This is a genomic window from Pandoraea terrae (genome assembly GCF_902459695.1).
Taxonomy (GTDB): domain Bacteria; phylum Pseudomonadota; class Gammaproteobacteria; order Burkholderiales; family Burkholderiaceae; genus Pandoraea; species Pandoraea terrae.
Genome location: NZ_CABPRZ010000003.1, coordinates 1 through 55668 on the forward strand (window position 1 = coordinate 1; position 55668 = coordinate 55668).

Annotated in this window: 59 protein-coding genes (1 of these 59 only partly in view); 26 read left to right on the forward strand and 33 right to left on the reverse strand. The window is 62.1% G+C overall.

Annotated features, from left to right (window positions below):
- The 5 genes from PTE30175_RS03880 to PTE30175_RS03900 form a co-directional block, all read left to right on the forward strand.
- Positions 1–444, forward strand: a 444-nt coding sequence (locus PTE30175_RS03880; RefSeq protein WP_150695754.1) for an NAD(P)(+) transhydrogenase (Re/Si-specific) subunit beta, incomplete at its 5' end; no start/stop codon positions are given.
- A gap of 112 nt (positions 445–556) precedes the next feature.
- The gene (locus PTE30175_RS03885; RefSeq protein WP_150695755.1) at positions 557–1450 is read left to right on the forward strand and encodes an NAD(P)-dependent oxidoreductase; all 894 of its coding nucleotides are present in this window, start codon (positions 557–559) and stop codon (positions 1448–1450) included.
- Between the two features lie 30 nt (positions 1451–1480).
- Entirely contained in the window at positions 1481–1747 is a 267-nt protein-coding gene (locus PTE30175_RS03890) for a hypothetical protein (protein ID WP_150695756.1), read from the forward strand.
- Between the two features lie 8 nt (positions 1748–1755).
- Entirely contained in the window at positions 1756–3222 is a 1467-nt protein-coding gene (locus PTE30175_RS03895; RefSeq protein ID WP_150695757.1) for a cytosine permease, read from the forward strand.
- A 68-nt stretch (positions 3223–3290) separates the two neighbouring features.
- Positions 3291–3587 (forward strand): EthD family reductase, encoded by a 297-nt coding sequence (locus PTE30175_RS03900; protein WP_150695758.1) that lies wholly within the window; start codon positions 3291–3293, stop codon positions 3585–3587.
- Positions 3588–4074: 487 nt separating this feature from the next.
- Here PTE30175_RS03900 and PTE30175_RS03905 read toward each other — a convergent pair whose 3' ends face one another.
- The 5 genes from PTE30175_RS03905 to PTE30175_RS03920 form a co-directional block, all read right to left on the reverse strand.
- On the reverse strand, positions 4075–4410 hold the full coding sequence (locus PTE30175_RS03905) for a type II toxin-antitoxin system HicB family antitoxin (protein WP_150695759.1): 336 nt from the start codon (positions 4408–4410) through the stop codon (positions 4075–4077).
- Positions 4407–4661, reverse strand: a complete 255-nt coding sequence (locus PTE30175_RS03910) for a type II toxin-antitoxin system HicA family toxin (RefSeq protein ID WP_150695760.1) — start codon at positions 4659–4661, stop codon at positions 4407–4409. The genes PTE30175_RS03905 and PTE30175_RS03910 overlap by 4 nt, the downstream gene beginning before the upstream one ends.
- 354 nt (positions 4662–5015) lie before the next feature.
- Positions 5016–5198, reverse strand: a complete 183-nt coding sequence (locus PTE30175_RS03915; protein ID WP_150695761.1) for a site-specific integrase — start codon at positions 5196–5198, stop codon at positions 5016–5018.
- A gap of 36 nt (positions 5199–5234) precedes the next feature.
- Entirely contained in the window at positions 5235–5357 is a 123-nt protein-coding gene (locus PTE30175_RS28960) for a hypothetical protein (RefSeq protein WP_263596274.1), read from the reverse strand.
- A gap of 116 nt (positions 5358–5473) precedes the next feature.
- Entirely contained in the window at positions 5474–5902 is a 429-nt protein-coding gene (locus PTE30175_RS03920; protein ID WP_150696051.1) for a MarR family transcriptional regulator, read from the reverse strand.
- A gap of 219 nt (positions 5903–6121) precedes the next feature.
- Between PTE30175_RS03920 and badH the strand changes: the two genes are divergently transcribed.
- The 6 genes from badH to PTE30175_RS03950 all read left to right on the forward strand — a co-directional run bounded on the left by badH (position 6122) and on the right by PTE30175_RS03950 (position 12104).
- A complete protein-coding gene (gene badH / locus PTE30175_RS03925) occupies positions 6122–6889 on the forward strand; it encodes a 2-hydroxycyclohexanecarboxyl-CoA dehydrogenase (RefSeq protein ID WP_150695762.1) in 768 nt (255 codons plus the stop codon).
- Positions 6890–6917: 28 nt separating this feature from the next.
- Positions 6918–7700 carry a 2-ketocyclohexanecarboxyl-CoA hydrolase gene (gene badI, locus PTE30175_RS03930; protein ID WP_150695763.1) on the forward strand — a complete coding sequence of 261 codons (783 nt, stop codon included), beginning with the start codon at positions 6918–6920 and terminating at the stop codon, positions 7698–7700.
- A 77-nt stretch (positions 7701–7777) separates the two neighbouring features.
- Positions 7778–8929 (forward strand): cyclohexanecarboxyl-CoA dehydrogenase, encoded by a 1152-nt coding sequence (gene aliB / locus PTE30175_RS03935; RefSeq protein WP_150695764.1) that lies wholly within the window; start codon positions 7778–7780, stop codon positions 8927–8929.
- A 44-nt stretch (positions 8930–8973) separates the two neighbouring features.
- The gene (gene aliA / locus PTE30175_RS03940) at positions 8974–10632 is read left to right on the forward strand and encodes a cyclohexanecarboxylate-CoA ligase (protein WP_150695765.1); all 1659 of its coding nucleotides are present in this window, start codon (positions 8974–8976) and stop codon (positions 10630–10632) included.
- A 103-nt stretch (positions 10633–10735) separates the two neighbouring features.
- On the forward strand, positions 10736–10885 hold the full coding sequence (locus PTE30175_RS28500; RefSeq protein WP_224788592.1) for a hypothetical protein: 150 nt from the start codon (positions 10736–10738) through the stop codon (positions 10883–10885).
- A gap of 46 nt (positions 10886–10931) precedes the next feature.
- Positions 10932–12104, forward strand: a complete 1173-nt coding sequence (locus PTE30175_RS03950) for an acyl-CoA dehydrogenase family protein (protein WP_150695766.1) — start codon at positions 10932–10934, stop codon at positions 12102–12104.
- An 18-nt stretch (positions 12105–12122) separates the two neighbouring features.
- Here PTE30175_RS03950 and PTE30175_RS03955 read toward each other — a convergent pair whose 3' ends face one another.
- The 3 genes from PTE30175_RS03955 to PTE30175_RS03965 all read right to left on the reverse strand — a co-directional run bounded on the left by PTE30175_RS03955 (position 12123) and on the right by PTE30175_RS03965 (position 15675).
- The gene (locus PTE30175_RS03955) at positions 12123–13298 is read right to left on the reverse strand and encodes a Gfo/Idh/MocA family protein (protein ID WP_150695767.1); all 1176 of its coding nucleotides are present in this window, start codon (positions 13296–13298) and stop codon (positions 12123–12125) included.
- Between the two features lie 15 nt (positions 13299–13313).
- A complete protein-coding gene (locus PTE30175_RS03960) occupies positions 13314–14645 on the reverse strand; it encodes a Rieske 2Fe-2S domain-containing protein (RefSeq protein ID WP_150695768.1) in 1332 nt (443 codons plus the stop codon).
- Between the two features lie 67 nt (positions 14646–14712).
- Complete coding sequence (locus tag PTE30175_RS03965; RefSeq protein WP_150695769.1) at positions 14713–15675, reverse strand: PDR/VanB family oxidoreductase; 963 nt, start codon at positions 15673–15675, stop codon at positions 14713–14715.
- A 264-nt stretch (positions 15676–15939) separates the two neighbouring features.
- On the opposite strand from PTE30175_RS03965, the gene PTE30175_RS03970 reads away from it, so the two are divergent.
- The 4 genes from PTE30175_RS03970 to nadC all read left to right on the forward strand — a co-directional run bounded on the left by PTE30175_RS03970 (position 15940) and on the right by nadC (position 20060).
- Entirely contained in the window at positions 15940–17286 is a 1347-nt protein-coding gene (locus PTE30175_RS03970; RefSeq protein ID WP_150695770.1) for an MFS transporter, read from the forward strand.
- A 46-nt stretch (positions 17287–17332) separates the two neighbouring features.
- The gene (locus tag PTE30175_RS03975) at positions 17333–18325 is read left to right on the forward strand and encodes a PhnD/SsuA/transferrin family substrate-binding protein (RefSeq protein WP_150695771.1); all 993 of its coding nucleotides are present in this window, start codon (positions 17333–17335) and stop codon (positions 18323–18325) included.
- Between the two features lie 144 nt (positions 18326–18469).
- The gene (locus tag PTE30175_RS03980) at positions 18470–19048 is read left to right on the forward strand and encodes a MarR family winged helix-turn-helix transcriptional regulator (protein ID WP_150695772.1); all 579 of its coding nucleotides are present in this window, start codon (positions 18470–18472) and stop codon (positions 19046–19048) included.
- Between the two features lie 154 nt (positions 19049–19202).
- Positions 19203–20060, forward strand: a complete 858-nt coding sequence (nadC, locus tag PTE30175_RS03985; RefSeq protein WP_150695773.1) for a carboxylating nicotinate-nucleotide diphosphorylase — start codon at positions 19203–19205, stop codon at positions 20058–20060.
- 21 nt (positions 20061–20081) lie between these two features.
- On the opposite strand, the gene PTE30175_RS03990 is transcribed toward nadC, so the two are convergent.
- Complete coding sequence (locus tag PTE30175_RS03990) at positions 20082–20840, reverse strand: IclR family transcriptional regulator (protein ID WP_150695774.1); 759 nt, start codon at positions 20838–20840, stop codon at positions 20082–20084.
- A gap of 151 nt (positions 20841–20991) precedes the next feature.
- On the opposite strand from PTE30175_RS03990, the gene PTE30175_RS03995 reads away from it, so the two are divergent.
- From PTE30175_RS03995 to PTE30175_RS04015, 5 genes are all read left to right on the forward strand, one after another.
- A complete protein-coding gene (locus PTE30175_RS03995) occupies positions 20992–22263 on the forward strand; it encodes an aromatic ring-hydroxylating dioxygenase subunit alpha (RefSeq protein WP_150695775.1) in 1272 nt (423 codons plus the stop codon).
- 89 nt (positions 22264–22352) lie between these two features.
- Positions 22353–23135 (forward strand): SDR family NAD(P)-dependent oxidoreductase, encoded by a 783-nt coding sequence (locus PTE30175_RS04000; protein WP_150695776.1) that lies wholly within the window; start codon positions 22353–22355, stop codon positions 23133–23135.
- Positions 23136–23146: 11 nt separating this feature from the next.
- Positions 23147–24112, forward strand: a complete 966-nt coding sequence (locus PTE30175_RS04005; protein ID WP_150695777.1) for a PDR/VanB family oxidoreductase — start codon at positions 23147–23149, stop codon at positions 24110–24112.
- 103 nt (positions 24113–24215) lie between these two features.
- Entirely contained in the window at positions 24216–25466 is a 1251-nt protein-coding gene (locus PTE30175_RS04010; RefSeq protein WP_150695778.1) for an MFS transporter, read from the forward strand.
- A 92-nt stretch (positions 25467–25558) separates the two neighbouring features.
- Entirely contained in the window at positions 25559–26644 is a 1086-nt protein-coding gene (locus PTE30175_RS04015) for a porin (protein ID WP_150695779.1), read from the forward strand.
- Between the two features lie 3 nt (positions 26645–26647).
- Here the strand turns inward: PTE30175_RS04015 and pcaQ are convergent, their stop codons facing one another.
- Positions 26648–27589 (reverse strand): pca operon transcription factor PcaQ, encoded by a 942-nt coding sequence (pcaQ, locus tag PTE30175_RS04020; RefSeq protein WP_150695780.1) that lies wholly within the window; start codon positions 27587–27589, stop codon positions 26648–26650.
- 106 nt (positions 27590–27695) lie between these two features.
- Between pcaQ and pcaH the strand changes: the two genes are divergently transcribed.
- Genes pcaH through pcaD form a run of 5 tightly spaced genes read left to right on the forward strand, consistent with a single transcriptional unit; the run spans position 27696 to position 31699 of the window.
- Positions 27696–28406: a protocatechuate 3,4-dioxygenase subunit beta gene (gene pcaH / locus PTE30175_RS04025; RefSeq protein ID WP_150695781.1), complete on the forward strand. Its 711-nt coding sequence runs from the start codon at positions 27696–27698 to the stop codon at positions 28404–28406.
- A 3-nt stretch (positions 28407–28409) separates the two neighbouring features.
- Positions 28410–28997: a protocatechuate 3,4-dioxygenase subunit alpha gene (gene pcaG, locus PTE30175_RS04030; RefSeq protein WP_150695782.1), complete on the forward strand. Its 588-nt coding sequence runs from the start codon at positions 28410–28412 to the stop codon at positions 28995–28997.
- Positions 28998–29051: 54 nt separating this feature from the next.
- The gene (locus PTE30175_RS04035; protein ID WP_150695783.1) at positions 29052–30416 is read left to right on the forward strand and encodes a 3-carboxy-cis,cis-muconate cycloisomerase; all 1365 of its coding nucleotides are present in this window, start codon (positions 29052–29054) and stop codon (positions 30414–30416) included.
- Positions 30413–30817: a 4-carboxymuconolactone decarboxylase gene (gene pcaC / locus PTE30175_RS04040; RefSeq protein ID WP_150695784.1), complete on the forward strand. Its 405-nt coding sequence runs from the start codon at positions 30413–30415 to the stop codon at positions 30815–30817. The genes PTE30175_RS04035 and pcaC overlap by 4 nt, the downstream gene beginning before the upstream one ends.
- A 3-nt stretch (positions 30818–30820) precedes the next feature.
- On the forward strand, positions 30821–31699 hold the full coding sequence (gene pcaD, locus PTE30175_RS04045) for a 3-oxoadipate enol-lactonase (protein ID WP_150695785.1): 879 nt from the start codon (positions 30821–30823) through the stop codon (positions 31697–31699).
- 47 nt (positions 31700–31746) lie between these two features.
- Here pcaD and PTE30175_RS04050 read toward each other — a convergent pair whose 3' ends face one another.
- The 14 genes from PTE30175_RS04050 to PTE30175_RS04110 form a co-directional block, all read right to left on the reverse strand.
- Positions 31747–32799 (reverse strand): AraC-like ligand-binding domain-containing protein, encoded by a 1053-nt coding sequence (locus tag PTE30175_RS04050; RefSeq protein ID WP_150695786.1) that lies wholly within the window; start codon positions 32797–32799, stop codon positions 31747–31749.
- Positions 32800–32993: 194 nt separating this feature from the next.
- Positions 32994–34238 carry a GTP-binding protein gene (locus tag PTE30175_RS04055; protein WP_150695787.1) on the reverse strand — a complete coding sequence of 415 codons (1245 nt, stop codon included), beginning with the start codon at positions 34236–34238 and terminating at the stop codon, positions 32994–32996.
- Positions 34235–34945, reverse strand: coding sequence for a nitrile hydratase subunit beta (gene nthB / locus PTE30175_RS04060; RefSeq protein WP_150695788.1), 711 nt, complete (start codon positions 34943–34945; stop codon positions 34235–34237). Before nthB ends, PTE30175_RS04055 begins: the two co-directional genes overlap by 4 nt.
- Before the next feature lie 49 nt (positions 34946–34994).
- Positions 34995–35594 carry a nitrile hydratase subunit alpha gene (gene nthA, locus PTE30175_RS04065; RefSeq protein ID WP_150695789.1) on the reverse strand — a complete coding sequence of 200 codons (600 nt, stop codon included), beginning with the start codon at positions 35592–35594 and terminating at the stop codon, positions 34995–34997.
- 77 nt (positions 35595–35671) lie between these two features.
- Positions 35672–37174, reverse strand: coding sequence for an amidase (locus tag PTE30175_RS04070; protein ID WP_150695790.1), 1503 nt, complete (start codon positions 37172–37174; stop codon positions 35672–35674).
- A 60-nt stretch (positions 37175–37234) separates the two neighbouring features.
- Positions 37235–38293, reverse strand: coding sequence for an aliphatic aldoxime dehydratase (gene oxdA, locus PTE30175_RS04075; protein ID WP_150695791.1), 1059 nt, complete (start codon positions 38291–38293; stop codon positions 37235–37237).
- 45 nt (positions 38294–38338) lie between these two features.
- Complete coding sequence (locus tag PTE30175_RS04080) at positions 38339–39232, reverse strand: transporter (RefSeq protein ID WP_150695792.1); 894 nt, start codon at positions 39230–39232, stop codon at positions 38339–38341.
- Between the two features lie 497 nt (positions 39233–39729).
- Positions 39730–40959 (reverse strand): cystathionine beta-lyase, encoded by a 1230-nt coding sequence (gene metC, locus PTE30175_RS04085; protein WP_150695793.1) that lies wholly within the window; start codon positions 40957–40959, stop codon positions 39730–39732.
- Positions 40956–42539, reverse strand: a complete 1584-nt coding sequence (locus tag PTE30175_RS04090; RefSeq protein WP_150695794.1) for a rhodanese-like domain-containing protein — start codon at positions 42537–42539, stop codon at positions 40956–40958. The genes metC and PTE30175_RS04090 overlap by 4 nt, the downstream gene beginning before the upstream one ends.
- A gap of 123 nt (positions 42540–42662) precedes the next feature.
- Positions 42663–43250: a cysteine dioxygenase family protein gene (locus PTE30175_RS04095; RefSeq protein WP_150695795.1), complete on the reverse strand. Its 588-nt coding sequence runs from the start codon at positions 43248–43250 to the stop codon at positions 42663–42665.
- 57 nt (positions 43251–43307) lie between these two features.
- Positions 43308–44063: an amino acid ABC transporter ATP-binding protein gene (locus PTE30175_RS04100; RefSeq protein WP_150695796.1), complete on the reverse strand. Its 756-nt coding sequence runs from the start codon at positions 44061–44063 to the stop codon at positions 43308–43310.
- 20 nt (positions 44064–44083) lie between these two features.
- Positions 44084–44776, reverse strand: coding sequence for an amino acid ABC transporter permease (locus tag PTE30175_RS28150; RefSeq protein ID WP_191628821.1), 693 nt, complete (start codon positions 44774–44776; stop codon positions 44084–44086).
- Between the two features lie 3 nt (positions 44777–44779).
- Positions 44780–45472, reverse strand: coding sequence for an amino acid ABC transporter permease (locus PTE30175_RS28155; protein ID WP_191628823.1), 693 nt, complete (start codon positions 45470–45472; stop codon positions 44780–44782).
- A gap of 79 nt (positions 45473–45551) precedes the next feature.
- The gene (locus tag PTE30175_RS04110) at positions 45552–46376 is read right to left on the reverse strand and encodes a transporter substrate-binding domain-containing protein (RefSeq protein WP_150695797.1); all 825 of its coding nucleotides are present in this window, start codon (positions 46374–46376) and stop codon (positions 45552–45554) included.
- A 191-nt stretch (positions 46377–46567) separates the two neighbouring features.
- On the opposite strand from PTE30175_RS04110, the gene PTE30175_RS04115 reads away from it, so the two are divergent.
- Positions 46568–47437 carry a LysR substrate-binding domain-containing protein gene (locus tag PTE30175_RS04115; protein WP_150695798.1) on the forward strand — a complete coding sequence of 290 codons (870 nt, stop codon included), beginning with the start codon at positions 46568–46570 and terminating at the stop codon, positions 47435–47437.
- 52 nt (positions 47438–47489) lie between these two features.
- Here the strand turns inward: PTE30175_RS04115 and PTE30175_RS04120 are convergent, their stop codons facing one another.
- The 9 genes from PTE30175_RS04120 to PTE30175_RS04155 form a co-directional block, all read right to left on the reverse strand.
- Complete coding sequence (locus PTE30175_RS04120) at positions 47490–48755, reverse strand: ATP-grasp domain-containing protein (RefSeq protein ID WP_150695799.1); 1266 nt, start codon at positions 48753–48755, stop codon at positions 47490–47492.
- Positions 48756–48774: 19 nt separating this feature from the next.
- Positions 48775–50115, reverse strand: coding sequence for a P-loop NTPase family protein (locus PTE30175_RS04125; protein WP_150695800.1), 1341 nt, complete (start codon positions 50113–50115; stop codon positions 48775–48777).
- 66 nt (positions 50116–50181) lie between these two features.
- Entirely contained in the window at positions 50182–50673 is a 492-nt protein-coding gene (locus PTE30175_RS28505; protein WP_263596275.1) for a thiamine pyrophosphate-dependent enzyme, read from the reverse strand.
- The gene (locus PTE30175_RS28510; RefSeq protein WP_224788594.1) at positions 50657–51328 is read right to left on the reverse strand and encodes a thiamine pyrophosphate-binding protein; all 672 of its coding nucleotides are present in this window, start codon (positions 51326–51328) and stop codon (positions 50657–50659) included. Before PTE30175_RS28510 ends, PTE30175_RS28505 begins: the two co-directional genes overlap by 17 nt.
- A complete protein-coding gene (gene aepX, locus PTE30175_RS04135; RefSeq protein WP_150695801.1) occupies positions 51328–52239 on the reverse strand; it encodes a phosphoenolpyruvate mutase in 912 nt (303 codons plus the stop codon). The genes PTE30175_RS28510 and aepX overlap by 1 nt, the downstream gene beginning before the upstream one ends.
- A 210-nt stretch (positions 52240–52449) precedes the next feature.
- On the reverse strand, positions 52450–53658 hold the full coding sequence (locus tag PTE30175_RS04140; protein ID WP_191628825.1) for an MFS transporter: 1209 nt from the start codon (positions 53656–53658) through the stop codon (positions 52450–52452).
- A 5-nt stretch (positions 53659–53663) separates the two neighbouring features.
- The gene (locus PTE30175_RS28515; protein WP_338044405.1) at positions 53664–54098 is read right to left on the reverse strand and encodes a 4a-hydroxytetrahydrobiopterin dehydratase; all 435 of its coding nucleotides are present in this window, start codon (positions 54096–54098) and stop codon (positions 53664–53666) included.
- A 166-nt stretch (positions 54099–54264) separates the two neighbouring features.
- On the reverse strand, positions 54265–55320 hold the full coding sequence (locus tag PTE30175_RS04150) for a pilus assembly protein TadG-related protein (protein ID WP_150695803.1): 1056 nt from the start codon (positions 55318–55320) through the stop codon (positions 54265–54267).
- A gap of 10 nt (positions 55321–55330) precedes the next feature.
- Positions 55331–55668: the 3' portion of a TadE/TadG family type IV pilus assembly protein gene (locus PTE30175_RS04155; RefSeq protein WP_150695804.1), read on the reverse strand. It continues 88 nt past the right edge of the window; only the last 338 of its 426 coding nucleotides appear in the window; the start codon falls outside the window, past its right edge; its stop codon occupies positions 55331–55333.

Genomic DNA, 55668 nt, shown 5'->3' on the forward strand with positions numbered 1-55668 from the left:
CTGGCGGTGGCGCGCGCGCAGCATGCCCTCAAGGAGCTGACCGACAAGCTCACGGAAAAGGGTGTGCAGGTGCGCTACGCGATCCACCCGGTCGCGGGGCGCATGCCGGGTCACATGAACGTGCTGCTGGCCGAGGCCGAAGTGCCGTACGAACAGGTGTACGAGATGGAAGACATCAACAGCGAGTTCGGTCAGGTGGATGTGGTGCTGGTGCTGGGCGCGAACGACGTGGTGAATCCGGCAGCGAAGAACGATCCGCAATCGCCGATCGCCGGCATGCCGATTCTCGAAGCCTACAAGGCCAAGACGATCATCGTGAACAAGCGCTCGATGGCCGCCGGCTACGCCGGTCTCGACAACGAACTGTTCTATCTCGACAAGACGATGATGGTGTTCGGCGACGCGAAGAAGGTCGTCGAGGATATGGTCAAGGCCGCGGCTTGATGTCGGGGCGACGATATGGGTGAACGGTACACCGCGTATTCGGTGGGCATTGCCTGAATGGCAACGCACCCCATCGCTATTTTTTGCGAGCGTAGAGAGTGGAGGAGCACAGATGACCGATACTGAAAAGCACAGCGACGTTACCATTTTGGGACTGGGTGCGATGGGGAGCGCGTATACGCGCGAATTCCTTAAGGCGGGGAAGCGGGTAACCGTTTGGAATCGCACGTCAAGCAAAGCTGATAGCCTGGTACGCGAAGGTGCACTTTGGGCTCCGAATGTGAAATCGGCAATGGCTGCAAGCCCGCTCACCATCCTTGCCGTCGTCGATCATGATTCGATCCGCGAAATGTTGTCCGATGATGTTTTGGCAGCTTCCACCAACCGTACTCTCATTGACCTGACGACGGGGACGGAAGCCGAGTTCAAGGAGCTTGTCGCCCGCACCAGAGATGCCGGAATGCCGTTTCTTGCAGGTGGTGTGTTGGCCTATCCGAGGTCGGTCGGCAGTGCCGATACGGCAGTTTTTTACTCAGGAGATGCCAACGTATTTGAAGAAAATAAGCATCTTTTGCGACATATCGGCGGCGCGCAGCACTATGTCAGCTCGGATCCGGCATTGGGTGTAAAGGTTGTGTTGGCGCTCGCTCTCATGGGTTTTGTGGCAGTAGGTGGATTTTTCGAGGCGGTCGGTTGGGCGGAAACGTGCGGCGTATCCGTGGCGACAATGTCCGAATATGTCCGTACCTCCGGTCTGCCTTGGATGAATGAATGCATTGCTTACCTGGGCGAACGTATCTCCTCCGGTTCCGATGATGGAGATCAGGCGACGGTCGATGTGTATGTCGACGGCTTCAAGGCGGCGCTGTCTGATCTGCAAGGGGCGGGCGTCGGCTCACGATCCGTTGGAGCTATCGTTGATTACGTGAAAACAGCCCAGAAGATGGGCCTCGGCTCAAAAGGCCTCTCTGCGGTGTATGAGGTAGTTCGCAATAATCAGTTATAAGACCGACTTTCATCATGGGTGTTTGAGTTCATGACACTGGGTCTTGGGGAGATGATGGCGTATGTCAACGGACATTGTTATGGCAGGTGGATTGTGAACGGTACGCGGCGCTGCGAAGCGCGGCCGGGGGGCGGCGCGCTTGATCAGGAGTTGGCAGCGCGCCTGAACGAACTGATCAATCAAAGTGGTTCGGAACCGATGCTGTCGCTGTGGCCTGCGGTCCGGGAGATCGCCAGTTGGGTTGTGGGTGCCACAATAATTGCGATAGTGTCGCTGAATTGGTTTTGTAAAAGCTAGGCCAGCAAATGCCCAGTTCAAACAAAGAGCATGCCGCTTCTGTAACGGGCCGGTTGCCATCGCTCGAACGCGAAAGAAGTTTTTCTACTTATGCCAGTCTGAGCTTTACGCAGATTTCGCTAGCCGCTGCGATCTGGACTGTTCTGGTTGGCGGCATGGTGCCAAGCGCCGGAAATACGTTCGTCGCCATCATCGGCTACACCTGTGGAGCAGTTCTCGGCATGGCGCCGGTTTTGCTCGGTTCGGCATTACCGTCATTCCGTTACGGTGTCGACGTTATCGAAATCAGCAAAGCGGTTCTTGGGGTGCGTGGGTCGGTGCTGACCCTGGCGGGATTTTTGGTGATGTCTCTGGGGTGGGCCTCAGTGGCATTCGCGATGATGTGCCGGGGAATCGGCCTGATGCCGGTTCATGCGGGGCAAATTGAGGTCGGCGTGGGCGAGCGAAGCGTCGTCCTCGTTGGCTGCGTCATCCTCCTGCTAATGTTTTTCCTGCTGCGCCGCGGATTCGACACGGTTCAGCGGGTCAATAATATCGTGGGGCCGATCTTCGTGGTGTTCATCTCAGCCAGCCTGCTGTTGTTGCTGTGGAAATTCGGCTTGCGAAAGCTGTTGCTGACCAACGTCCCGGCCGAGCAGGCTCTGACGCGCGACCCCCGCCGTTCATTTATCTATGCGCTCGAGTTTGGCGCGACTTTATCGTTGGCCTGGTATCCGTATTTGGGGGGACTTTATCGGTTGGTGAAGTATCGGCGGCATACGGTGGGACCGAGCATGATTGGTGGGGTGCTAATAGGAGGGGGATTTGCTGTGATCGTGCCGGCTTTGGCTGCGGTGCAGTTCGGCTCTGCCGATCCCACTCTCTGGTTCATCCAACTTGCGGGGCCCGTTGCCGGAAGCGTCGTAGTTTGTATTATCTTGCTACTGAGCATCACTGCCATCAGCATGACGGTCTATCTTGCAGCCAATGCGGTTCAGCAAATTCACATGCTGGCACGGATACCCTGGACCTGGCTACTATTGTTGATGCTCGTGCCTTTGTCTCTAGCTGTCATGAACACCTCGTGGGTCCTTGCTCACGTCATGACCTTTGCAACATTTGGTAGTCTGATATTCATTGGCCTGAGCGGTGTCATGCTGACCGATTTCTGGATTCTGCGCCGTCAGTTCATCGCGCCAGAGCATCTATTCGTGGCAGACAGTTCGGGATGCTACTGGTTTTGGGGCGGGGTAAACTGGGTGGCAATTGCTGTCATCGCTGTCAGTGCTGCATTTTATCTCTATATATACGATCCCATCACACTGCGAGCAGGAGACGCATTCCAGTTCTTCGGGGCCGCACTTCCTGTCGTGGCTGCAAGCGGCGCGCTCTACTACGTGTTGGCAAAGTTCATCGTGATCCCATCAGGGCGAGGCGGCTACCGTGCATGTTGGAATAGTTCCGCAGTTGACGGGGTCGCACAGGTGGGTCTCTGATCGGTGAATGATGAAAGACATTCATTCTCGCCACAGTATCTCTAGCACATCACTACAAAGGACTAAATATGGCTACCCTGATCGTGAGCTACCCGGCAACAGAAGCTGCGACGTTTGATCGGGATTATTACCTTTCGACGCATGTCCCGCTTGTCCGCTCCGCATGGAGTGAGTTTGGGCTGCAATCGGCCGAGATCCTTTTTCCAGCACCAGGGCCGCAGCCCTTCGCGTGCATGGCGATACTGCGTTTCAGCGATCAGCTCGGGGTCAATGCGGCTCTCTCCTCTGCCAAAACAGCGGAGGTGATAGGTGACATGTCGAACTTCTCCAATGTTGCGCCGACGATCTTCCGCGCGGATAACTGACAACTCGCGCCGCGAGCCGACGATCGTTGGTGCGGCACGACCACCTTCTGCATGCGGCATGGTGCAGGCAGCGGCTTGGGCACGCCTGCCTGCAAAGGTGTCCTATTGCTGCAATCCGCCTCCAATAAAATCAGGTGTTTACGTGCGCACGTTGCGGTACGTTATAGGACACGTTCCGCACCTGAATTCCTTTAGAATCAGACGCATGCATAGATTGGCGGACTAGGTTAATAGCCTATCGGGGGTTCGAATCCCCCCTCTCTCCGCCAGAATTTCACGAAAGCCCTTGAATTGAAATAGATTCAAGGGCTTTTTCGTTTGAGGGCCTGACCTGACCTGCCCCCTTCGATAGGGCCGAGGGGCTTCTAGCAAATCTATGATCATGAGGCTAACCCGGGATCAGGGCACGGCGCCGCATAATTCAGTGAAGGCCAAAGTAGGCAGGGAACAAGTCGCTGGCAGTAGCGTGGGCGAGCAGCCAGGGTAATCAAGCGCAGGCCGCTTGTTCCAGGGTCTCCGCTGCCCATTGATTCAAACTTTGTCCGTGTGCTGCTGCGGCGAGTGCTGCAGCGGCGTGCGTTTTCGGGGCAAGCCTGATGACAAATTTTCCCGAGAAATTCTTGAGAGGTTCGACCCCTCGCCGCGCGCATTCCTCAAGGAAGACCTTCAATGAAAGCTCGCCTTCGCGATGCAAACCCGCAACGTCGGACGCATAAAAGTCCGCCCCTCCGTTCAGGCCGATAAACTCACCGCGAAACATCTCAATTTCAGGGTCATACATGATGACAGCTTTGTGGCCGCCGACGACCATCACATTGTTCATCGCCTTACTCCATTCTCCTCAAGCCATCCCCGAATCGACGCGACGGCCCCTTTGTCCATGTCAGGTGACGGATGCGGTCGATGCAATACCTTCACCTGACCAAACAAAAATACAGCGACGCGCGATCCTTCGCGCTCTTCCAGTTCCGCCCCTAGTTCAAGAAATAACGCCCTGGCGTCCGGCCATTTCACCCCCGCAGGTGTCGGGCGCGAGAAAATCAATTCCAGCGTCTTCCTGTGTTTGGCTTTCATAGGCGGATGATACTATTTTTCAGTATCAAAATCAATCGTTCAAAGGAGGCGGGAAGTGTAAGCAGGTTTGGTGTCTAAGCGTGAGCGTGGCGTACAGACGAGATCCAGAACTAAGCTGTCCGCACCAGGGCGATACCCTTGCCGCAGGGCTTCATAAATCAATGACTTAGCCTGTCTCGCCATTCATATCAATCGCCCGCCGAGGAGCCCGTAAGGTGCTGATTTTTCAGATAATGCTCTGGCTGCACACGGCTGGTTAATAGCCTATCGGGAGTTCGAATCCCCCTCTCTGCGTCACGTTATTTTGCAAGGCTTTGCGGGTAATTGGGGCGGTAGCACTGTCCTATTGGGCGCCTACCGCAGAGGCTGCACCACCTCACATTTCCGGCGGTAGACCCGCTTCGTCATCTTCGCATCAGCGTGGGTCATCAGCGCCTGTGCATGCTCCGGCGTCTCGGCGTCGCCTGCGCATTTCGCGCGCAGGTCGTGCTTGTTGAAGTGCTCCTCGACCTCGGTTTCATTGATCACGCGATTCATGAACCCCTGCCACATTGAATCCCAGCCGCCGGCCCGTCACGTTTCCTCGTTGAGGTAGCGCTTCCCGTCCCGGTTGCAGAACAACCAGGATTGGTAGTCGTTCAACGGCGTCATCTCAGGCACCAAGCGGCCGCTCGCGATCGGCAGCAGTCCATCCACCTTAACCGGGTGTCCATGAAACCGGCAGCAGCCCAAGCCTTCAGCGCCTTGTGCACGTTCTGGTGTAACACCACTGGGCTCCGATGCCGTCTCGATCGAAGTACGTATGCGCAGCCTCACTCTTCGTCGTCCCGGGTCGTCGCCTGGGTTGCGTCGTCGAGGCGCTTCATATTGTCAAGAAGCTTGAGCAGGTAGTGCAGCGTGTGCGTGACGTCGTCGATGGAGAAGTCTCCCAGCACCTCTTCGTAGTATCCATGGATCTTCGGCGTGGCTTGGTGAATCCACAGCTTGCGACCCGACCCGGTCATTGTGACCCGTCGTGAACGGCGATCTCGGCCATCGGCAGCCGTGGACAGATGTCCGTCGCGCTCCATTCGGCTAACGAGCCCGGACAGGTTTTGTCGGCTCACCATCAGATAACGGGCCAAGTCTCCCACACTCATGCCGTGCTCCGCTTCCGGGCGCGAGAGCGCGCCCAGAACCGCCCACTGCTGCGTCGTCAGTCCTTCCGCCTCCACTGCCCGAGTTCCCGTTTTATGCAACATGTTTGCGCATTGATACAGGCGAAAGAACAGTCGATTGGCCAGTTCAAGCTTGACTTCTGTGCCTAATTTCGACGTTGCCAAGGGATTCTCCTAATAAATTTGTTCTTGTCTTTGACAAATTGCCCTCCTAGTATACGTCAATATATTTACGTATATTGAATTGCGCGGGCAGCACGTCCGAAAAGCGCAATGGTACCCCCACAACTGACGGAGAAGACTGTGCAAAGACTCGAAGGCAAGACGGTAGTCGTGACTGGTGGCGGCGGTGGCATCGGCGGGGCGACCTGTCGGCGGTTTGCGGCGGAAGGCGCGCGTGTCGCCGTGCTGGATCTCTCGCTGGAAGCCGCCGAAAAAGTGCGCGACGAGATTCGCGCCTCGGGCGGGGTGGCCGAGGCGATCCGCTGCGATATCACAAGCCGCGCCGAGGTGGACGCGGCGGTGGCGAAGACCGAGGGAACACTGGGCCCCGTCGATGTACTGGTGAATAACGCGGGCTGGGACGTGTTCAAGCCCTTTACCAAGACCGAACCCGCTCAGTGGGACCGGCTGATTGCGATCAACCTGACCGGTGCGCTGCACATGCATCACGCGGTATTGCCTGGCATGGTGCAGCGCAAGGCCGGCCGGATCATTAACATCGCGTCCGACGCGGCGCGTGTCGGCTCGTCCGGAGAGGCTGTGTACGCAGCGTGCAAGGGGGGATTGGTATCGTTTTCCAAGACCATTGCCCGCGAGCATGCACGTCACGGCATCACGGTAAATGTCGTTTGCCCCGGCCCGACCGATACGGCGCTCTTCGCCGAATACAAGGAAGGCGCGGGCAATCCCGAGAAACTGATGGAAGCGTTCCAGCGCTCGATCCCGCTTGGCCGCATCGGCCAGCCCGACGATCTGCCGGGTGCGATCGTGTTCTTCGCCGGCGGCGACGCCGGCTTCATTACCGGTCAGGTGCTCAGCGTGTCCGGCGGCCTGACCATGGCCGGTTGAACCTACTCACACTCGCAAGGAGTACACCATGAACTATGAAGACATTCTTTACGAAGTGCGCAACGGCGCGGCCTGGATCACGATCAACCGCGCGGACAAGATGAACGCCTTTCGCGGACGGACGTGCGACGAACTGATTCATGCGATCAATCGCGCGGGCTACTCCCGGGAAGTCGGCGTGATCGTGCTGGCGGGTGCCGGAGAGCGGGCCTTCTGTACCGGGGGCGACCAATCGGCCCACGAAGGCCAGTACGACGGGCGCGGCACCATCGGATTGCCGATGGAAGAACTGCACAACGCGATTCGCGACGTACCGAAGCCCGTGATCGCGCGAGTGCAGGGTTTCGCGGTGGGTGGCGGCAACGTGCTGTGCACGATCTGCGACTTCACGATTGCATCGGAGAAGGCCGTTTTTGCACAGGCGGGCCCGAAGGTGGGATCGGTCGATCCGGGCTACGGCACGGCCTTCCTGGCACGCGTGGTCGGCGAGAAGAAGGCGCGCGAGATCTGGTATCTGTGCCGTCGCTATCCAGCGTCCGAGGCGCTGGCAATGGGGCTCGTCAACGCGGTCGTGCCGCACGACCAGCTCGACGCGGAGGTACAGAAGTGGTGTGACGAGATCATGGAGAAGAGCCCGACCGCGATCGCGATCGCCAAGCGCTCGTTCAACATGGACACCGCACACCAGGCCGGCATCGCGGGCATGGGCATGTACGCACTGAAGCTCTACTACGACACGGAAGAATCGCGTGAAGGGGTCAAAGCCTTCCAGGAGAAGCGCAAGCCTGAGTTCCGTAAGTACGCGAAGTAACTCTCCATCGCCCGTAAGAGAGTTCCCGTGGCTCGCGATTGCAGCGCGCCCGGGAACCACCATCCTCAGGAAACACCATGAACCCCTACCTTGATGAAGACCTCGTCGCGCTCGGTGAACACGCCAGGCGCTTTGCGCAGGGGCGTGTCGCGCCCGGCTTCGAGGCGCGCGACTCGACGCGCACGCTCGACCGCGATCTCATGCTCGAGATGGGGCAGATGGGATTTATCGCGCCAGAGCTCCCCGAAGCGTATGGAGGTCAGGGACTGGGTTGCCTTGCTGCGGGCGTCATCCATGAGGAGATCGCACGCGCGGACCTGAGCCTGTCCTATATCAATCTGCTGGCGTCGCTGAACGGCCAGATTCTTGCGCATCATGCCGCGCCCGACATTGCCAGACCATGGCTCGAGCGCCTGACACAGGGCCGTGCGCTGCTTGCGATCGCGCTGACCGAGCCACGCGGCGGCTCGGACGCCGCGAATCTGCGTCTGCGCATGGAGCGCGTGGGCGATCACTACGTTCTCAATGGAGAGAAGACATCGATCTCTGCGGCCGACCAGGCCGATGCGGCGGTGGTGTTCGCCCGTACGGGCACCGTGGAGTCAGGCGCGCGTGGCGTTTCGGCTGTCCTGGTGCCGATGGATGTGCCGGGCATTACGCGCAACCGCTTCGACTGCCACGGCCAGCGTGCCATCGGCCGCGGGTCGATCTTCTTTGAGAACGTGCGCGTGCCGGTCGACCATCTGCTCGGCGAAGAAGGACAAGGTTTTGTGCAGGTGATGCAGGGCTTCGACTTCTCTCGCGCGCTGATCGGCCTGCAGGTGCTGGCAGTGGCCAAGGTCAGCCTCGAGGAAACGTGGGAATACGTGGCCCAGCGCGAAGCGTTCGGCAAGCCACTGTCGGCCTTTCAGGGCGTATCGCATCCGTTGGCCGATTACGAGACTCAGGTCGAAGCCGCGCGCCTGTTGTGTCTGCAGACGCTGTGGCTCAAGGATCGTGGCCTGCCGCATACGGCAGAGGCCGCGATGTGCAAGTGGTGGGGCCCCAAACTGGCCTACGACGTGGTGCATCAATGCCTGTTGTCGTTCGGCCATGGCGGCTACGATCGCGGGCCGATGGAGCAGCGCTTGCGTGACGTGCTGGGTTTCCAGATCGGCGACGGCACGGCCCAGATCATGAAGACGATCATCGCCCGCACTCGGGCGGGACGCGGCGCCGTTCCGGCATAAAGCGGAACCCATACAAAGGCACAAAATGGAGACGGAGACATGATATGGAGTTCGACGCCGTTCTGATTCCGCCGCGGCGGGCGGCGAGTATCGCGCAAGGGCTGTGGCACGACCGCACGATCAACGATGAACTCGACGCGTGTGTGGCTGAGTGCCCTGACAAGATCGCGCTCGTCGCGCGGCAGGTCGAAGACGGGGCGACCACACGTTTCACCTATCGCGAGATGGCGACGATGACCGACCGCATCGCGGTGGGGCTCACGCGTCTGGGTGTCGGACGCAACGATGTGGTGTCCTTGCAATTGCCAAATTGGTGGCAGTTCACACTGACATATCTCGCTTGCTCGCGCATCGGTGCGGTGCTGAACCCCTTGATGCATATTTTTCGCGAGCGGGAGCTATCGTTCATGCTCAAGCATGGCGGTAGCAAGGTGCTGGTCGTGCCCGGGCGATTTCGGGGATTCGACTTCGAGCAAATGGCGGACGGTCTGAAGGCGAGCCTTCCTGAGTTGCAGCATGTCGTGGTGGTCGGCGGAGAAACCAATGGCCAGCCGAATGCCAACAGCTTCGAGGCGCTGCTGAGCGGCCCGCACTGGGAACTGGAGTCTGATGCGCAAGCCATCCTGATGGGCAATCGCCCCGGCCCGGACGACGTCACCCAACTCCTCTATACGTCGGGCACGACCGGTGAGCCCAAGGGCGTGATGCATTCGGCCAACACGTTGATGTCGAACATTCTTCCCTATGCCTCAGCCATGCGCCTCGGCCGGGACGACGTGGTGCTGATGGCCTCGCCGATGGCGCATCAGACCGGTTTCATGTATGGCTTGATGATGCCGATCGTGCTGCGCGCGAGTGCTGTGCTGCAGGATATATGGCAGCCCAATGCGGCGATCGAGCTGATACACAGCGAGCGGGTGAGTTTCACCATGGCGTCGACCGTATTCCTGACCGATCTCGCCAACGCGGTGACGGAGGCCGGGCACGCCGTGCCCACGCTGCGCACCTTCCTATGTGCCGGTGCGCCGATTCCCGGGCCACTGGTCGAACATGCGCGCAAGGCGATTGGCGCCAAGATCGTTTCGGCCTGGGGCATGACCGAGCTTGGCGCGGTCACCCTGACCCAACTCGACGACGACGACGATCGTGCGTTCACGACGGATGGCTGTCCATTGCCGGGAGTCGAGGTGCGGGTGGTCGGCGACAACGATGCGCCGTTGCCCGCGGGTTCGATCGGGCGCCTGGTGGTGCGCTCCTGCTCGAACTTCGGCGGCTATCTGAACCGCGCCCATTTGAACGCGACCGATGCCGAAGGTTGGCTCGACACCGGCGACCTCGCGCACATCGACGAGCGCGGTTACATCCGGATCGATGGCCGCAGCAAGGACGTGATCATCCGTGGGGGCGAGAACATCCCGGTGGTCGAGATCGAAGCCTTGCTCTACCGGCACCCGGCCATCGCAGCGGCGGCGATCGTCGCCTATCCGGACGAGCGCCTCGGCGAGCGCGCCTGCGCGGTCATCGTCACCAAGCCAGGCGAAGCCATTGATTTACCCGCCATCGTCGACTTCCTGAAGTCGCACAAGGTCGCCGTGCAATACATCCCGGAACGGGTGATTGTGCGCGACAGTTTGCCCACCACGCCGTCTGGCAAGGTTCAGAAGTTCAAGTTGCGCGAAAATTTGCGCGACGTGGACGACTGAAGCCGGGGCGCAGCCTGAAAGTCGCTGACGCGAGACGTGCCCATCCGCGCGGAACGAGCCTATCAAGATCGTTGTTGACGGAATCAAACAGGGAGCAGGAATCATGCAGGAGCAACCAGTCATCGTTGAAACAGTAGGTCGGGTCGGCGTCATCACGCTGAACCGACCAGCACAGATGAACGCCCTTAACGACGCGCGAGAAGGCATGACCGCATTTCTTGACAAACGCAAGCCCGTGTTCAGTCACCGCTGACCGCGGTCAAACGCCATCTGGAACAGCGATACATTGGAGTACAAATATGGCCATCGATAGCGAATCATTCGACATCCTGCTGGCTTCCGTCCAGCGCTTCATTCGTGAGCGGCTGGTCCCCGCCGAGGACATGGTCGAAGAACTGGACGACGTTCCTGCCGATATCGTCGACGACATGAAGGCGATGGGGCTATTCGGCCTGTCGATTCCCGAAGAATACGGCGGCATCGGCCTGTCGATGGCGCAGGAATGCGCGGTGGCCTACGAATTGGGGCAGACCGCACTGGCGTTCCGTTCGGTGTTTGGCACCAATGTGGGCATCGGCTCGCAGGGCATCCTGATGGACGGCACCGAAGCGCAGAAGCGCGAGGTTTTGCCACGCGTGGCGAGCGGCGATCTGATCATGTCGTTTGCCCTGACTGAGCCCGACGCGGGATCGGACGCAGCAGCGATCAGGATGCGCGGCGAACGGGTCAAGGACGCCGGCGGTGACTATTACGTCCTCAACGGTACAAAGCGCTTCATCACCAACGCGCCGCGCGCCGGCGCTTTCACGCTGATGGCGCGCACGGACGGCGAGGGGGCCAACGGCATCTCGGCGTTCATCGTGCCGTCCGATCTGCCAGGTCTGAGCCTCGGCAAGCCCGATAAGAAGATGGGGCAGCGTGGCACCAAGACCTGCGACGTCGTTCTGGATAACGTACGAGTGCCGGCAGCGAACATCATCGGCGGCCAACCCGGCAAGGGTTTCAAGACCGCGATGAAAGTGCTCGACCGAGGGCGCCTGCATGTGTCGGCGCTGGCTTGTGGCGTCGCGCAGCGCGTGCTTCAGGAATCGGTCGCGTATGCAAAGGAACGCAGGCAGTTCGGTCAACGTATTGGCGACTTCCAGCTCGTACAGGCAATGCTGGCGGATAGCCAGGCGGAGTTGTATGCAGGGTGGTCAATGGTGCAGGACTGTGCGCTGCGGTACGACGCCAAGCCCGCCGGACAGAGCGATCCGGATGTCAGCATGCGTGCGTCGTGCGCCAAGATGTTCTGCACCGAGATGGTCGGGCGCGTGGCCGATCGCGGTGTGCAGGTGCATGGTGGCGCGGGCTATATCAACGAATACAAGGTCGAACGTTTTTACCGCGACGTGCGGCTGTTGCGCCTGTATGAAGGCACTACGCAGATCCAGCAGATCATCATCGGCCGTGAGCTGATGCGACGCGACTGAGCGGGTGCCGAGCGTGGGTCACAGCATCACGTCCGCCCCAGCCTCGTTTGACTTCAGGATGGCGAGGCAGATTTCCAGCGTGCCCTTGGCCCATTCGCCGTCGTGAAGCGGCACCTGCCCGTCGACGACGGCGCCGTACAGTTCGTCGATGACTTCGGCGCGCGGCACGGCGGGGGAGGGAAGTGGCAGCGTCTCGCGTTGCTGGTCGCCGTACACGACGATCGAGTCCGGCAGCGGGCGCAGGTCCGCACGTTCACACGACACGATCACCGGCCCGAAATGCTGATGCAGACGCGGCGGTTCGTCTTCGGCGGCCGATGGCGGCTTGTATGCCGATCCGCCGTACGTGCCGGCGGACTTCAGCTTCGCCTCGCCATCCATTGATGCCAGCGTCGCCAGACGGCGGCGGGCGGCGCCATACCCATCGGGGCTCGTGCGCTCCCCCATCTCGCCGATCCAGCCGGTCCATTCGTCGCTGTTGAAGTGACCGTAGCCGTTGTACGAGAGCGAGGCATATGCCCCGCTTTCGAACCAGATCAGCGCGGAATAGGCGCCTTCGGTCGGCCGCGACGGGTCCCACCCTCCGACGCTCGCACGCAGCCGAACCGCGCGCGAACCGGCGAGCAAGCGCACGATGTCGACCTGGTGTGCCGCCTGGCTGAAAACTGCGCCGCCGCCTTCTGCCGTCATCAGCTCTTCGGGGCGGCGCGGCCGGTACAGGTAGTCGGTGTAGTTGACCGCCTGGATCATCTTCACCGCACCGAAATTGCCGCGACCGATCAGTTCGCGGGTGCGCAGGTACGGCGTATCGAAGCTGTGGCAATGGCCGACGATCAGGTGCACCTTCGCCGCGCGGCATGCGGCGATCATGCGGTCGCAGTCGGCCGCGCCGAGTGCCATCGGCTTTTCGACCAGCACGTGTTTGCCTTTCGTCGCGGCAAGCTCCGTGTGCCGCGCGTGGAACTGATGCGGACTCGCTACGTAGATGACCTCCACGTCGGGGTCGTCGGCCAGTGCCGCCACATCCGCATAGGTTCGCGCGCCGAAGTCGGCGGCGAACTGCTTGCGCGCTTCGTCGCGCGGATCGCACGCGGCGACGAGCTGAACCCTGGGGTCGCGCAGGAAAGTCGGCAGCATCAGCGAGAACGCCCGCCCCAATCCCGCGACGCCAATGCGCAAGCGGCGCTGTACCATGGCTGTGCCCCCCTGTTATTGCGATACCTGATAGTCGGTCGCGACCACGGGCGGCTGGTCGGCCGGCTGCGGATGTTTCGTGCTGACATAGCGGACCGCGTACGAGCGCCAGTCGATTTCCTTCGGCACGACCGCCTGATACGAGCAGACTTCCTGCCCAATCGCCTGCGCACCGGTGCCGATCGCATCGACGCCCTGCTGGAAGTCGGCGACCGCATCGAGCATGCGCCGGCGGAATTCGACGATCGCGAGATCGCTCGCGCCGAGACGCTCGTCCGAGCGGTTGGCGATCGGCCCCATCGTGACCCACATCGCGATGTCCTGGTTCGGGAACCCCGAGATGCCCGTGAAATTGCCCGCCGTCATCGCTGCCCGGTCCTGCCAGAAGCGGTTCTCGTGATTGCGCAGCGGACGGTAGCGTTCGTCCAGATCGACGCCGACCTGCTGACGCAGGAACTTGCGCCAGGTTTCGGTTTCCGGCGTGGTTTCGGCGTCGCCCCATGCGATGAAGTAGAACGCCGTGTTCGTGTCGTCCATCGGTACATTGATGTTCGCGACGTTGTAGAGATTGTTCGGCGGGATCAGCACGGTGGCAGGCGCGACGAACACGGTCGAGCGCACGTAGTCGTGCGTGTTGGCGTTGAGGATCGGGCGGCGCAGCGCGGCGTAGCGGAAGCCGTAGTCGGTGCGCTCGACCTGCAGGCGCGGCGCCTTGTCGGTGGAAGGGCGCAGCCAGTTTTTCGAGGTGGCTTCGGCGCCGCCCACGCGCGCCGGCACGAAGTCGGACGAATGCAGGCTCGAGCTGTGCGCGGAATCGATCGCGCCTTCGAGGATCTGCGCCCAGTTGCACGGCAGCAGTGCCTTCGCGATGCTCACGCGCGTGTCGGCCGTCGGTGCCCACGCGGGCGGAACGAATTCCGGCACGGCGTGTTGCGGACCCATGAACGCCCAAATCATGCCGCCCCATTCGTGCGTCGGGTAGGCCTTGTGCTTGACCTTGTCGGTCATGCAGCTTGAGGCGGGCTCGGACACCATCTCGATCACGTTGCCCTTCACGTCGAACTTCCAGCCGTGGTACAGGCAGCGCAGGCCGCAGTCCTCGTTGCGCCCGTACACCAACGACGCGCGGCGGTGCGGGCAGTACTCGTCCATGACGCCGACACTGCCTTCGGTGTCGCGGAACACGACCAGATCTTCGCCGAAGACGCGCGCTTTCACAGGCGCGCCATCCGGCTCGCTCACTTCCTCGATCAGGCAAACCGGCGTCCAGTGCCGGCGCATCAGCTGTCCCATCGGGGCATCGCCTTCAACGCGGCACAGCAATTCATTTTCTTCATGGGTCAACATGTCTCGTCTCCCGGCGATACATCGCCTTTACCAACAGGTTTGGAATAAACAGGGGGCGTCGAGGCGCTTAGAGATCCAGCACCAGCGCCTCTGATTTCGCGCGCGAAACGCAAAGCATGATCTGTGTTTCCTTCTCGTCATCACGCAATACAAGGTCCCGGTGATCGGCCTCGCCCGAGCACAGCCCGGTCCGGCATGATCCGCAGGTGCCGCTTTCGCACGAGCTTGGGACGCGCACATCAGCGGCGCGCAGTACGTCGAGGATCGAGCGGTCGGTCGGAATTTCGAAGGACGTGCCGCTGCGCTGCAAGCGAACCGTGAACGGCGTGTTCTCCCGAGCGTTCGCATTGTTCGCGCCGAAGCTTTCGAAGTGAACCGTGCCCGACGGCCAGTGGCCCGTCATGTCCCGCACGGTATCCATCAGCGCCTGCGGTCCGCAGCAATAGACGTGCGCCGCTTTCGGCCGCTCGAACAGGGGCCAGAAGTCGAATGATTTCGACGGGTCGCCGAAGTCGTGGTGAATCGTCACCCGCGAGCGCCATTCGTCGCTGCTGAGTTCATCGAAAAACGCGGTGCCCGCCGGATCGCGGGCCAGGTAGTACAGCTTGAACTGTCTCAGGCCTTCCGATATCAACTGCCGCGCCATCGACAGCATCGGCGTAATGCCGATGCCGCCTGCGACAAGAATGAACGCCTTGGCCCGTTCATCGAGCGGGAATTCGTTGCGCGGCAGCGACACGGCGATCGCATCTCCCTCGGACGTTTCGTCGACGAGACTCCTCGAGCCGCCGCGTCCGTTGGCGTCACGCTTGACTGCGATGACATAGCGCCCGCGCTCCTGAGAGTCGTTGCAAAGCGAATAGCTGCGCCGCGCACCGTTGGGCACCAAGACGGTCAGATTCGAGCCCGCCTCGAACGGCGGCAACGGCGCACCCAGCGGGTCCACCAGCTCGAAGCGCCAGATGTCGCGCGCAATCCTTTCCTTTTCCGCGATCTTCAGACCCAGAAAACCGTCTTCGTCGATAGCCATGCCTGTCTCCTTCTGCTCGATTCGGATTGTTGCGGTCCAATGAAGCGGAGTATATTGCTAGATATCTAGTAATACAAGGTGCGAGAACGGTGCAGGAGGCGTTTGGGCCGTCGGTATAAACCCGCACTTGCCAGCGGCATCAATGCGCCCTAATCTTATTATTAGATGTCTAATTAAAGAGGCGCAGACGAGGCGACCGTCATTCGGCGAGCAAGCTTGTCTGTGCGCGCTGACACCGTGAGAGAAACCTGGAGAGACGCAGAAATGGCAGATTCAACGTTGAGCTACGAGGAAGTATCCCGACCTCCGGTAGCGGATTCCGCGGTCGTGGAGGCGACGTATCGCAAGGTTACGCTCAGGTTGATGACCTTCCTTTTCTTTTGCTGGGTCCTGAACTATCTCGATCGCGTCAACGTCAGCTTCGCGCAGCTTCAGTTGAAGCACGATCTTGGCTTGAGCGACGCCGCGTATGGGCTCGGGGTCAGTCTGTTTTTCGTCGGCTACATCCTGCTGGAAGTGCCGAGCACGCTGATGCTCCGGCGCATCGGCGCTCGCAAGACCGTCACCCGGATCATGCTGCTGTGGGGCATCATTTCCACTGCCATGGCGTTCATGACCGCGCCGTGGCAGTTTTACCTCGCCCGTACGCTGCTCGGTGCGGCGGAGGCAGGCTTCTGGCCAGGGATCATCCTCTATCTTTCGTACTGGTATCCCGGGCAGCGCCGTGCCCGCATCACGTCGCGCTTCCTGCTGGCGATCGCCGCCGCGGGCATCATCGGCGGACCGCTCTCAGGCTTCATCCTGCAGAACTTCATGGACGTCTGGGGCTTTCGCAATTGGCAGTGGCTGTTCTTTCTCGAAGGTCTGCCCGCCGTGATTACCGGCGTCGCCGCATGGTTCTATCTGACCGACAAGCCGCAGGACGCGGCGTGGCTGAGCGATGAGCAAAGGCGTATCGTCATCGGTGCGCTGGAGGAAGAAAATCGGCAGAAGCCGCACGACGCGCCGAGCCGCCTGCTCGTTGCACTGCGCGACCCGCGTGTGTATGTGATTGCTGCCGGCTGGGCCACGGTGCCCATTTGCGGGACCATCCTCAACTACTGGACGCCCACCATCATCAAACAGGCGGGCGTGTCCAATCTATTGCATATCGGCGTGCTGTCGGCGTTGCCTTACATCGTCGGCGCCATCGCCATGCTGTTGATCGCACGCAGCTCCGACTTGCGACTCGAGCGGCGCTGGCACTTCGCCCTGTCGACGACGGCAGGCGCCGTGGGTGCCGTGGCGCTGACAATTCTCGCGCATCACTGGACGGTAGCGATCGCGTGCCTGAGTCTCGTGTCGGTGAGCTACTTCGCGGCGGCGGCCATCATCTGGACCATTCCGCCGGCATACCTGAAAGGCGAGGCGGCCGCAGGGGGCATCGGCGTGATCAGCAGTCTCGGGCAGGTGGGCGCCTTCTTTGCGCCGAACGTCCTCGGCTGGGTAAAGACCGTAACCGGCAGCTTCTCGGCGGGCATCCTGCTGGTGGCGGCGCTCGTTTTCATCGGCGGCATCGTTGTGTTCTTTGGGGTTCCGCGCGAGCGGCAAGCCCCTCAAACCGGCGCGTGATCGTGCACGCGACGGACAGGATTTTGACAGTGAGACAGGAGCAGGAATGAGCAAGCTTCAACTTTCCATTGCCGTGGGCAACTATGACCGGATGCGTCCGCTGATCGACGGCGATGTCCAGATCGACGGCGTGGATCCGGTGTTCATGTTGCAGGACCCGGAGGAGATTTTCTTCCGTGCGTTCCGGCACGCGGACTACGACATTTGCGAGCTTTCGCTCAGCAGCTATTCGGTGAAGACGGCGGCGGGCACGTCGCCGTACATCGCGGTGCCGGTTTTCCCGTCGCGCGCGTTCCGGCACAGCTCGATCTACGTGCGTGCCGATCGCGGCATCGACCGGCCCGAGGACCTGAAGGGCAAGCGCATCGGCGTGCCGGAATACCAGCTCACGGCCAACGTGTGGGCGCGGCTGTTGCTCGAGGAAGAATATGGCGTGATGGCGTCGGATATCCGCTGGGTGCGGGGCGGTTACGAAGATCCGACGCGGGTGGAGAAGATCGCGCTGAAGTTGCCCGAAGGCGTCGTGCTGGCAAATGCGCCCGAAGGCCAGACGATCTCGAATCTTCTGGCCGACGGCGAGATCGATGGCGTGATCGGACCGCGCGCGCCTTCGTGCTTCGAGCGCGGACATCCGTTGGTCAAGTATCTGTTCGAAGATCCGCAGAAGAGTGCGGCCGACTGGTACGAGCGCCGGAAGCTCTTCCCGATCATGCACACGCTCGGTATCCGTAGGACGCTGGCGGACCAGCACCCGTGGCTGCCGGGGGCGATCGTGAAGGCGTTTGAGCGCTCGAAGGAGGTGGCACTCGCCCGGTTGAGCGATACCTCGGCGACCAAGGTCACGCTGCCGTTCATCGAGGACCAGTTGCGCAACGCGCGACGACTGATGGGCCATGATTTCTGGTCATACGGCTTCGCGCAGAATGAGCACGTGATCGATCGGTTCCTGGCGCAGCACCATGCCGAAGGCTTGTCGAGCCGGCGGCTGGCGCCGGCCGAGCTGTTCCATCCGGCCAGCCTGGAAAGCTTCAAGATCTGATCACAGGGGCGGTGCGTTGCGGCCGTAGCGCATGCATGTGAATGACGCTGTGCCGCAGGCCGCTGGACCGTGGGCCAGTGGCTTGCGCACGGGTGAAAGCGATATGATGGTTACCATTTTGGTCACAACGACGGCGAGGATGGTATGGCAGCAGCACGTTCTTCGGGCAAGGCTGGGGAATCCAGCGCGAACCCGATCCTGAGGCATTGGCGTGAAGCGGTGCCGGACGATCGTCTTGCTCACCTGGTGAAGGATGCGGCCCGTGCGATGATTCGCGGGCTGCAAATGCGCCTGGCGCAGCATGAGGTCTCGTTCGGCCATTGGGCGTATCTGCGGGTGCTGTGGGAGACCGACGGGCTGACGCAGAAGGAACTCAGCGACGAGACCGGCACCACCACGCCCACCACCTTCAGCGCGGTGTCGGCGATGGAAAAGCTCGGTTACGTCGAGCGCCGTTACGCGCCCGACAACCGCAAGAACACGCATGTGTTCCTCACGCCGCGCGGCCGGGCCCTGAAAGGCAAGCTCGTTCCGCTGGCAGAAGAGGTCAACGAGATCAGTGTCCAGGGGCTGAAAGTCACCGAGATCAACGTCGCGCGCAAGGTCCTGCTGATGATCATCGAGAACATGGCGCGCGATGAAGCCGAGTCGGATGATCCGGCGCGCCGGATTCCGTCGACGCGGGAAGTGGGCAACCTGATTGCAGCGCGCGGCGAGGAATGACGGTTCGGATTTGCCCAGGTGAAGCGCCGGCACACCGTTTCAGCGCATTCTTCGGGTGGCTATTTAATTAAATATCTAATAATATTAGGGCCGTGCAAATGCGCGGAAGCGGACGACCGCATGCCGCTTTCCCGCTCAACATACGGACCCTCAAATGGATGCAACGACCCGCACGGCACTGGTGCGCAACGTCCGCGACGCGCTCGCGGAAGACGTCGGCGACGTCGACTGGACTTCGCAATTGATCGATCCCCGCGCGCCGGCCGAGGCTATCCTCACCGTGCGCGAGCCCGCAGTACTGTGCGGCAGGCCATGGTTCGACGAAACGCTCCTGCAGGTGGACCCGCACATCACGATCGCATGGTTCGTCGAGGAAGGCGCATCGATGCGCGAAGGGCAAGCGGTCTGCAGGATCGCCGGCCCCGCGCGCAGCATGCTCACTGCCGAGCGGACGGCGCTCAACTTCCTTCAGCTCCTTTCCGGGGCGGCCACCTCGACGCACGCGATGACCCGCATCGTCGCAGGCACGAAAGCGCAAATTCTCGACACGAGAAAGACGCTGCCCGGATTGCGCCTTGCCCAGAAGTACGCGGTACGGGTCGGCGGCGGCAGGAACCATCGCCGGGGGCTCTACGACGGCATCCTGATCAAGGAAAACCACATCGCGGCGGGTGGCGGCATTAGGCCAACGATCCGGGCCGCACACGCGCTCGATGCCGGAGTGCCGCTGCAGGTCGAGGTGGAGACCCTGGACGAACTGGCCGAAGCATTGGCCGCCGGTGCCAGGTCGCTGTTGCTCGACAATTTCTCGCTGGAGCAGATGCGCGAGGCGGTGCGCGTCAACAACGGGCGGGCCGAGCTGGAAGTGTCCGGCGGCGTCACGCCGGAAACGCTGCGCGCGATTGCCGAGACCGGCGTGGACCGCATTTCCGTGGGCGGGCTCACGAAGCACGTCAGGGCTGTCGATTTTTCGCTGCGATTTTCACCGCAGCTCGCCGCGCTCCCCGCATAGCGCCGCGTCGAGCTTCAAAACTCAAGCAACCTGTTGTCCCAGTGTGCGTGACAGATTGACGGCCTCGCGTTTGAGCAATTCCGCGAACTGCTCGACCCGTTCGTCGGTCACGCGCACGCTCGGGCCGAAGATGCAAAGCGAACCCGCGATCTGATTGGCCCCGTTGAAGAACGGCGCAGCCACCGCAACGGCACCTTCGATCAGCTCGTGGCGGCTCGTTCCGTAGCCTTGCGCGCGAATCGTTTCCATGTCGGCGAGTAGCGGCGAAAGATCCTGGTTTGGCTCGGCGACATACCGGCGCAGTTCGACAGGGGAAAGCTGCATTTGGGAAAGAATGGTGCGCCCGCTCGCACCGAGAACGAGTTTTTCCCGGTAGCCGACACCCCGTCGGAAACTGAGCGGCTGCGGACTTTCCATCTCGGCCACGCACACGCGATAAATCCCATCGGGCACGAACAGCGCCACCGTTTCGGACGTTGCCTCCCAAAGGCTTCGCAGCACGGGTTGCGCGAGGTCCGCAAGGCTGTGATCGGTCATCCAGACGTGCGCCAGATGCGCGACAGAACTCCCCAGCCGGAACCGCTGCGGTTCCCCCGCCGAGGCGAGAAAGCCATTTTGCTCCAGTGTGTTGAGCAGCCGATACAACGTTGGGCGGCTGAGGTCCACGCGCGTGAGCAATTCCGCGACGGTCAGTTCCTTGTCTCCCGGCCTGAAAGCAAGAAGGATTTCGAGCGCTCTTTCCACCGCACGCACATTTTCATGCGCTTTTTTTTCCTGCATTTGAAATTTCCTTTCAATGTCCGGCCGTCCCGTTTTGCACATTCTAGAGAAACTACCTAGCGCCGACTACTTGACTTCGTGTTTTATGTCCGTAGAATGAAACTGAAGTCTCACGTAGCGGACAACATCGAATTTGATCTGGAGGATGAGCATGGACAGGAACATGTCGGAAACACTGGTGCGCACGGGCCCGGGAACAGCAATGGGCAACCTGATGCGCCGCTACTGGGTGCCGATACTTTTGGCGAGCGAGGTTGCCGAACCCGACTGCCCGCCCGTGCGCGTGCAGATCCTCGGCGAAAAGCTGCTCGCGTTTCGCGATTCCGACGGCCATCCGGCGCTGATCGACGAGTTCTGCTCGCATCGCGGCGTGTCGCTCTATTTCGGGCGCAACGAGGAAAACGGCATCCGCTGCTCGTACCACGGCCTCAAGTTCGACCGCAACGGCAACTGCGTCGAAGTGCCGTCCGCGCCGCAAGCCTGCAAGCACATGAGCATCACCGCGTATCCGTGCATCGAGCGCGCCGGCATCGTCTGGGCATATCTGGGACCGAAGGACCGCCAGCCGGCGCCGCCGGACCTCGAGTGGGTCAACCTGCCGGAAAGCCACGTGTTCGTGTCGAAGCGTCTGCAGGAGTCGAACTACCTGCAGGCGATGGAAGGCGGCATCGACACGAGCCACGTGTCATACGTGCACCGCTACGAAGTCGACGACGACCCCATGCACCAGGGCACCAAGGCGCTCGACTACATCAAGGCCGACGGCAACGTGATCTTCGAGATCGAGAAGCAGAACTTCGGCCTGACGCTGTTCGGCCGCCGCAACGGCGAACCGGATTCGTATTACTGGCGCGTCACGCAGTGGCTGTTCCCTTGGTACACGCTGATTCCGCCGTTCGGCGATCACTCGCTCGCGGGTCACGTGTGGGTGCCGATCGACGATCACAATTGCTGGGCATGGAGCATCAACTTCCGCCCGGACCGCCCGCTCTCCGAGGAAGAGCTGAGCGATCTGAACGCCGGCAAGGGCATCCACTGCGAATACGAGCCTGGCACGTTCCGGCCCAGGGCGAACAAGGACAATGACTACCTGATCGACCGCCAGGCGCAGAAAGAAAAGCGCGCGTATTCGGGCGTGTTCGGCTTTGCGATGCAGGATGCGTCGCTGCAGGAAAGCATGGGGACGATCCAGGACCACAGCAAGGAAAAGCTGCTGCCGACCGACCGCGCGATCGTGATGGCCCGCCGCATGCTGTACGAAGCGGCCACCGCGCTCGTGCCGGACACTGATCCGCCCGCGATCGATGCGGACCAACAGCGCGTGCGTGCTGCCGGCGTGCTGCTGCCGCGCGACCAGAAGCCGCAGGAATGGGCTGTCGTGCACCTGAAGGACGGCAAGGGCCAGAAGATCTACTCGATCTGACGCCCGCAGCGGCCGGGCGCTTGCCCGGCATCTCCCATCGTTCGATGGGTATTTCCACGGCAAGGAGGCCGGCGTCGCGCCGGCAGCAAATGCAGCAAAGTTCCAGACTTCAAGGCAAGGTCGCGCTCATCACGGGCGGCGGCGGCGGCATCGGCGCCGCAACGGCCAGGGTGTTCTGCGGCGAAGGCGCCGCCCTGGTGCTCGTCGACGCCAATGCCGACGCGCTCGCGAGCGCGGCCGCCTATCTGAAAGAAATCCATCCGGCGGCGCGGGTCGAGACGTGCGTGGCCGATGTGTCCAGCGAAGGGGACGCGCGCCGCGCGGTCAAGCTTGCCGCCGACGCCTTTGACCGGCTCGACGTGCTCGTCAACAATGCGGCGATGCGCAACTACACCGCGCTCGCCGACGTCACCCCGGCAGAGTGGCAGTCGATGGTGGCGGTCAACCTGATCGGCACGTCGAACTATTGCAAGGCTGCGCTGCCGCTGCTGCGCGCCGCGGGCGCCTCGAGCATCGTCAACGTATCGTCATGTTATGCGGTCACCGGCCGCAAGGGCATGGGGCTTTACGACGCAACCAAGGCCGGCATGCTCGCGATGACCCGCACGCTGGCATTCGAGGAAGCGGCGCACGGCGTGCGTGCGAACGCGGTGTGTCCCGGCTCCACGCTGACCGACTTTCATGTCAACCGCGCACAGGCGGCCGGCAAGAGCATCGAGGTGCTCAAGACCCAGCGGCAGGACACATCGCTGATAGGGCGCTGGGCGTCCCCCGAGGAAATCGCCTGGCCGATTCTCTGGCTTGCGAGCGACGAGGCATCGTTCATCACCGGCACCACGCTGATGGTCGACGGCGGCCTGTCCATCATGTGACGGTGGCTGACATGAACGATTCGACGCTTACCGTGCAGGTCGCGCGCCGGTGCATCGAGGCCGAGGGCATCGTCAGCTTCGAACTGGCGAGCCCCGACGGGCGCGAGCTGCCTGCGTTCGACGCGGGCGCGCATATCGACGTACACGTTCCCGGCGGGCTCGTGCGTCAGTACTCACTGTGCAACGCGCCACACGAGCGCTCGCGCTATCGGATCGCGGTGCTGCGCGAAGCGCAGTCGCGAGGTGGCTCGGCAGGCATGCACGACGCCGTGCGCGAAGGCGACGAGATCCGCATCGGCGTGCCGCGCAATCATTTCGCACTCGCGTCCGGCGCGGGCAGGCACCTGCTGCTCGCGGGCGGTATCGGACTCACGCCGCTGCTGTGCATGGCCGAGCATCTAGCCCGCACGGGCGGAGCCTTCGAGATGCACTACTGCACGCGCTCGCGTTCGCGCGCGGCGTTCCTCGAGCGGATCGCAAACTCGGCATGGGCGGAGCACGTGCAGTATCACTTCGACGATGAAGACGATGCGCAACGCCTTCGCGCGGACGCACTGCTCGCGCAAGCGCGTCGTGACACGCATCTCTATGTGTGCGGACCGCAGGGCTTCATGAACGCCATGCTCGACACGGCCCGCGCACACGGCTGGCCCGAGGACCGGTTGCATTACGAGTTCTTCGCGGCGCCCGCTGCCGGCGCGTCGCACGATGCGGCATTCGAGGTGCGGCTCGCCCGTTCAGGCAGAACCGTGCTGATTCCCGCCGATTGCACCGTGACAAAAGCACTGGCGGATGCCGGCGTGGATGTCCCCGTGTCGTGCGAGCAAGGCATCTGCGGAACCTGCATCACGCGCGTGCTCGAGGGCGAGCCGGATCATCGTGATCTGTACCTGGCGCCGGAAGAACAGGCGCGCAACGATCAATTCCTGCCGTGCTGCTCGCGCGCGAAATCGCGGCAGCTCGTGCTGGATCTGTAATACCGCGGTACCGCAGTACACACCCGGCGCGCCTGGCGCTGCCGGATGATCGAAACGGAAGAATATAAAGGGCGGCGCAATGCCTGCCTGACATGGAGGAGTCGTGGAAAAGGATCTGACATCTTCGGGCGAAGTATCGGGTGCGAACTGGACCGCATCGGCTGCGGTGGAAACCGAAGCGAGCCCGTTCCGCTGGGTCGCGTTGTTCATCGTGTGGGCGGCATTCCTGCTGAGTTATGTGGACCGCGTGGCGTGGAGCACGGTCGCGGCGCCCGTCGGCGCGTCGCTCGGCATCAAGGTCTCGCTACTCGGCGCGTTCGTGACCGCGTTTTATGCAGGCTACGTGATAGCGAACATCATCGGGGGCATGCTGACCGACTACTTGGGCGGTCGCGCGACGATGACGCTCGCTTTGCTTCCGCTTGGCGTCTTCACATTCGGTTTCGGCCAGACGACGTCGCTGACCATGGGCATCGTGATCCAACTGGCGATGGGCTTCGCCGCCGGCGCGGATTATTCGGCGGGCATGAAGGTGATCCCGGCATGGTTCACGCGCGACCGGGGCCGCGCGATGGGTATCTACACCACCGCGACATCGCTGGCCGTAGTCCTGGCGAATGCCATCGTGCCGTCGCTCTCGGCCAAATACGGATGGTCCAGCGCATTTCACATGCTGGGCGCTGTCACGTTCGCATGGGGCATCGTCTCGCTGCTGTTCCTGAAGAACCGGCCGGGCGGCGAGCGTGCGCCGGCCAAAAACAGCGCGAAAGAGATGCTCGGCCTGCTGCGCAACCGCAATCTGATTTTCCTTTCCCTTGCGGGCTGCGGCGGGCTCTGGGCGACGGTGGGTTTCGGCGCCTGGGGCAACGCGCTGATGACGCGGCAATACGGCATCTCTCCCGTCGTCGCCGGTTCGATCATCGCGTCCTTCGGCATCGGTGCGGTCATCGCGAAGCCGACGCTCGGCTGGATATCGGACCTGCCGGGCATGTCCCGCCGGCTCATGTCCATCCTTTGCCTCCTTGCGTTCGCCGTCATGCTGGTGATCTTCGGCATGTGTTCGACGACCACGCAGTTTTATATCGTCGCACCGGTGCTGGGTGCGTTCTCTTACGGCTACCTGCCGGTGCTGATGGCGCAGATCAGCGATGCATCCGGCAAGCGTCTCGCAGGCGCGAGCGCCGGCTGGACTAACGCGATATGGCAGATGGGCAGCGCCGTTTCGCCGCTCGCCGTCGGGAATGTATACGGCGGAACGCATTCCGTCGTGCTCGCGTTGCTGACGCTCGCCGTCGGACCGGTTATCGCCGTGGTAGCGATGCTGTTCGTCAGCAAGAACATTTCCCGGGTTTAACGCGACACGTGAAGGGCGCGTTTCATGCGCCTTTCGCTTCCAAATTTTTAAAAATTAGTAGTGCTACCAATATACACGGTCAGGAGACGGGATTGAAAACGAGCCACGCTTTTCCAGCAATCAGCAAACTTCTCACCGTCGTTCTCGGTGCGGGCGCGAGCCTCGCGGCCCACGCGCAATCCTCGGTGACGTTATACGGTATTCTCGATTCCGGCATCGAATACGTCACGCATGCGGCCAAGCAGGGCTCCGGCAACGTGCTTCGTGTCAACACCGGCAACCGCATCAATTCGCGCTGGGGGTTGACGGGTAAGGAAGACCTCGGCGGCGGGCTGCACTCGATTTTCACGCTCGAGTCGGGCATCGCGATGAACAACGGCACATTGCAGCAGGGCGGACGGGAATTTGGCCGTCAGGCGTTCGTGGGCCTGGAGAGCGACAAATTCGGCACCGTGATGGCCGGCCGGCAAATGACGCCGATGTATCGCTACTTTCTCGCACTCGACCCGCTCAACTATTCCAGCTACGGCCTGTCGGCGCAGGATGCGCAATTCGTCGGCCGCGCCGACAACGCACTCGAATATCTCGGGCACGCGGGACCGTTCGAATTCAACGCGCTTTACAGCTTCGGCTACGACTCGACCATCGCAAACGGTGCGCAGGTGCCGGGGCAATTCCGCGTCGGCAAGCAGGTCGATCTCGGCGGGCGCTATCGTCAGGGGCCGGTCAACCTGACTTTGGCCTATGAGCAGCGGCAGGGAACGAGCATCGCATCATCGGGCAACAGCGAACGCCGCTTTGTCGCGGGCGGCTCCTGGGAAATCGGCAGGACGACCCTCTACGGCGGTTACGAGCTGCTGCTCAACGACGTCGCCGCCACGCTCGCAGACGCTGCGCCGCAAACCATGGTGTTCGGTGGCGTTCGCTACCAGGTGACGCCACAGCTCCAGCTTTCGGCCGGTTCGTATTATCACGCGTATCGCATGGTTTCGGCACATGCGCTGAGTTCGGGCGTCAATGCGGACTACTGGCTGTCCAAGCGCACCGCGCTCTACACGGACCTGACCTACGTGATCAACAGCGCGAAGTCCACGTTAAGCGCGACGGGATCGACCACGCCCGTTGCGACCGGTGCCAATCAGCTGGCCGTGGTGGCCGGGATCGTGCAAAAGTTCTGAAATTCAGGACTCGTCGTTCCGGCGCGTGCGTGTGACTTCCCGAAAGGCGTTGATGAGGGTCAGTTCCGGCGGCGTCGGCACGGCGTCGTTGCGCAACATCAGGCCGACGGACTCCTCCGTGCCGCGCATTACGAAAGGCAGGGCCACCAGCGCGCCGCTCGCCACATCGTGCTGCACGGCGATCTCCGGGACGATCCAGACCAGGTCGTCGCGCAGGGTCATCGTGCGCGCCAGCGACATCGACAGCATCTCGGAATAATCGGGCAGGGCACCGACGCTGTGGCTGAGCAGGAAGCCGTCGGCGGCATGACGGATGATGGTGCCGCGCGGCGGCACGATCACGTGGCACGCGATGACGTCGGCAATCGAAACGGACGCCCGCCTGGCCAGCGGATGCGCAGGACGCACCACGATCGCCAGCGGCGTTGTGCACAGATGCTCGAACGTCAGGCCGGTCATGGCCTCGGGGTCCGACAGGCGACCGACCGCCAGCGCGACTTGCGATGACTTCAGTTGCGCCACGAGGACCGGATTCGGCCCCGTATGCACCTGCACGACCACGCCCGGCCACGTCTCGCGGAACGCCGTCAGCACCGGCGGCACGAGGGCAGCCGCGAGCGTCGGCAGGACGGCGATTTCGATGACACCCCCTGCGGCGCCCGTGGTGCGCGCCAGCAGGTCGATGCCCTGGCGCAGTGCGCTCACGCTGGCGCCGGCGTGCCGCAGGAACAGATCGGCCTGCGCCGTCGGTCGCGCGCCGTTGCGCCCGCGCTCGAACAGGCGCACGCCCAGCAGCTCCTCCAGTTCCGCGATGGTCTTCGATACCGCCGGCTGCGTAATCGACAACGCCTCGGCCGCGCGCTGCAGGCTGCCGTGCTGGGCGACAGCCAGCAGGCACTGCAAGTGCCGCAATTTGATTCGTCCGTCGAGTTTGCCTCTTTCCATTCCGTAAAGTTATGAAACGTCTAAGAAAATGTCAATAAATATATCCATTGATTATGGATATAGTGACAAATACCAGAACGTTCCCCCCATCAATGGAGTGAGACATATGTCGAGCAAGACAACCGTCCTGCGCCCGCGCGACTGGGATTCCCATCCCGGGCTGATCGACGCGGGCTACCGATCGACCGCCCTGCGCGGTCCGAAGCAATCGTTGCTGCCGATCGCACGCAATCTCGCGAACCTGCAGGCCCCCGTGTATGGGCACGACGCCGTCGGCGCCCTGGACAGCGATCTCACGCTTAACGCCGTGCGCAATGGCGAGCCGCTGGGCGAGCGCATCATCGTCACGGGCCGCGTGCTCGATGAAGGCGGCAAGCCGGTGCCCGGCACGCTGGTGGAACTGTGGCAAGCGAACGCCGCCGGCCGTTATGTGCACAAAGTCGACCAGCACGATGCCCCGCTCGATCCGAACTTCCTCGGCGCCGGCCGCGCATTGACCGATGCGCAGGGCCGCTACCGCTTCGTGACCATCAAGCCGGGCGCGTACCCGTGGGGCAACCACCTGAACGCCTGGCGTCCGCAGCACATCCACTTCTCGGTGTTCGGCCAGTATTTTGCGACCCGGCTCGTGACGCAGATGTATTTCCCGGGCGATCCGCTGCTGCAGTACGACCCGATCTATCTGGGTGTGCCCGAAGCCGCGCGCGAGCGCCTGGTCGCCAGCTTCTCGCTGGACGTGACCCAACCTGACCACGCGCTCGGCTACGAATTCGACATCGTCTTGCGCGGTGCGGACCAGACACCGATGGAGGCATAAGCCATGACGCTCAAGCAAACGCCGTCGCAAACCGTCGGCCCTTACTTCGCCTACGGTCTGGCGCCGGAACAATATCGCTATGACCTGCAAAGCGTGTTCACGCCGGCTGTCGCGACCGAGCGTGCCGCGGGAGAGGCTGTCACGCTCGTCGGGCAGGTGCTCGATGGCGCCGGCAACCCCGTCAACGACGCACTGCTCGAAGTGCTGCAGGCCGACGCCGAAGGCCGCTATGTGCAAAGCGCGGAGCAAGCGCAAGCTTCCGGTTTTAGCGGCTTCGCCCGCTGCGGCACGGGGACCGATCCGCAGAATCGCTTCGTGATCGAGACGATCAAGCCGGGCGCACCCGCAGCCGGTGAAGCGCCGCGCATCGACGTGATCCTCACGATGCGCGGCCTGCTTAACCATCTGTTCACGCGCATTTATTTTGACGACGAAGCCGCCGCCAATGTCGCCGACCCGGTGCTGGAATCGGTGCCGGCCGAGCGCCGTCACACGTTGATCGCCCGGCGCGAGACGGTTGCGGGCCGGGTGGTTTACCGGTTCGACATCCGCATGCAAGGCGACGCCGAGACGGTGTTCTTCGACGTGTAACCGACTGACATTGCGCGGCGCTTGCAACCGCGACGCGAAAGGAAGGATCTGCCGATGGATTTGCTCGATGCCCTGCTGCGCGACACGGCCTGCGCGGCACGTTTCACGACGACGGCCACATTGCAGGGCATGCTCGACTTCGAGGCCGCGCTTGCAGCGGCCGAAGCGGCCGTGGGCGTGATTCCGGCGGCGGCGGCCGCACCGATCGCCGCGGCTTGTGACGCGAGCCTGATCGACCGGGAAGCGCTGCGTGACGCAGCGGGCCCCGCCGGCAATCTCGCCATTCCTCTCGTCAAGCAACTGACCGCGCAGGTCAAGCAACGCGACGAGGACGCCGCGCGGTTCGTCCACTGGGGCGCCACGAGCCAGGACGCGATCGACACCGGGCTAATGCTGCAGTTGCGCGGCGCGCTCGACGATCTCGACGCCGACCTGAGCGGCCTGATCGCTGCGCTGGTGACGGCCGTGCGCGCGCATCGCGATACCGTCATGGTCGGCCGCACCTGGATGCAGCATGCACTGCCGATCACCTTCGGGCTCAAGCTCGCGGGCACGCTCGACGCCGTCTGGCGCTTGCATGGGCAATTGGGCGTCATCCGTGCCGAGGTGCCGTGCCTGCAATTCGGCGGTGCGGCGGGCACGCTCGCCTCGCTCGGCGACAAGGGCGCGGCGGTATCGCAGCGGCTGGCCGTTCGGCTCGGGCTGAACGCGCCCGCCACGCCGTGGCATGGGCAGCGCGACCGCATCGCCCGCGTCGCGGCGTTCGCCGCCACGCTCACGGGCACGCTGGGCAAGCTCGCGCGCGACGTATCGCTGATGGCCCAGACCGAGATCAGCGAAGTCGCGGAGGCCGGCGCACCGGGCCGTGGCGGTTCGTCGACGATGCCGCACAAGCGCAATCCGGTTGGCTGTGCCGTGATCCTTGCCGCCGCGCAACGCACGCCGCATCTCGTCGCAACGATCTTCTCGGCCATGCCGCAGGAACACGAACGCGGTCTCGGCGGCTGGCATGCCGAATGGGAAACGCTGCCCGATCTTTTGATGCTCTGCGGCGGCGCGCTCGACGCGAGCGTCGCGCTGGTCGAAGGACTCGAGGTGTTCCCCGAGCGGATGCGGGCGAACCTCGGCGCCACCCGCAGCCTGATCATGGCCGAGGCAGTAACGATGGCGCTCGGCGCATCGATCGGCCGTCTCGAAGCACACCGCATCGTCGAGACGAAGTGCCGCGAGGCGGTCGCCACAGGCCGCGAATTGCTCGACGTGTTGCGGGACGATCCGATGGTGACATCGGCATTGCCCGGCGATGCCCTGACACGTCTGTTTTCCCCTGACAACTATCTTGGCGCCGCAGGGACGTTCGTCGACCGCGTGCTTGCGCAGGTCGCGACGCCGCCGGTGCCGCTCGAGGACGCATCATGAACGACGACCAACGCTACGCCAACGGCATGACCGTGCGCCGCGCCGTGCTCGGCGACGCCCACGTCGACCGCACGCTCACGCGCCGCAACGCATTCAACGAGGAATTCCAGACGTTCATCACGCGCTATGCGTGGGGCGATATCTGGGCGCGTCCGGGCCTGTCGCGCCATACGCGCAGCCTGCTGACGCTGTCGCTGCTGATCGCGCTGGGTCGCGCGGACGAATTCCGTATGCACGTGCGTGCGGCGTTCAACAACGGCGTGACGCGCGACGAGATGAAGGAGCTGTTCATGCATGCCGCGCTGTACTGCGGCCTGCCGGCGGCCAACGCGGCATTTCACGACGCCGAGGCCGTCTTTGCCGAGATGGAAAACGTGCGCAGCGCCAACGTGCAGGAATGAACGATGCAGACACAGAAAACGATTGACGTTGGCGACGCCGCCTTGCGCGTCGTCATCGACGGCTCGCAGGACGCACCCGTGCTGCTGCTGTCGAATTCGCTCGGCACCACGCTCGAGATGTGGGACCCGCAGATGCCTGCGCTCACGCGCGATTTTCGTGTGGTGCGCTATGACACGCGCGGGCATGGCAGCTCGAGTGTGACGCCTGGGCCATACACGATTGCCCGGTTGGGCCGCGACGCTGTCGCGCTGCTCGACGCGCTCGATGTTGAGCGGGCGCATTTCGCGGGCGTATCGATGGGCGGCATGACGGGAATGTGGCTCGCGATGCACGCCGGCACACGGCTGCACTCGCTGATCGTGGCGTGCTCGTCCGCGCACATCGGCGGCGAGGACGGCTGGAACGCGCGGATCAGGGCGGTGCAGGCGGGGGGCATGTCCCCGGTGGTGGATGCCGTGGTATCGCGCTGGTTCACCGAGGCGTATTTCTGCGCTGCCGGTGACGCCATCGCGCACCTGAAAACGATGCTCGGCGGCATCGACCCGCAAGGCTACGCCGCCGCGTGCGCGGCCGTGCGCGACATGAACCTGCTGCCCGAGATCGAGCGCATCGCGACGCCTACGCTCGTGATCGGGGGCACGCAAGACTTGGCCACGCCATTGGCGATGTCCGAGGCGATCGTCGCGCGGATCAAGGGGGCGCGGCTGGTGACCGTGCCGGGTGCTCATCTTTCGAACATCGAATGTGCTGAGGCTTTCAATGCAGCGGCGACGGCGTTCTTGAGTGACGTGTCGGGTGGCGCTCGCGCTGAGCGGTTTATTGGCGGCGGTTCAGTGCGACCGCCTTCGCGGCCTCATGATCCTGAAGCTGGCGCCACATGATCACGAGGGCACCCGCTGCCTTCGGGGCGACACAGTCACCCGGCGATCTACAGGTCAGGTCTTTGCACGTCCTTGTTTCGCCATGCACGGGGAGAAGCGTTAAAACGCTCCTTGAATACACGGCTAAAATGCGACATATCGTTAAAGCCCCACCTCATTGCGATGTCGGAGACTCGCAAAATGGAAGAAATGGAAGACTGGGTGTTTGCCAGTTCTTCCGCGCACCGTTCCAGGCGCATATGCCAGACGTAGCGCATAAGAGACGTATTCTCTGCTTCGAACAGTTTGTTGATGTATCGGGCTGAGATCCCCATGGCTCGCTCCACCATCTGCGGGCCTAATTCGGGATCCTGGAGATGTTCCAGGACGAAGCCCTTCACTCGCAACAGCGTCAGCACCTTCAGCCTGGATTGGGCGATATCGTTTCGCTGCAGACTACCCAGCGTCATCGCAATCAGCGTGGTCGCCACGTCCGAGAGCCTGAGCATTTCGTCCTCGGTGACGTGGCCGATCTGCGCCGACATCCCCTCCAGGAACGTCCGCATGACGCTCCCGACGCCAATAGAGGTGTTCGTCGGGCTCGCCGTGCGACTGTCCACCCCCGCGACGAGCTGATTGAGCGTCGCCCGGGGAATACTGACGACAATCTCCCGCCACGATTGGCCGAAGTGAAGGTGATGGGGACGCGTCGCGTCGTAAAGCGCGAAGTCGCCGGGGCGCAACGTCACGATCTTGCCGTCTTGTTCGACGGACTGGCTTCCCTCAAGCATCAGCACCGCGAAGTACCTGTCCTCGTACTCGCTCCGGGCATGGTGATAACGGCGATTGACCGCCTGCTCGGCGGCATGGATCTCGGAAATGCGCAGCTTGTCGCATTTGCGCTGCCGAACCTTCCCGAAGAAATCGGCCTTCGGCACCGCCGAAATCTGGACGTCCGCAAACAGTCTCAGGATCATTTCGCGCCAGAAGTCGATGCGCTGGCTGACGGATCCATCGGTCGAGACGTCGATACACGACGAATTCCATTCAACCGGCATGCCGCCTGAGGCGGCACCCCTTTCGCTTTGACCCGCGGCGAAATCGGTCGGCTGCTTCAACATGATCTTGCCCCTACGTTGACGGGCCAAAGGATGATTTACAAGCGTGCCCGTTCAAAATTCCTCTGTCCAATCAAACGGCTTGCGCGGCAGCGGCCCCTTGCGTACAGGCGTCGGCCGGGACGTCCAGCGCCAAGTTGTAGTATAGGTTGCGCCCGGGCTTGTCCAACCGCAATGCTTGCGTCCATGGATAAGCCTTACCCTTGTTGGGGCATGGCATTCGCCTCGAAGGCGGAAACACCAGGAAGGCTTTCCCAAACCTCTGGCCCCGCCTCTATTTCAGCCATGCTCAACAAGCAAGCATCGAGTTCTGTCTTGATAGCGCGCCAATCGACAGCCTGGCCGATGAAGACGATCTCCTGACGGCAATCCCCGGCCTGGTCCTCCCATTTTTCAAGAATCCCCTGCCGGCGATAATCATCCTGCGGCCATTGAGACTGGGGGATGAATCTCCACCAGCGGCCGACATACCCCCACTGGAATCGTCCTCCGCTTTGCACCAGCATGCCGATGTCGAGGTACCGGTTGGCCACCCAGATATAGCCTTTGCAGCGCAGCAAGCGGCCGTTTGTCCAGGGGCGCCTGAGAAAAGCGAGCAGACGTCCGGGATTGAAGGGCGCCCGTTCGCGATAAACCCAGGAAGCGATGCCATAGGTGTCCGACTCCGAGGGGCGCTCGTCCGTGGCCATCCGTTGCATCCAGCCCGGCGATTGAACCAGACTCGGCAGATCGAACTTGCCCGTGTTGAGAACCTTGGAAAGCGCAACCTCCCCGTTAGCCATGGCCAGGATCTCCGCCGACGGATTCAGCGTTGCCAGTATCGAGCGCAGTTCGGCGAAGCCCGTTTCACCGATCAGGTCGAGCCGGCTGACCAAAATGACATTGGCAAACTCCACCTGTTCGATCAGCAGATCGGACAGCTTGCGCTGCTCCGCGGTACTCTCGCCGGCCTTCGCGACCGACGCCGGGGATGACAGCAACGCCTGGAAGGTTTCGCCGTTGACCACCGTGACCAGGGTATCCAGCCGGGCCAGTTCACTCAGGCTGAAACCCTGCTGGTCCAGGAAGGCAAAGGTCTCCGCCACCGGCATGGGCTCGGAAATCCCGGTCGATTCGATCAGCAGGTAGTCGAACCGCTGCTGCCGGGCCAGCGTACTGACCTGTTCAAGCAGGTCGGCACGAAGGGTACAGCAGATGCAGCCGTTGCTCATTTCCACCAACTCATCATTGCCGCGATGCAGTTCAACATTGCGTCGCACATCCTCGGCGTCGATGTTGACCTCGCTCATATCGTTGACGATGATAGCCACCTTCATGCCGGCGCGATTGCGCAGGATGTGATTGAGCAGTGAGGTTTTCCCCGAACCGAGGAATCCGGAGAGCACCGTCACCGGGATTCTCCGCACCGCCCTATCCAACGACGGGGACGAGGTCGAAGTCATGCCGGCACGCCCTGTTCGACCCGTGGAGCAGCCTGCTTCCCGGCGATTTCAGACGCCGGGGAGGTTTGCCCGACTTTGTCCAAATATCCCTCAAACAGGTCGACCACGACGAAACCGTCGTCGGCGGCATCACCCCATAGGTCCTTCACCTTGAATTCGACGTGATAGGTCGGTTGATGCACTGCGCTCTTGTCGCCATGCCCGATGGTGTCGGGGAAGGGCCATTTTTCCGTGGTGCGGTGCAGGATCACGCCTTCCTTGCCTCGCACATAGCCCGGCATGCGGATGTGTCCCGTCACATGCTCGTCACGGACCACCACCCGGTCGCCGACCTCGAACGGCGGACGGCCGGAGAGGGCGGGGCGACCTTGAGCGTGGGGCGGATTCGCCAATTTGAATTTGGCGCCCAGAGACTGATCGAGTTCATCCTGCGTCAGCACCCCGGCTTCAACCAGCAGCGTGGCCGTGGCGATGACGTAGCGTTCGTAATAACGCGTGCCGACGTGTTGGCGGACATCGATGCGCTCGACTGCGTGGCGCACTTCGTCAACACTGAACTTTTTCAGGTGGTCAGCTCCGAGGAACATCAGGCAATAGGCCAGATGTTCCCAATCTTCCTTGAAGACTGGTTTGTAGCTCGAGCTGTTGATGGTATGGGGAACCTTGCCAAAGCCTTGAAAGCCACCGAGATCGTGAAAGCCGTCCATGTCAAATCTCCAGAATGAAAGTCGAGGATTGAGGGAGTACTGCCGTTCGTCAGCTCACGCGGGGAAGCGCCACACCGATCAGAACGTCCTTGGTGACCAGCTTTTGCAGTGCTTCCTCGCTCATGTGCTCGCTGCCCTCGGGCCGGACCGGCAAGACCAGATACCGGGTTTCCGCCGTGGTATCCCAGACCTTCACGACGACGTCGTCCGGCAACTCGGTGCCCAACTCGCGCAGCACCGTGCGCCCTTCGCGAACCAGGCGCGCGCGGTATTCGAAACCCTTGTACCACTCCGGTGGCAGCCCCAGGACCGGCCAATTGGTGCAGGAACACAGGCTGCAAACGATGACGTTTTTCAGCGTGGCGGTGTCTTCCAGGGCCACGATGTATTCCCCTTGCGGACCGGTGTAGCCGAACTGGGCACATGCGGCAGTGCCATCTCCCAGCAACAACGCCCGGAATTCCGGATCCGCCCAGGCACGGGCGACAACGCGGGCTCCGTTGGCCGGGTCCCAGGTGTGCGCCATCAATTGGGTCAAGCCTTCGATATAGCCGTCGGGGATCAGATCCTTTTCCTTCAGGACCCTGAACAGGGCCCATGCCCTTTCGCCAGGCGTCGAGGTCGGTGCTTGGGATTCATGCGTGCTCATGGCGGGGACTCCTTGATGGAAAGTTGAAAAGAAAGGTCAGGTAAGGCCAAGAGAATGAGATGGCACGCGGATGTTGCTCAAAGTGCTTGCTCATACGCGTACGCGCAGCGGTAGATCGTGGCCTCGTCGAAGCGTCGTCCGACCAGTTGAAGCCCGATCGGCAGGTCGTCCGCTACGCCGCACGGCAACGACATCGCGGGGTGGCCGGAGATGTCGAACGGCGCCGTGTTGGCGAGCATCTCGAACGCGCGAGTCAACGACTCCGGAATCGGGCAGCGGGCAGGCGGCAGCTTCGACGCGCGCAGCGGCACCGTCGGCAGCAGCAGCAGGTCGTACAACTTCAGGGCTGCGTCGTAGTCGTCGCGCAGCCGCCGCGCGAGGTTCTGGCTCTTCGCGTAGTAGCGGCCGTTGTAGCGGCTCGTGAAGTATTCGCCGAGCACCATCGTCAGCTTGACCGTATCGGGCAGTTCGTCTGCCCGGGCGCGCCAGCCGGCATGATGGTCGATCATGCTCGTCATGTACATGCCGCGCCAGTTGAACCCGTGGCTGTTGCCCTTCATCATCTGCTGGGTCGCGCCCTCGGCCGCGATGGGCAGCCAGATTGCGAGGCCGGCCGCGTGCAGCGGCACCGAGACTTCCTCGACGGTCGCGCCCAGCTTGCGCAGCACCTGGGCGGCAGCGCGAACCGCCTCGTCGACGGCCGGTTCGGCGTTCGGCAGCCCGAAGCCCTCGCGCAGGATCCCGATCCGCAGCCCCGCGACCCCGTCGCGAATGCCCCCCGAGTAGTGGGTACTCGCCGGCACCTGCAGCTGCCGTGGATCGAGCCCGTCGCTGCCCGCCAGCACTTCGAGCATCAGCGCGTTGTCCAGCACGTTGTTCGTCATCGGCCCGAGATGGTCGACCGTCAGCTCGATCGGCATCGCGCCGGTATACGGGACGAGGCCGTGCGTCGGCTTCATCCCGTAGATGCCGCAGTATGCGGACGGAATGCGCACCGACCCACCCTGATCGCTGCCGATCGCCATGTCGGCCTCGCCGCTGGCCACCAGCGCGCCGCTGCCGGACGATGACCCGCCCGTCGAGTAGCCGGGCTTGCGGGGGTTCTGCACGGGCCCCGTCGCGCTCGTGTGCGAGCCGCCGGAAAAACAGAAGTACTCACAGACGGACTTGCCGACGATCGTCGCTCCTGCGTCGAGCACCCGTGTTACCACGGTCGCATCGACCTCCGGCACGTAGCCTTCGAACGTGCTCGCCCCGTTCATCATCGGCACGCCGGCGACGCAGACGTTGTCCTTGATGACGACGGTCTTGCCGCGCAGCTTGCCGTCTGGTGCGCCCTGGATGACGCTCTTGCGGTGCCACGCGCCGAAGCGGTTCTCGTCCCCCTCGGGCCGATAGCCAGGCGAGCGGGGATATTTGACGACCGGGAGGTAGTCCGGTAACGCGTCGATCGCGTCGTACGCGTCGAAGTTGCCTTGCAGCGCCTCGTCATAGCTCGTGAGTTCCTGCGCGTCGAGATGGAAGCCGAGACCGCCTGCGATCTCTGCAATCTGCGAAAGCGTTGGCCGTTTGATTGCCATGGAAAATCTCCTGATTGGAATGGCGGCGCCGCGCGTTCACCGGCGCGGCGCCCGATGCGCTCAACCGTCCGCCATCGCGGCGTCGCGCATCATGCCGGTCTGCGGGTGGCAGTTCACGTATTCGTAGAACTGGTGCTGCGCGTCGAAGACCGACACCTCGTGATATAGCCGCAGCTTCGACAGCCCGCCGATCACCCGGAAAAACGTGACGAAGATGCGCAGGTGCGTCGGGTGCGACTCGGCCCAGCGCTCGAGCCGGTCGAGCGAGCGCCAGTGCCCGATGTCGTAGCTCTCGTCCAGCAGATTGCCGTCCAGGTCGATGGACTGCACGTAGCGGTTGCTGTAGCAGCCGACGTCGCGGCCGTTGTCGCGCAGGAAGTTCATGCCGGCCCGAAGGGTCGGCTCGATCTCCTCGAGATAGAGCTTGCGCTCGTCCCCTTCGGCCTCCCGCCAGTCCTGGCCGGAGCGGATCAGCGCGATGTTGTCGTGCGCGAGCACGACCACGCGGCCGCCTCGTTCCGGGTTGCCGTGAACGATCTTCAGATCCCCGTTGGGCCGCATCCAGTCGGTCTGGGAAATCGGGAAGCGGTCGCGCATCGATCCCCAGTAGCCGTGCTCTTCGATTTCGCCGCTGACGCTGTCCATGATGGCGCCGACACCAGGGAATGCGTTCGTGAACGCGTACAGCGTCTCGAACTGCTCCGCGCGCGGCGCGACGATTTCGCGGAAGTAGCCGATGCCGTCGGCCAGCCGATCGTCTGATGCCCACCAGCCTGCGACCGCCGGTGAGGTAAGCCAACGTTGGTAGGCGGACGGGTCGCGCCAGTAGCCCAGCGCGATCAGGTTGTCGTAGCCCTGATTGTCGGTATGGTGCGTCAGGTCGTAGTGATCCGGGCCGTCGGTCGCAGCGAAATCGGCCACGACGTGCCGCAGCGCGGCGAGCGCCTTTTCCTTTCTGTCACTTCCGGAATACTGGATGCCGAAATAGCCCATCACGACCTGCTTGAGATCTTCCGACGCCCGCGCCACATACATCGGGAACGGCGGCTGGTAGTCGTCGGCGACGCGACGCGACAGCGCCCGCGGGCACTTCAGATGTTTGTCGATTGCGGATTCCATGTGTTCGGCTCGCTATGAAATGGGATGAGATGAAAGGTCTACGATTCAGAAGACGTGCACGTACCGCAGACCGGCAAGAATGCTGTTTTTCGGCCCGTTCTTGACAGTCAGGTCGGTGCCGAGCTGAAGCTGCACCTGATCTCTGCTGGTGACGAACTTCGACGCGGTCAGACGCAACCGCGTCGTGCGCTGCGCGTCGTTGTTGCTGACGCCCGCGACGCTGGTCTCGCCGCCCCAGATCTGCGTCACGCCGAGCCCGATCGAGGTGCCGGGATCCGGCATGTAGCGCACCATTGCCTGCGCGCTGTAGCTCATCCGTTGATGCAGGGTCGCGCCGGTCGGGCCGAACGACGTGTTGTTGCCGTACCAGATCGCGTCGCCGACGAGGTCGACGGCCCACTTCTCCCCGAAGTGCTTGATGTACGCCGCCTGAAAGTCCAGCGACCAGCGGTTCGCGCCGAGATTCAGAGCCCTGTTCCGGTCGTAGTTGCCGGTCGGCACGAACACGAACACGGTCGCGCCCACCGTATCCTTCGCTTCGTTCAGGCGCAGCTTCAGCGGCGCGGTCAGGATCAGATCGCCCACCCCGTTCGTGCTGCCTAGCGCGCTGGCGTTCCCGAAGCTGCTGACATGGCCGAACGGCAGCAGGAACTGAGGGTCGATCGTCAACGTATCGGTCAGCGCGAACACGTGCAGCAGACGTGCGATGCCGACGTTCGACTGCAGGTCGAAGTCCGACGTCTTGTTGCCGTTCGTGTAGAACGCGTTGGTTGCCGAATAGTTGTAGTACAGGGCGCCGATGGTGGCGCCGACCGGAAACTGCTCGTAGTCGCCCGGATCGACTTCGACCGCGCACGCATAGTGCGACGCGACGAACAAAATCGACGAACAGACCACGTTCGCGATGTACTTCAACTTCAATACCTTTCTGCCTTCCATGAATACCCCTCACCGTGACGTGCAAATACGACCGAGACCTGCGTTCCAGAAAACACTGGCTGCGTTGGTCTTCGCTTGAGAATGAGGATAGAAAGAAAAAATTCGGGGTTCTGTTTCCGGGCGGAACAAGAAATGTGCTGCGACAGGCCTGGGGAACTTTGGTCAACGTGCGCCAGAGCGCGGACGATGTCGGGAACGGTCACGTGACGAGACGGTGCGCATCATTGCGAGTGCTTCGGCGCGAGCGCCCGGCACGCAATGCAGTGTTTTGGATAATTGCGCGTTACCGTCTGGCGCGTGGTGGAGCGCTTTAGCAGACGGCGTTTTTGGCGGGATCAGGAAGCAAACAAGCCCTTGATTTCTCAAGGGATTGTTTGTTGTGGTTGGGCTGATGCCGGACTTGAGACACTTGCCAGCCTCACACCGAGACGCCCTCGAAGGCGTCGGTACTCATGCCGCCCAACGGTGTCCGCAGTCGGGCGATGCCGATACGGAATTCAAAGCATGGCACGCATAAACGCCTGAGCCATATCCTCGATCAAATCATCCGGATCTTCGAGGCCGATGTGCAGCCGTACGATGGGGCCAGCGCCCGACCAATCGGTCTGCGTGCGTGTGCCGGCGACTTTCGACACCGTCGCGAGACTCTCGAATCCGCCCCACGAAGCGCCGATTCCGAACAGCGTCAGCGCATCGACAAAGCGCGTGGCCACCTCGGCCGAAGCCGAGCGGAATTCGAACGACACCAGTCCGTTTGTGCCGCGGCAATCGCGTTGCCATAACGCATGACCGGGATGCGTCGGCAGTGCAGGACAAAACACACGTGCGACAGCATCATGCGCCGACAACCAATCCACCACCTTCAGCGCGTGCCGCTCGTGTACCGCCAGACGCGCAGCGAGCGTGCGCGTGCCGCGCAACACCAGATACGCGTCGTCGGGACTCACCGCCGTGCCCTGGGCATCGCTCATTGTCGCCAGCGGCTGCCAGGCTTCGCGCGTCGTCGTCACGGTGCCCATCATCACATCGGAATGGCCGCTCAGGTACTTCGTCGCCGCCATCACGGACACATCCGCGCCCAGCGCCAACGGACGATATTGCAGACCCGAGCCCCATGTATTGTCGGCCACAAGCATCGCACCGCGCGCGTGCGCCATTTCGGCCACGCGCGGCAAATCGCAGAGTTCGTAGACAAGCGAACCCGGGCACTCCACGTAGACCATCTTCGTGGCAGGCGTGAGCTTTCCTTCGAGATCGATGCCATCCGCCTTGAAGAAGACTGGCTCGATACCGAACTGACGCATGAACGTGCTGGCGAAATGACGCACCGGCTGGTACACGCAATCGGCAATCAATACCTGATCGCCGGGCTTCAGGTACGTCATGAAAACCATCGAGATCGCGGCGAGTCCGGTCGGGAAAAGGCGCGTGCGATATCCGCCTTCCAGGGCAGCCACAACGTCTTCGAGAGCATACCCGGTCGGGTTGCCGCGCGCACCGTACGTGAACAGGCGTTCGGTACCGCGTCGGCGCCGCGCGTCATCCATCGCTCCCATCGAATCGAACAGGACGGTCGATGCGCGCACGACCGCCGGATTGACGGCACGGCCGCCCTCAAACTGCGGCGACGTGCCGCCCTTCACCAGCCGCGTGGCTTCGCGCAAACGGCGAGCGGCAGGCGCCGGAAGCGGGTCGGGGGTGTTCGCGTCGAGAGGTGCGTTGCTCATGACTGTGATTCCTTGAGGCCGACCTTGAAGGCGTCGCGCTCCTGCCTATCGAGTTGTGCCAGCAGCCCGGTTTCCCAGGCGAGGTATTGGCGCGCGGCCGCCTTGTTGCCGTCGTGGCGGTCATGCACGAAGAACAGATAATCGATGCAATCGGCGTCGGCAGGCAAGTCCGGCGTCGCCTCGACGGGCAAACCGGCGTCGCGCCATGCTTTGATACCGCCGGCCAGCACCGACACCGTGCCGCGGTTTTCCCACTCGGTGGCCGCGAGATCGGCCATGCGCGGTTCATCGGCGATGATGACGACGTGAGCGTCCCCGAACGATGCGGCGATTGCCGGGAGACGCGGACGAACGCCCCATGCCGCGCCAGGGAGATGCGCGTGCCGGTAGGCCATGCTGGAACGCACGTCGAGGACGCGCATTGCGCCTGCTTTGATACCGTCGGCCAGCTGTTGCGCAGTGACCGCTGCGAGCGCCGGCAGGGCCGCAGGGATGAGCGGCGGCACCGACGCACCGCTGGCGAGGCCGTTCTGCAGCACATGGGCGTCGTGGCCGAGCTGGCGCAGCCAGCTGGCAACGATCGGCGCGCGGATGCCGTCGCTGTCGAACAGCACGAGACGCGCATGGCGCACGCCCACATACTGGTCGGTCGCCTGGATCAGTTGACCGCCTGGCGTATGCTGCGCCCCCGGCAGGCTGCCCATGGCAAATTCCTCCGGCGTGCGAACGTCGCAGAGAAACACGCTGCGCATGCCTTCGGATGCCCAGCTGGCAAGCGTGGCCGCATCCACCGTTGGCACCGCTGCCCGAGCCGCAAGACGCGCGCTTGCGGCGCGGCGTGCGGGCAGGGTGTCGTCTGCAATCGTCGCGCCATAGCGGCGCGTGCTGCCGTGCTCCAGCGCGAAGTCTTCGAGGAACCACCCTTGGGTGCCGTTCTCCAGTGCCATCACCCGATTGGGCACGCCCAGATTGATCAGCGTTTGCGCGCCAATGATGCTGCGGGTGCGCCCCGCGCAATTGACCACGATGGTCGTGTCAGCGTCGGGCGCGAGCGTGTCGATGCGATAGCCGAGTTCGCCGTTGGGGCAGCATATCGATCCCGGAATCGTCATCTTCAGATATTCACTGAAGGGGCGTCCGTCGACCACCACGACCTTGCTGCCGTTCGCTTGCATCTCGGCCAACTGGCGCGCCGTCACGCGCGGCGTGTGGTATTGCAACTCGACAAGTTCGCCGAACGTTTTCGACGGCACGTTGACGCCGGCGAACAGCGCAAGGCCGGCTTGGGTCCAGGCTTGCGTGCCGCCTTCGAGTACGTGCACGGCGGTGTAGCCCATGCGTGTCAGCCGGTCCGCTGCCCGTACGGCGACGGTGGCGTCCGTGTCATAGACGACGAGCCGCACGGTTTTTCGCGGCGCGACGCGCGGTATGTCGATCTCGAGCCGGCTATATGGCAGCGGCACGCCATAGAAGAGGTGCGCTTCGCCGTACTGGCCGTGCTCGCGCACGTCGAACAATGCAATTTCGGCGCCGTCGTGCAGCCACGCCTTGAGGTTTTTTGCAGTGACAAACGATGTCATGACGAGTGTGATGTCGCTTCGAAGAGATGAGCGTGGCCACACCGCGTGCGCAACACGCGGCGTGATCGGGCGGGCCCGCCGCCGGACAGGGCGATGCTTGGGCCGCGCGCGGCGGCCGGTCAATCAGCGGCGCGTCTTCACGCCGATGTCCATGACTTGATAGCGGCCGGTCGCGAGATCGAACGTGATCCGCTCGGTGAGCGTCTCAAGCGCGCGGCCATACATGTGCAGATGCCGAATTGGCGCGTCGCCCTGGATCTCGACCGCGTGAATGTCGTCGGACGCGAGGGCAATGCCCTGGCCCGGACCGACGACCACGGTGTCGGTCACTTCCAGCGTGCCGAGCCCGGGCGTGGCGCCGTCGTCGGTGCGGCGGTAGACGTAGTTGTACTCGGTGCCATCGACCGCCGCGATGCAGGCCCACGTGGTGTGGTTGTGCGGCGTGATCTTCTTGCCGGGACGCATGACGTTCAGGTACAGCGCATAAGTCTTGTCGGCATCTTCCTGAATCAGGTAACGGGCTTGCAGCTCGCCGTCGGCAGGCGGCGGGAACTCGCCTTCGCTCCAGAGTTCAGGGCGCGCGGCAAGTCGCTTGAGTGCGCCCAGCACGGTGTCGAGCGCTTCGCGCGTCTCGCCTTGCGGTGCAAGGGCAGACTTCATCTGCGCGATGGCTTCGTGGACGGCGGATTGGCGTTCTTGCGGCAGTGGCATGACAGTGTCTCTCGTTGTTGAATGCAAAAAGGCGGATACGGGCGGCGCGCGTGCGGCTCAGGCGGCAACGGCGCAGTCGCGAACCCCCGGGCGTACCACATCCTGAAGAAAGCGTTGCGCGCGCGCATGCGCCGGTCGGTCGAAGAACTGCTCCGGCGGCGCATCTTCCAGCAACTGCCCCTGGTCCATGAACCAGACGCGGCTGGACACGTCGCGGGCAAAGCCCATCTCATGGGTGACGATCACCATGGTCATGCCTTCCTCGGCGAGCCCGCGCATGACCTGAAGTACTTCGGACACCATCTCGGGGTCGAGCGCGCTCGTTGGCTCGTCAAACAGCATGAGCGGCGGTTTCATCGCGAGTGCCCGCGCAATCGCTACGCGCTGCTGCTGTCCGCCAGACAGATTGGCCGGCATGGCATCGATCTTGTGGGCGAGGCCCACTTTCGCCAACAGCATTTCCGCTTGCGCGATGGCTGCGTCGCGCGACATGCCGAGTACCTTGGTGGGCCCGAGCGTCAGGTTCTGCCGCACCGAGAGGTTCTGGAACAAATTGAAGCTCTGGAACACGAAGCCGATGCGCGCACGCAACTGGTTGACGCGAACGTCGCGCGCATTGACGTCGCGGCCTTCGAACAGGATACGGCCGCTCTGGATGGCTTCGAGCCGCGTGACGGTCCGGATCAGGGTCGATTTCCCCGAGCCCGACGGCCCGCAGACGACCACGACTTCGCCGCGGCCGATGTGCGCGTCGATGCCCCCCAGCACTTCGACCTCGCCGTAGCGCTTATGGACTTTTTCGAAAGAAAGCATGAAGGTCTCCCTCCGGGCGCTTATGCGAGCCCGGCGCGTTGTCGTGCAATCCGGCGCTCCAGCACCCCGGCGAGACGCGAGATGGTGAAACACAGGACAAAATAGAAGGCGGCCAGCACCAGAAACGTTTGCAACGGCTTGGTCAGCGTGATGGTGTTGACCTGAGCGGCCGAGTAGGTCAGTTCGGGCACGCCGATGACGTAGGCGAGTGAGGTCGCCTTGATGATCGAGACGAACTGGTTGACGATGGATGGCAGCATATGGGCAAGCGCTTGCGGCAGTTGAACGTAGCGCATGCTCTGCAGCCACGACAGACCGTTGGAGCGTGCTGCTTCCATTTGCCCGCGCGGCAGCCCCTGCAGGCCGGCGCGGACGATCTGCGCGAGAAACGCGCTTTCGTACACGATGATCGCGCAGACCGCCGTGGTGAAACCGGAGACCTCCGCGCCGACCACGAGAGGCACGCAGAAATATGCCCAGAAGATGATCATCAACAACGGAATGCCACGCACCAGACGGGTCCACACGCCTGCGGCAGCGCGCATCGAGCGCCAGGGCGAGACCTGTGCCAGCGCGATCAGGATCGCGAGCGGAAATGACGCGACCAAGCCCAGCACGGACAGGATCAAGGTGATCGCCACGCCGCCGAGCGGGCCTTCGGGGTAGGCGCCAACAAGGAAGAGCGGGAGGTAATCGTGAAGAATTTCCAGCATCGCTCAGACCCCTGCGGCCGCCGCCTGGCGCTTGGCGTAATGTTCGGACAGTGCCATCAACGCCAGCGTCCCGGCCAGATACAGCACCGTGGCCACGAGGAACACATCGAAGGTACGGAACGTCGCGTTGTCGATCTGCTTGGTGCGATATAGCAGTTCGTGCACGCCGATCGCCATCGCGAGACTGCTGTTCTTGAACAACAGCAAGGTTTGGTTAAGCAGCGCCGGCATGGCGACGCGAATGCCCTGCGGCAGGATCACGTAGCGAAACCCTTGCAGGTAGGTCAGGCCGATCGACCACGCGGCTTCCTCCTGGGTGCGGGGGATCGCGCGCAAGCCCGAGCGCAGGTCTTCGGAGATGAACGCACCGGAATTCATCGCCAGGGCAATCACGGCGAAGATGAACTCGGTATTGCCGGCGTTGATCCACGTCTTCAAACCTTCGGACAGCAGTTGCGGCACGCCGAAGTACCAGACGAGGATTTGCACGAGCACCGGCACGTTGCGGTGGTATTCGACGACGAGTACGACGAAAGCCTTGCATAGGCGTACCGGCATGGCGCGCAAGGTGGCGAGGGTCACGCCGATCACCAGCGCGAGCACGCCGGAAACGACGAACAGCCGCAGTGTCGTCAGCAAACCGTCCCGAAACAGGCCGAGGTAGCCGTCTTCGAGCAGAAACGAAAGGTCGAACATCGTAGGGAAGGGCAAAGAGGATTGTTACCCGGCACGACTCCCGCGCATGGCGCGGTGGGTCATGCCGCCATGCCGCCGCTCAGTTGATGCGGATCGGTTCGACCTTGTAGTCGCGCGTGAACTTGTAGACGGACTGTGCGCCGAGCCATTTGTCGAAGCTGGTCTGCAGGCCGTTTGACTTCTCGTAGTCGGCAAGGATCTGGTTCACGGCGGCCTTCAGCGCCGGCTCGTTCCGGTTCATCGCCACGCCCCAACGCTCTTCATAAACGGGCTCGTTCAGCAGCCGGTACTGTTCGCCGCCTTTTTGCGCGGCTTCGGCGGCAAAGCGCGCCAGAATCAGTTGGCCTGCCACGAGGCCCTCCACCTTGCCCTGTTGCAGCGCGAGATACGCTGAGGAAATGTCATGGAACGTGAGCAAGTTCGAGTTCGGCAAGCGAGTGACGGCCACGGCCGAAGAACTGGAGCCCTCCGATGCCGAAATTTTCTTTCCGCTGAGGTCGGCCAGCGACTTCACCGGAGAGTCGGCACGCACCAGCACGCGAATCGGCGCCACGAAATACTGATTGCTGAAGTCCACCTGTGCGGCGCGCGCTGGCATCCAGGCGACGGCGGCAGCCAGCACATCGACGCGGCGTGTCTTCAACTCAGGGATGCGCGCTTCCGTGGAGAGGGCGCGATGCTGCAACTTGACGCCGAGGCCCTTGGCCAGCGCGTTGCACACGTCGACGTCGAAGCCGACGATCTGGCGCGTTTTGGTGTCAGGAAACGCATACGGTTCACTGGCGTTTTGCGTGCCGCAAATGAGTGTGCCGCGCGCTTTGATATCTGCGAGTTCGTCGGCGTTTGCTGCGTGTGCGCAAGTCAAAAGTGCCAACGTGAATACGCCGAAAGTCCAATGCCGCATGGTCGAATGTCTCCTGGGTAAATGGATCCGGTGGCCCGGGACACGCGCGCTGCTGCGCGTCGTACCAGGGCTACCCGTGCCGATCGCTTAAATATTGCTTGAGTGTTATGCAGGTTATCGGCCAAAATCGGGCGGCACAATTTAATTTTTATCTTAAATACTTCAATGTTGCTGAACTATCGAGTTCGACCATGCGAAATCTCGACATTGATCTGCTGCGGACTTTCGTTGCGATTGCCCAGCACGAAACGTTTGCCGCGGCAGCTGCGCGGGTAGGCCGGACCCAGTCGGCCATCACGCAGCAGATGCAGCGGCTTGAGCAGGAAATGGGGTGCGCCTTGTTTGAGAAGCGCGGGCGCCACAAGGCGATGACGTCGGACGGCGTGCGGCTGGTGGCCTACGCACACAAAATCCTCGCGCTCAACGATCAGGCCGTGCAGGTGACGCATTCCGGCGGCCCGGCGGAGAAGATTCGCGTCGGCTCGCCGCATGACGTGGCGCAGTCGATTTTGCCGAACCTGCTGCGTCGTCTCTCGAAGCTATCGCCAGACCTGCAGATGGAAATCGACGTTGGCCGCAGCCCGCACCTGATGGATGCGCTGCGCGAGAACGCGCTCGACATGGCGATTTCCACGCGTTATGACGACGCGTTTCCGGGCATCAAGCTGCGGACGTCGCCGATGGTGTGGATTTGCGCAGAGGATTTCGTGTTTAACGCGGCCTTGCCGGTGCCGCTGGTCATGGCCGACGAGATCAGCCTGTTTCGGCAGTTGTCGATCGCGCGGCTCGATGCGAATCACATCCCTTGGCGCACGAGCTACATGTCGGCAACGCTGGTCGGCATCAAGGCAGCGATCAGCGCCGGCTTGGGCGTGACGGCGCGCACTACCGAATTGCTGGATGCCAACATGCGCGTACTGAGTGAAGCGGATGGCTTGCCGCGCTTGCCCGAAGTCGCGTTTTATTTGTACGTGCAGCCGACTTGCGAAAGTCCGGTACTGCGGGAGTTGTTTGACTCGACAGAACATATCGCCACGCGGTTCGGACCGTCGTTCGCCTAGTCCTGGACGCTCCGAAAGGTACTCGGTACCGATGAAGCCGCCGCAGGTGGTCTCAATGTTTCAACCGGATGCCGAGCGATGTTCCAAAACGTTCCGCTATCTCGCTTGCCAAGGTGTCGGCGCGGCCTGTCGCCATGTGCCGGACCTGAAATCTACCGAGAATGGCATTCGCCATGACGGTGGCGGGATAAGTTCTGGGGAAATCGAGATTCAGGGTGACGATGTGGTCTCGATACTCGTCCAACCACGTCAGATCGGGCGATCGCATCAGCATGCCGGCGTCGCCGTTTTGAATCCGCATCGACGCAATGCCCCCGTGTGCTCGTGGATCGGGAACGCTGAACGGCTCCCGCAAGTAGAAGCTCAGGAGCGTTTCGAAAATATTGACGCCTGTGAGATTGGCATAAAGATCGGGCATGCTGCCGCCCATCAATCGGGGATTGACCTCCACCAGGCGCGGTCCCTGCGCTGTGATGATCAACTCCAGATGGAACACGCCGAAGTCTAATCCAAGGGCATCGAGCACCCGGCTCGCATATGAGACGCAGGCGTCCCACTCGTCGGGCGAGAGACTTGCCGGCATCGATATGCCCAGCTCTTCGGTCTCGATGGTGCGGCTTCGTCGGCGGCTCGATACCATGAACACCGAACGTTCACCATCGCGCACGCCAATTTCCACTGAAACCATCGGCCCCAGCAACTTCTCTTCGACGAGAAATCCGGCGCTCAAAACCGACTGAATGCTCTGCGGCAGCGACAAAAATTTCTCAGCAGCCTCTTGCCACGCGCGGGAGAATTCAGCAGGCGTCGAAACGATCGCAGCCAATAGGCTGCTCGCTCCCGATACCGGCTTTAGTACCACCGGGTAACCGATGGCATCGGCGGCAGCCAGCGCGCTACCTTCGTCGAAAACGTGGGCATATCGCGCGGAAGGCGCGCCGGCGGCGTCGAGACAAGCTCTGCAACGTGCCTTGTTTCGTGCGTTGGCGATGCCGGCCCGGGAGGTAAACGGAATTCCAAGGACCTCGGCGGCATAAGCGGCGGGACCTATCGCATAGTCGAGCAGGCCCAGAATTCCGTCAATCGGCGTCTCATCGTGGATTTGCCTCATCGCCAAGAGGACCAATTCCGGGTCCGTTGTGCTCTCCAATTCGACGACGCGGTGAAGCCGTGAGGCAAGCTCGCGGTACCGTTCATCTTCGGCGTACATCCGAAAGGTGCGCGACTTAAAAAATGTGACTCGATGGCCAGCCGCGAGTGCGCTGCTCATTGCCGCAGCCACCTGCCTGTTGCCGTCGACCAGCGTAATGTGCTTCATGTCGATTTCCTGTTGTCGTCTACGCCAGCGGAATACCTTGCGCTTCCTTGCACACTAAATTCGAATCCGCTGACGAAATTTTCTCGCAACCGAGAGGTAATTCCATAATAAGTTCGGGAACCGAAAGGATGTGCCGGTGATGGACTGAATAGTTCAGACGCCAGTCCTCTTCACACTGATATGCGGGCTTTGCAACATCCACAATGCCGGACAGGAGGTGCCCCATGGGTTCAGCCAGGACGCGCCGCACGAAACCATCGACGTTGATCAAGGGGGCGGACGCAAAGAGCCTCGGCGAGGCGCCGCTGAGCCGTAAACATCCGAGCAATCGCTCGATCGCGCCAAATAACGACACCGCGCTCTCCGAGCAGATCACAATGGCCTCGACGCCGGTCATCAGTGCCGGGTCGGAAAGATAGGTCGGCACCCCGGCTTCAATCAAATCTCCGCCGTGCTCGACGATGACGGCTTCCGGTCGGGGGCATTCGTTGCGCCGTAGCGCAGGCGGTATGAGGGAGGGAGGTAACGGCTCCGCCGCACGGACGCGGCGATTCAAATGCCGCAGTCTGTCTCGATAGACCTCCGCTTCAATGCCGTATGTCGTGGGTAATCCGACCGCGGTAAAGTTGAGAGCTCTGGTCGCTCCGCCGCGGATATGCAGTTCCGAGTCCTCCCACCAGCCCGTTCCGGAAGCTTTGAGCGCTGCGCATGGCATGGCGCCGGACAACGCGGAGAGCAACGCTGTCGCCAGCGTCGTCTTGCCGACATCAGTTCCGGTCCCGACCACGAGGATCGACGGCGCATCGTGCGACTCGTCTGCACAAGGGAGAAGCGGGGCGTCCAGCATATTTATCATTCGGCCGGACTCCGGATCGAACAGACCGCCGATGATGCGCACCGTGCCGATCCCCGATCCGCCATTGTGCGGAGCGTCCGCTTGCGCAACGCCGGTAGCGAAACCGATCCCCCCCGCCTCGGCCACCAGCGACAGGGGAGCCGAGCCGAACCGGAACCGTTCCGGAAGGGCCGCCGTGACAAGTTTCGACGACCTTCGCTCACATATCACGCCGAGATAGCGCTCCCCGGGCGCGAGTGGCGCGCGACCGCCCCATAACGTCTCCATGCTGCGATACGTCCCCAGCGAGACAGGTTCAAATACGACGACATCGCCAATTCTCGCGGCGTTTCCGGAGACGTCAACGACATCCAACGGCCGTAGCGCTGCGGGGGCCAGAGGGTAGCGGCCCGAGACGATCTCCTGCTCGACTGAGCCCACGTCCTCCGCGATGAGCGAGATATCGCGCAGCATCGACGATATGCCCATCAGTCGCATCGCTTTGAGCGAATCCACGTGTCTCATGATTTTTCCCCTGATTAGGTTGGATATGGATGCGCTTGGTTTGCGCGCCTGTTCCGCACACGCACACTAGGGTGTCGCGCACTGCATGGCTTCCATGAAGTGCATCTTGTTCATGCAGGGAGATATCGTGGGGCGCCCCAAATCGGCGCGATGCCCCGGACGACAGACCATCTCGACGAACGTGCTGCCGCGCCGTTCAAAAATCCCTGCCAGCACTGCGTCTAGCAATTTTGCGTCCTCAACTCGATACGTCTGCCTGTACCCGCAAGCGAGTGCAATACGGGAAAGATCGAGTGACGAGGCCGCCGTCGGCATACCGCCGACCGAGTCATGAGCGCCATTGTTAATGACCAGGTGCACGAAGTTATCGGCACGTGCGCAATGCGTCATACCGCCCATATGCATCAGCAGTGCGCCATCGCCATCGAGACACACCACGCAGCGATCGGGGCGGACGATCGCTATACCGAGGGCGATTTGTGATGCGTGCCCCATGCCGCCCACCACCAGCAAGTCCTGGTCGTGGCTGTGCCGGCGTCTGTCACGAATCTCGAACAACTCCCGCGCGGCCATCCCTGTCGTACAGATCACTGGAACGTTGGACGGAATCGCTTCGACACAATGTTCGATGACAGCCTCCCGCGATATCAATCCTGGCTCGCGGGGGGGGCTCGTTGCGCCGATAAGGGCCAAACGTACCGTTGCGAATCACCAGTGCCGCGGGCGTTCCGGTGCGCCGCGCCGTACCGACGAGTTTCCTTACAGACGCTTCGAAGTCATCGCTGTGCTCGTCCAAAACCTCATACGGAATATTGAGGAGATTCAGTTGTCCCAGCGTAATGAGACCTTGCCTGACATGCTGCGGCTCGTCGTCCCGCTGCACATCGCCGTCCCAAACCTCGGATCGCCAACCTATCATCAATATAATAGGAATGCGAAATACATTGCTGTCAGCAAGAGACGCAATCGGATTCACGACGTTGCCGAGGCCGGAGTTTTGCAGGTACACCAGTGGAACGTCGCCCGTGGCCACGTGGTGGCCGATGGCAAGGCCGACGGCGCCTCCTTCGCTGCATGCCACGATGTGCTTGTGCGCAGGGAATGAATCGATGAGGCATGAACAAAAGGAATGAAGCAAAGAATCAGGCACCCCGGCGACAAAGTGAATGCCCGCGTCGGTCAGAACCGACAAAAAACGCGCAGGGTCGATCATTATTTTGTTCCCGGGATAAGCTGCAGGATTTCGTCGATCGGAAGGCATTTCTCCTCGGACTCCAGCGTTCTTCCGTGCTTGAGGATATTCAGCGCGACTGTCTGCATTGCGGGGTAGGCGGCACGCAGCAGGTGATTCGCGTAAATGACGATGTTGAAGCCTGCCGTCTCGAGTTCACTGAAATAGGTTTGACCGTAGGTGGTTGGGACGCAGACGGTCGGAACACCGGGGTGGATCGCTTGCAAACGAGCGGCGAATTCCATCACTTCGTCGGGCTTTTTCTGGCGGCTGTGGATCATGATGCCGTCTGCACCGGCATCGATGTACGCCAACGCTCGCTCGATGGCGTCCCCCAGTCCGGACGTCAAAATCAAGCTCTCGATTCGAGCGAAAATCATGAAGTCAGCCGTTACCTGCGCAGCTTTCCCCATCCTGAGCTTGTGGCAAAACGCTGTAATACTCTCCTGCCGCTGACCGGCGCTGGTGCCAAGCAATGAGTTCTTTTTCAGCCCCGTCTTGTCTTCGACGATGACGGCGGAGACGCCGGTCCGTTCGAGCGCGGCGACGTTGAGCGCGAAATGTTCCGGCTGACCGCCGGTATCGCCGTCGATGATCAATGGCTTGGTGGTGACTTCGAATATCTCGTGGATGTTGGGGAGCCGACTCCGAATATCGAGGGCTTCGATGTCGGGCATCCCGCGGACCGTGGAGTCCGTCAGAGAACTCGACCAGAACGCATCGTATTGAACGGTTTCCCCATCGCCATCGAAACATATGCGTTCGGCAAGCAGTGCCGAAATGGGACTGTGCGCTTCAATTACGCGCAGACAACGCTTCGCTTGAAGCAGGCGGCGTAGTGCACTTCGTCGTTGTTCAGTGGTTACGCCTCTGATTGAACTGTCGAGAACCATATTCCCTCTATTCGACGGTTGCCGTCGCTGGTCGACGTCGGGGGGAAGGTTCGACAGCGACGGGGGCCAGAATATCCACTCTTTGTGGACGTTTCAAGGACTCTGCGGGGCAGATGCCCGCACGCTCCGACAAATGGGGGCAATCCCATTGGAGGCGCGCGTACTCGTTTTCGGAAACACTATTTGCAGTCCGACATGACTGTGTGGTTGTCACCTCCTGGAGATAAGACAGATGAGGAGAAATGCTGTCGTCATCGCGAGGTTCACCGACCAAACGGCCGGAGCGCCGAACGCTTCGAATATTTTTACGTTGACGGCATTGGCGGCGGATAAGGAAAGTCCGCCGACCAGCGCGGCAATGCCGAAGGCAGTGGCTGTCAGGTTGGGTGTTATCTGCATGGATATCAAGTAGTCCAGGCGATTGCCAAAGATGATCTCTCCGATCGAAAAGCATAGCATGCCGAGCACAACACTCGAAATGGAGAGAATGGCAATATCGTCGCGCGCGTCATGCCAACGACTCAGGAACCCGAACGTGGCGAAGAATCCCGCAAATCCGAGGAATCCCGTCCATGTCGGTACAAGGCTGACCTTGCGCGATGCCAGGGTTTGAACCAGCACGACCACCACGGTGTTGGTGAGGAACGCGAGCGTAACGTGCAGTTTTCCAAGCTGTCCGTCGAGGAATATCGGGATCAACAATTCGAAATGCGAGTACAGCCAAAAGAACCCGAATTGCAGCGCCAGTATTTTCCAGAAGCCGGGCGTAAAGAGGTGTTTCCACGAAGCAAGAGCACCCCAGCCGCCCGCCTTGCACGAGGCATCACGGACGATGATCAGCAAGAGCAGGTTCGCCAAGTAGATCAGGACGATGATCTGAAAGGCGATGTGAAAATTGTTTTCCACCATCCACACGCCCAGCAGCGGGCCTACGGCGGCGCCGAGATTCAACGATGCATTGCGTAGGCTGACCACTCTGGAAAGCAATGAAGACGAGGCATGGCATCGGCTGAACATCAGCTTTCGCAGGGCCGGATGATAGATGGCGGAACCGAAGCCGTTCAGCAGGGCCGAGGCGATGAGAAGCGCCTTTTCCGGGGGGAGTAACAGGACCGCGAAGGCCGTGCATCGCATCGCAACGCCGCATATCGCTGTCCTCTTTGCCCCTGATACGTCAGTCAGCACGCCCCCGATCACGGACATCGCGCGTTGGCCAACGACCTTGAGGGTGATGAGAAGTGCGGCAAATTCGATGCCATAGCCAAGCGTCTTCGCGACATAGATGCCGAAGAATGGCGTGACGATCGAACTCCCGAGACTGAAGAGCAGGACGCTGGCGAGATGTGTGGTCGACCATCGGTCGAGCAATGTCGCTTGACTGTTCGTTATCCGTACAGATGCCGCGTTTCTTGAACTCATGTGAACTACGGACGTTTCGCTGATGATCTCAACGTGGAGACTATCGCGTATTGCCATGTCTGTGGCACACGCTTTGCCCATGGGAAATAGGAAGACCTGCTGCGTACGACGTTGAAAACGTGGCGAACGGGCAGGTCTCTATGCACTTTCAAGTATAGGCTACGCTGTCGCGGAATGCGGGGGGGCGGAAGTGATTTCGGAATTTCCTCAGTGAAAGCTCCGTCGTTGAACTTCGCGTACAGGAAAGTGCGTGATCGCACCACAGGGGCGGGATTCCGAAGTCGACGGCATCTACGATGCCAGGCCGCCCGCGAGCTGGTCTTGGCCGCCATGATGAAGTCGTTCTCGTGCAGCCGTTTGATCTTCTTCGTCTGCCAGGACACCGTAGCCCATCCCCAGCCGAAGCCGATGTCGGGATGATGCCTCCCGGTCTCGGCCAGTTGTCCAACGGCGGATACAAATTCTTGATCGGGATGCCGGTCTCCGCGTCCCGCAGGAAGCCGATGATTTGCTCTTCGGTGAATCGCTTCTTTATGTCCAATCTCCTGACTACGTGATTGGACTCTAAATCGCCGCGCTACTCAAATCCGGGGAGACGTCGCAGCCTCAGAGCGCCAGCCGGGGCGCGACGTAGGCGCCGTAGTTGGGTCCGAAGCCTGTCGCGAGCACGGGAAGCTTGAAACCGCCGACGAAATGGCCCTGGATGTATTTGCTGCTGCCGCCGTAGGAGCCGTCGATGTGAAAGGCTGCGAAGGCGACGATCGGTACGTACGTCTTCAAATCGGTAATCTGGCTGACCACTGGTATGACCACCGTTACGTTGGTCGGCACCGAGCTGTAAAGCGTGTTCTTCACTCCGGGCTCGAGCCAGATGCTGTCACCAATCGACAGCGGCGCCGGATTGCCGTTGGTGATCAGGTTGCGGATCGTCGGGACATTGTTCGCGTCGACCTGGAACGAAGTCCACTGGCCGGCATCGCAGGTGCCGCCGGTCATCTGGCCGTTGGTGATGTTGATTTCGTAGGGCTTGCCCGTCGACGGGTCGATGCGTGGCTGGTCGGCGTTGCTGTCCCAGTAAAGATTGAAGACGCACTGGCCCAGCGCCACCGGAAACAAACCATCCGCGTTGACGGTGTTGGGGGCCGCCGCGACCGCCACCGCCGTGGCGCTACCGGGCGTGCTGAAAATATTCATCAGACCGCCCAGCAGCAACGCGATCGGCCCGCCGTTCTGATTCGCCGTACGCGTGACTGTCACCTGGACGGCAGGCGCGTCGTAGGTACCGGGCGTAATCGTCGTCGCCTGCAGTGTCGACGGCGTGCCGGTCAAATTCCAGTAACCGGTCTGCACAGTCCCCACCGTGAGTTGGTGTCCGTCCGACGCGTTCAGCGCGACAGCGGTGTTCGTCACGGTTTGCGCAATCGCCCAGTTCGGCCCGCTGGTGCTGGGCGGCAACAATGCGGCCGCGCCCTTCAACGCTGCCGCGTCCGCTGCGTTTTGCAGTTCGTTGCGCGCTACGCTGAGTCTGGCCAGATCCACCGCGAAGGCACCGAAGATCAGCAGCGGGATCAGGAACAACAAGAAAAAGAGGACGACAGAGCCACGCTGCCGCGTGCTGCGGGGAGGTTGGCAACGCCGGGTCTGGAAAGTGTCGCGACGCATGTCAGCCCCCTCATTCGTAGGCCATCGACGTGCTTGCGGTCAGCGTGAGCGGCCCCGTCAGCGCGCTGACGACGGAGCCCAGCACGAGGCCCTGGTACGTGTAGCTCACCGTCACCGTCAAGGGGTTGCCCGACGATGCGCCGCTCGGCGCGCTGACGGTAACGGTCGGCGTGGTCGCGGTGCCGCCGGTGACAAGGTTCTTCTGCGTGTAGCTCACCGCGACGCTGGTGATCTGCGCCGTCGTCAGCGGCGGAACACGCAACACCACGCCGGCGCGTGCCGCTTCGCGGCTGGCGTTGGTGATCACCGCCTTGTCGCACAACAGCAGGCTCACATCGATGATGCCGA

Bases quoted from the DNA above. Each gene is read 5' to 3' on its own strand.
- PTE30175_RS03885 (WP_150695755.1), top strand. From the start codon at position 557: ATGACCGATACTGAAAAGCACAGCGACGTTACCATTTTGGGACTGGGT.
- PTE30175_RS03890 (WP_150695756.1), top strand. From the start codon at position 1,481: ATGACACTGGGTCTTGGGGAGATGATGGCGTATGTCAACGGACATTGT.
- PTE30175_RS03895 (WP_150695757.1), top strand. From the start codon at position 1,756: ATGCCCAGTTCAAACAAAGAGCATGCCGCTTCTGTAACGGGCCGGTTG.
- PTE30175_RS03900 (WP_150695758.1), top strand. From the start codon at position 3,291: ATGGCTACCCTGATCGTGAGCTACCCGGCAACAGAAGCTGCGACGTTT.
- PTE30175_RS03905 (WP_150695759.1), bottom strand. From the start codon at position 4,410: ATGAACAATGTGATGGTCGTCGGCGGCCACAAAGCTGTCATCATGTAT.
- PTE30175_RS03910 (WP_150695760.1), bottom strand. From the start codon at position 4,661: ATGAAAGCCAAACACAGGAAGACGCTGGAATTGATTTTCTCGCGCCCG.
- PTE30175_RS03915 (WP_150695761.1), bottom strand. From the start codon at position 5,198: ATGAATCGCGTGATCAATGAAACCGAGGTCGAGGAGCACTTCAACAAG.
- PTE30175_RS03920 (WP_150696051.1), bottom strand. From the start codon at position 5,902: ATGTTGCATAAAACGGGAACTCGGGCAGTGGAGGCGGAAGGACTGACG.
- badI (WP_150695763.1), top strand. From the start codon at position 6,918: ATGAACTATGAAGACATTCTTTACGAAGTGCGCAACGGCGCGGCCTGG.
- aliB (WP_150695764.1), top strand. From the start codon at position 7,778: ATGAACCCCTACCTTGATGAAGACCTCGTCGCGCTCGGTGAACACGCC.
- aliA (WP_150695765.1), top strand. From the start codon at position 8,974: ATGGAGTTCGACGCCGTTCTGATTCCGCCGCGGCGGGCGGCGAGTATC.
- PTE30175_RS28500 (WP_224788592.1), top strand. From the start codon at position 10,736: ATGCAGGAGCAACCAGTCATCGTTGAAACAGTAGGTCGGGTCGGCGTC.
- PTE30175_RS03950 (WP_150695766.1), top strand. From the start codon at position 10,932: ATGGCCATCGATAGCGAATCATTCGACATCCTGCTGGCTTCCGTCCAG.
- PTE30175_RS03955 (WP_150695767.1), bottom strand. From the start codon at position 13,298: ATGGTACAGCGCCGCTTGCGCATTGGCGTCGCGGGATTGGGGCGGGCG.
- PTE30175_RS03960 (WP_150695768.1), bottom strand. From the start codon at position 14,645: ATGTTGACCCATGAAGAAAATGAATTGCTGTGCCGCGTTGAAGGCGAT.
- PTE30175_RS03965 (WP_150695769.1), bottom strand. From the start codon at position 15,675: ATGGCTATCGACGAAGACGGTTTTCTGGGTCTGAAGATCGCGGAAAAG.
- PTE30175_RS03970 (WP_150695770.1), top strand. From the start codon at position 15,940: ATGGCAGATTCAACGTTGAGCTACGAGGAAGTATCCCGACCTCCGGTA.
- PTE30175_RS03975 (WP_150695771.1), top strand. From the start codon at position 17,333: ATGAGCAAGCTTCAACTTTCCATTGCCGTGGGCAACTATGACCGGATG.
- PTE30175_RS03980 (WP_150695772.1), top strand. From the start codon at position 18,470: ATGGCAGCAGCACGTTCTTCGGGCAAGGCTGGGGAATCCAGCGCGAAC.
- nadC (WP_150695773.1), top strand. From the start codon at position 19,203: ATGGATGCAACGACCCGCACGGCACTGGTGCGCAACGTCCGCGACGCG.
- PTE30175_RS03990 (WP_150695774.1), bottom strand. From the start codon at position 20,840: ATGCAGGAAAAAAAAGCGCATGAAAATGTGCGTGCGGTGGAAAGAGCG.
- PTE30175_RS03995 (WP_150695775.1), top strand. From the start codon at position 20,992: ATGGACAGGAACATGTCGGAAACACTGGTGCGCACGGGCCCGGGAACA.
- PTE30175_RS04000 (WP_150695776.1), top strand. From the start codon at position 22,353: ATGCAGCAAAGTTCCAGACTTCAAGGCAAGGTCGCGCTCATCACGGGC.
- PTE30175_RS04005 (WP_150695777.1), top strand. From the start codon at position 23,147: ATGAACGATTCGACGCTTACCGTGCAGGTCGCGCGCCGGTGCATCGAG.
- pcaQ (WP_150695780.1), bottom strand. From the start codon at position 27,589: ATGGAAAGAGGCAAACTCGACGGACGAATCAAATTGCGGCACTTGCAG.
- pcaH (WP_150695781.1), top strand. From the start codon at position 27,696: ATGTCGAGCAAGACAACCGTCCTGCGCCCGCGCGACTGGGATTCCCAT.
- pcaG (WP_150695782.1), top strand. From the start codon at position 28,410: ATGACGCTCAAGCAAACGCCGTCGCAAACCGTCGGCCCTTACTTCGCC.
- PTE30175_RS04035 (WP_150695783.1), top strand. From the start codon at position 29,052: ATGGATTTGCTCGATGCCCTGCTGCGCGACACGGCCTGCGCGGCACGT.
- pcaC (WP_150695784.1), top strand. From the start codon at position 30,413: ATGAACGACGACCAACGCTACGCCAACGGCATGACCGTGCGCCGCGCC.
- pcaD (WP_150695785.1), top strand. From the start codon at position 30,821: ATGCAGACACAGAAAACGATTGACGTTGGCGACGCCGCCTTGCGCGTC.
- PTE30175_RS04050 (WP_150695786.1), bottom strand. From the start codon at position 32,799: ATGTTGAAGCAGCCGACCGATTTCGCCGCGGGTCAAAGCGAAAGGGGT.
- PTE30175_RS04055 (WP_150695787.1), bottom strand. From the start codon at position 34,238: ATGACTTCGACCTCGTCCCCGTCGTTGGATAGGGCGGTGCGGAGAATC.
- nthB (WP_150695788.1), bottom strand. From the start codon at position 34,945: ATGGACGGCTTTCACGATCTCGGTGGCTTTCAAGGCTTTGGCAAGGTT.
- nthA (WP_150695789.1), bottom strand. From the start codon at position 35,594: ATGAGCACGCATGAATCCCAAGCACCGACCTCGACGCCTGGCGAAAGG.
- PTE30175_RS04070 (WP_150695790.1), bottom strand. From the start codon at position 37,174: ATGGCAATCAAACGGCCAACGCTTTCGCAGATTGCAGAGATCGCAGGC.
- oxdA (WP_150695791.1), bottom strand. From the start codon at position 38,293: ATGGAATCCGCAATCGACAAACATCTGAAGTGCCCGCGGGCGCTGTCG.
- PTE30175_RS04080 (WP_150695792.1), bottom strand. From the start codon at position 39,232: ATGGAAGGCAGAAAGGTATTGAAGTTGAAGTACATCGCGAACGTGGTC.
- metC (WP_150695793.1), bottom strand. From the start codon at position 40,959: ATGAGCAACGCACCTCTCGACGCGAACACCCCCGACCCGCTTCCGGCG.
- PTE30175_RS04090 (WP_150695794.1), bottom strand. From the start codon at position 42,539: ATGACATCGTTTGTCACTGCAAAAAACCTCAAGGCGTGGCTGCACGAC.
- PTE30175_RS04095 (WP_150695795.1), bottom strand. From the start codon at position 43,250: ATGCCACTGCCGCAAGAACGCCAATCCGCCGTCCACGAAGCCATCGCG.
- PTE30175_RS04100 (WP_150695796.1), bottom strand. From the start codon at position 44,063: ATGCTTTCTTTCGAAAAAGTCCATAAGCGCTACGGCGAGGTCGAAGTG.
- PTE30175_RS28150 (WP_191628821.1), bottom strand. From the start codon at position 44,776: ATGCTGGAAATTCTTCACGATTACCTCCCGCTCTTCCTTGTTGGCGCC.
- PTE30175_RS28155 (WP_191628823.1), bottom strand. From the start codon at position 45,472: ATGTTCGACCTTTCGTTTCTGCTCGAAGACGGCTACCTCGGCCTGTTT.
- PTE30175_RS04110 (WP_150695797.1), bottom strand. From the start codon at position 46,376: ATGCGGCATTGGACTTTCGGCGTATTCACGTTGGCACTTTTGACTTGC.
- PTE30175_RS04115 (WP_150695798.1), top strand. From the start codon at position 46,568: ATGCGAAATCTCGACATTGATCTGCTGCGGACTTTCGTTGCGATTGCC.
- PTE30175_RS04120 (WP_150695799.1), bottom strand. From the start codon at position 48,755: ATGAAGCACATTACGCTGGTCGACGGCAACAGGCAGGTGGCTGCGGCA.
- PTE30175_RS04125 (WP_150695800.1), bottom strand. From the start codon at position 50,115: ATGAGACACGTGGATTCGCTCAAAGCGATGCGACTGATGGGCATATCG.
- PTE30175_RS28510 (WP_224788594.1), bottom strand. From the start codon at position 51,328: ATGATCGACCCTGCGCGTTTTTTGTCGGTTCTGACCGACGCGGGCATT.
- aepX (WP_150695801.1), bottom strand. From the start codon at position 52,239: ATGGTTCTCGACAGTTCAATCAGAGGCGTAACCACTGAACAACGACGA.
- PTE30175_RS04140 (WP_191628825.1), bottom strand. From the start codon at position 53,658: ATGAGTTCAAGAAACGCGGCATCTGTACGGATAACGAACAGTCAAGCG.
- PTE30175_RS04150 (WP_150695803.1), bottom strand. From the start codon at position 55,320: ATGCGTCGCGACACTTTCCAGACCCGGCGTTGCCAACCTCCCCGCAGC.